Annotated in this window: 55 protein-coding genes and 1 pseudogene (2 of these 56 only partly in view); 30 read left to right on the plus strand and 26 right to left on the minus strand. The window is 58.9% G+C overall.

The window, feature by feature from the left end:
• Positions 1–702 carry the 5' end (the start) of a L,D-transpeptidase family protein gene (locus ACTWLJ_RS24360; RefSeq protein ID WP_445178789.1) on the minus strand. 906 nt of this gene lie to the left of the window's left edge, so the window shows 702 of its 1,608 coding nt (coding positions 1–702); its start codon is at positions 700–702; the stop codon falls past the left edge of the window.
• A 150-nt stretch (positions 703–852) separates the two neighbouring features.
• On the opposite strand from ACTWLJ_RS24360, the gene ACTWLJ_RS24365 reads away from it, so the two are divergent.
• From ACTWLJ_RS24365 to ACTWLJ_RS24380, 4 genes are all read left to right on the plus strand, one after another.
• Positions 853–1,566, plus strand: a complete 714-nt coding sequence (locus ACTWLJ_RS24365; RefSeq protein ID WP_445178790.1) for a murein L,D-transpeptidase catalytic domain family protein — start codon at positions 853–855, stop codon at positions 1,564–1,566.
• Between the two features lie 254 nt (positions 1,567–1,820).
• On the plus strand, positions 1,821–2,078 hold the full coding sequence (locus ACTWLJ_RS24370) for a DUF2790 domain-containing protein (RefSeq protein WP_401210190.1): 258 nt from the start codon (positions 1,821–1,823) through the stop codon (positions 2,076–2,078).
• Between the two features lie 12 nt (positions 2,079–2,090).
• Positions 2,091–2,762, plus strand: coding sequence for a heavy metal response regulator transcription factor (locus ACTWLJ_RS24375; protein ID WP_401210187.1), 672 nt, complete (start codon positions 2,091–2,093; stop codon positions 2,760–2,762).
• On the plus strand, positions 2,759–4,165 hold the full coding sequence (locus tag ACTWLJ_RS24380) for a heavy metal sensor histidine kinase (protein WP_445178791.1): 1,407 nt from the start codon (positions 2,759–2,761) through the stop codon (positions 4,163–4,165). Before ACTWLJ_RS24375 ends, ACTWLJ_RS24380 begins: the two co-directional genes overlap by 4 nt.
• A 37-nt stretch (positions 4,166–4,202) precedes the next feature.
• Here the strand turns inward: ACTWLJ_RS24380 and ACTWLJ_RS24385 are convergent, their stop codons facing one another.
• Complete coding sequence (locus ACTWLJ_RS24385; RefSeq protein WP_445178792.1) at positions 4,203–5,594, minus strand: MFS transporter; 1,392 nt, start codon at positions 5,592–5,594, stop codon at positions 4,203–4,205.
• Between the two features lie 103 nt (positions 5,595–5,697).
• Between ACTWLJ_RS24385 and ACTWLJ_RS24390 the strand changes: the two genes are divergently transcribed.
• Complete coding sequence (locus ACTWLJ_RS24390) at positions 5,698–6,585, plus strand: LysR family transcriptional regulator (RefSeq protein WP_445178793.1); 888 nt, start codon at positions 5,698–5,700, stop codon at positions 6,583–6,585.
• On the opposite strand, the gene ACTWLJ_RS24395 is transcribed toward ACTWLJ_RS24390, so the two are convergent.
• On the minus strand, positions 6,582–7,202 hold the full coding sequence (locus tag ACTWLJ_RS24395; protein WP_445178794.1) for a cell wall hydrolase: 621 nt from the start codon (positions 7,200–7,202) through the stop codon (positions 6,582–6,584). The genes ACTWLJ_RS24390 and ACTWLJ_RS24395 overlap by 4 nt on opposite strands.
• Before the next feature lie 199 nt (positions 7,203–7,401).
• On the opposite strand from ACTWLJ_RS24395, the gene ACTWLJ_RS24400 reads away from it, so the two are divergent.
• The gene (locus ACTWLJ_RS24400; RefSeq protein ID WP_445178795.1) at positions 7,402–8,253 is read left to right on the plus strand and encodes a CAP domain-containing protein; all 852 of its coding nucleotides are present in this window, start codon (positions 7,402–7,404) and stop codon (positions 8,251–8,253) included.
• Between the two features lie 130 nt (positions 8,254–8,383).
• Positions 8,384–9,280, plus strand: coding sequence for a bestrophin family protein (locus tag ACTWLJ_RS24405; protein ID WP_445178796.1), 897 nt, complete (start codon positions 8,384–8,386; stop codon positions 9,278–9,280).
• A gap of 135 nt (positions 9,281–9,415) precedes the next feature.
• On the opposite strand, the gene ACTWLJ_RS24410 is transcribed toward ACTWLJ_RS24405, so the two are convergent.
• On the minus strand, positions 9,416–10,621 hold the full coding sequence (locus tag ACTWLJ_RS24410) for a molybdopterin molybdotransferase MoeA (RefSeq protein ID WP_445178797.1): 1,206 nt from the start codon (positions 10,619–10,621) through the stop codon (positions 9,416–9,418).
• Between the two features lie 14 nt (positions 10,622–10,635).
• Positions 10,636–10,713: pseudogene (locus tag ACTWLJ_RS24415) on the minus strand (molybdenum cofactor biosynthesis protein); the annotation flags it as partial.
• A 278-nt stretch (positions 10,714–10,991) separates the two neighbouring features.
• Between ACTWLJ_RS24415 and chrA the strand changes: the two are divergent.
• The 3 genes from chrA to ACTWLJ_RS24430 all read left to right on the plus strand — a co-directional run bounded on the left by chrA (position 10,992) and on the right by ACTWLJ_RS24430 (position 15,649).
• Positions 10,992–12,332: a chromate efflux transporter gene (chrA, locus tag ACTWLJ_RS24420; RefSeq protein WP_445178798.1), complete on the plus strand. Its 1,341-nt coding sequence runs from the start codon at positions 10,992–10,994 to the stop codon at positions 12,330–12,332.
• Positions 12,333–12,852: 520 nt separating this feature from the next.
• A complete protein-coding gene (locus ACTWLJ_RS24425; RefSeq protein ID WP_445178799.1) occupies positions 12,853–14,217 on the plus strand; it encodes a glutamine synthetase family protein in 1,365 nt (454 codons plus the stop codon).
• A 148-nt stretch (positions 14,218–14,365) separates the two neighbouring features.
• The gene (locus ACTWLJ_RS24430; RefSeq protein ID WP_445178800.1) at positions 14,366–15,649 is read left to right on the plus strand and encodes an NAD(P)/FAD-dependent oxidoreductase; all 1,284 of its coding nucleotides are present in this window, start codon (positions 14,366–14,368) and stop codon (positions 15,647–15,649) included.
• Between the two features lie 104 nt (positions 15,650–15,753).
• On the opposite strand, the gene ACTWLJ_RS24435 is transcribed toward ACTWLJ_RS24430, so the two are convergent.
• Both ACTWLJ_RS24435 and ACTWLJ_RS24440 read right to left on the minus strand, forming a co-directional pair.
• Positions 15,754–16,539, minus strand: coding sequence for a DeoR/GlpR family DNA-binding transcription regulator (locus ACTWLJ_RS24435; RefSeq protein ID WP_445178801.1), 786 nt, complete (start codon positions 16,537–16,539; stop codon positions 15,754–15,756).
• A gap of 253 nt (positions 16,540–16,792) precedes the next feature.
• A complete protein-coding gene (locus ACTWLJ_RS24440) occupies positions 16,793–17,686 on the minus strand; it encodes a LysR family transcriptional regulator (RefSeq protein WP_445178802.1) in 894 nt (297 codons plus the stop codon).
• Between the two features lie 84 nt (positions 17,687–17,770).
• Between ACTWLJ_RS24440 and ACTWLJ_RS24445 the strand changes: the two genes are divergently transcribed.
• The 4 genes from ACTWLJ_RS24445 (at position 17,771) to ACTWLJ_RS24460 (ending at position 20,840) form a co-directional block, all read left to right on the plus strand.
• Positions 17,771–18,547: an NAD(P)H-dependent oxidoreductase gene (locus ACTWLJ_RS24445; protein ID WP_445178803.1), complete on the plus strand. Its 777-nt coding sequence runs from the start codon at positions 17,771–17,773 to the stop codon at positions 18,545–18,547.
• 247 nt (positions 18,548–18,794) lie between these two features.
• Entirely contained in the window at positions 18,795–19,325 is a 531-nt protein-coding gene (locus ACTWLJ_RS24450; RefSeq protein WP_445178804.1) for a PAAR domain-containing protein, read from the plus strand.
• On the plus strand, positions 19,322–20,215 hold the full coding sequence (locus ACTWLJ_RS24455) for a glycine zipper family protein (RefSeq protein ID WP_445178805.1): 894 nt from the start codon (positions 19,322–19,324) through the stop codon (positions 20,213–20,215). The genes ACTWLJ_RS24450 and ACTWLJ_RS24455 overlap by 4 nt, the downstream gene beginning before the upstream one ends.
• A gap of 7 nt (positions 20,216–20,222) precedes the next feature.
• Positions 20,223–20,840, plus strand: a complete 618-nt coding sequence (locus tag ACTWLJ_RS24460; RefSeq protein WP_445178806.1) for a hypothetical protein — start codon at positions 20,223–20,225, stop codon at positions 20,838–20,840.
• A gap of 26 nt (positions 20,841–20,866) precedes the next feature.
• On the opposite strand, the gene ACTWLJ_RS24465 is transcribed toward ACTWLJ_RS24460, so the two are convergent.
• Together ACTWLJ_RS24465 and ACTWLJ_RS24470 are read right to left on the minus strand one after the other, a co-directional pair.
• Entirely contained in the window at positions 20,867–21,886 is a 1,020-nt protein-coding gene (locus ACTWLJ_RS24465) for an AbrB family transcriptional regulator (protein WP_445178807.1), read from the minus strand.
• Positions 21,887–22,019: 133 nt separating this feature from the next.
• Positions 22,020–22,442, minus strand: coding sequence for an HD domain-containing protein (locus ACTWLJ_RS24470; RefSeq protein WP_445178808.1), 423 nt, complete (start codon positions 22,440–22,442; stop codon positions 22,020–22,022).
• A 164-nt stretch (positions 22,443–22,606) separates the two neighbouring features.
• On the opposite strand from ACTWLJ_RS24470, the gene ACTWLJ_RS24475 reads away from it, so the two are divergent.
• The gene (locus ACTWLJ_RS24475) at positions 22,607–23,038 is read left to right on the plus strand and encodes a hypothetical protein (RefSeq protein ID WP_445178809.1); all 432 of its coding nucleotides are present in this window, start codon (positions 22,607–22,609) and stop codon (positions 23,036–23,038) included.
• Positions 23,039–23,100: 62 nt separating this feature from the next.
• Here ACTWLJ_RS24475 and ACTWLJ_RS24480 read toward each other — a convergent pair whose 3' ends face one another.
• Positions 23,101–23,385 carry a hypothetical protein gene (locus tag ACTWLJ_RS24480; protein WP_445178810.1) on the minus strand — a complete coding sequence of 95 codons (285 nt, stop codon included), beginning with the start codon at positions 23,383–23,385 and terminating at the stop codon, positions 23,101–23,103.
• Positions 23,386–23,668: 283 nt separating this feature from the next.
• Here ACTWLJ_RS24480 and ACTWLJ_RS24485 point away from each other — a divergent pair, with 283 nt between their 5' ends.
• Both ACTWLJ_RS24485 and ACTWLJ_RS24490 read left to right on the plus strand, forming a co-directional pair.
• Positions 23,669–24,169 (plus strand): Hcp family type VI secretion system effector, encoded by a 501-nt coding sequence (locus ACTWLJ_RS24485; RefSeq protein WP_445178811.1) that lies wholly within the window; start codon positions 23,669–23,671, stop codon positions 24,167–24,169.
• Entirely contained in the window at positions 24,162–24,875 is a 714-nt protein-coding gene (locus ACTWLJ_RS24490) for a DUF4225 domain-containing protein (RefSeq protein WP_445178812.1), read from the plus strand. Before ACTWLJ_RS24485 ends, ACTWLJ_RS24490 begins: the two co-directional genes overlap by 8 nt.
• Here ACTWLJ_RS24490 and ACTWLJ_RS24495 read toward each other — a convergent pair.
• The 5 genes from ACTWLJ_RS24495 to ACTWLJ_RS24515 form a co-directional block, all read right to left on the minus strand.
• Entirely contained in the window at positions 24,855–25,412 is a 558-nt protein-coding gene (locus tag ACTWLJ_RS24495; protein ID WP_445178813.1) for a hypothetical protein, read from the minus strand. The genes ACTWLJ_RS24490 and ACTWLJ_RS24495 overlap by 21 nt on opposite strands.
• 172 nt (positions 25,413–25,584) lie before the next feature.
• Positions 25,585–26,133 (minus strand): cupin domain-containing protein, encoded by a 549-nt coding sequence (locus tag ACTWLJ_RS24500; RefSeq protein ID WP_401210134.1) that lies wholly within the window; start codon positions 26,131–26,133, stop codon positions 25,585–25,587.
• A 424-nt stretch (positions 26,134–26,557) separates the two neighbouring features.
• The gene (locus ACTWLJ_RS24505; RefSeq protein ID WP_401210131.1) at positions 26,558–27,841 is read right to left on the minus strand and encodes an NAD(P)/FAD-dependent oxidoreductase; all 1,284 of its coding nucleotides are present in this window, start codon (positions 27,839–27,841) and stop codon (positions 26,558–26,560) included.
• Between the two features lie 49 nt (positions 27,842–27,890).
• Positions 27,891–29,381 carry an aldehyde dehydrogenase gene (locus ACTWLJ_RS24510; RefSeq protein WP_401210128.1) on the minus strand — a complete coding sequence of 497 codons (1,491 nt, stop codon included), beginning with the start codon at positions 29,379–29,381 and terminating at the stop codon, positions 27,891–27,893.
• A 180-nt stretch (positions 29,382–29,561) separates the two neighbouring features.
• Entirely contained in the window at positions 29,562–30,938 is a 1,377-nt protein-coding gene (locus tag ACTWLJ_RS24515; protein WP_445178814.1) for a glutamine synthetase family protein, read from the minus strand.
• Positions 30,939–31,223: 285 nt separating this feature from the next.
• On the opposite strand from ACTWLJ_RS24515, the gene ACTWLJ_RS24520 reads away from it, so the two are divergent.
• The 5 genes from ACTWLJ_RS24520 to ACTWLJ_RS24540 all read left to right on the plus strand — a co-directional run bounded on the left by ACTWLJ_RS24520 (position 31,224) and on the right by ACTWLJ_RS24540 (position 36,602).
• A complete protein-coding gene (locus ACTWLJ_RS24520; protein ID WP_445178815.1) occupies positions 31,224–31,985 on the plus strand; it encodes a gamma-glutamyl-gamma-aminobutyrate hydrolase family protein in 762 nt (253 codons plus the stop codon).
• A gap of 369 nt (positions 31,986–32,354) precedes the next feature.
• The gene (gene potA, locus ACTWLJ_RS24525) at positions 32,355–33,497 is read left to right on the plus strand and encodes a polyamine ABC transporter ATP-binding protein (protein ID WP_401210120.1); all 1,143 of its coding nucleotides are present in this window, start codon (positions 32,355–32,357) and stop codon (positions 33,495–33,497) included.
• 29 nt (positions 33,498–33,526) lie between these two features.
• Complete coding sequence (locus ACTWLJ_RS24530) at positions 33,527–34,408, plus strand: ABC transporter permease subunit (protein ID WP_401210418.1); 882 nt, start codon at positions 33,527–33,529, stop codon at positions 34,406–34,408.
• On the plus strand, positions 34,405–35,283 hold the full coding sequence (locus tag ACTWLJ_RS24535; protein ID WP_401210117.1) for an ABC transporter permease subunit: 879 nt from the start codon (positions 34,405–34,407) through the stop codon (positions 35,281–35,283). The genes ACTWLJ_RS24530 and ACTWLJ_RS24535 overlap by 4 nt, the downstream gene beginning before the upstream one ends.
• Positions 35,284–35,504: 221 nt before the next feature.
• Positions 35,505–36,602, plus strand: coding sequence for a polyamine ABC transporter substrate-binding protein (locus ACTWLJ_RS24540; protein WP_445178816.1), 1,098 nt, complete (start codon positions 35,505–35,507; stop codon positions 36,600–36,602).
• A gap of 280 nt (positions 36,603–36,882) precedes the next feature.
• On the opposite strand, the gene thpR is transcribed toward ACTWLJ_RS24540, so the two are convergent.
• Complete coding sequence (gene thpR / locus ACTWLJ_RS24545; protein WP_445178817.1) at positions 36,883–37,422, minus strand: RNA 2',3'-cyclic phosphodiesterase; 540 nt, start codon at positions 37,420–37,422, stop codon at positions 36,883–36,885.
• 103 nt (positions 37,423–37,525) lie between these two features.
• Here thpR and ACTWLJ_RS24550 point away from each other — a divergent pair, with 103 nt between their 5' ends.
• Entirely contained in the window at positions 37,526–37,720 is a 195-nt protein-coding gene (locus tag ACTWLJ_RS24550) for a hypothetical protein (RefSeq protein ID WP_445178818.1), read from the plus strand.
• A 174-nt stretch (positions 37,721–37,894) separates the two neighbouring features.
• Here ACTWLJ_RS24550 and ACTWLJ_RS24555 read toward each other — a convergent pair whose 3' ends face one another.
• Together ACTWLJ_RS24555 and ACTWLJ_RS24560 are read right to left on the minus strand one after the other, a co-directional pair.
• On the minus strand, positions 37,895–38,248 hold the full coding sequence (locus tag ACTWLJ_RS24555; RefSeq protein WP_401210107.1) for a DUF1428 domain-containing protein: 354 nt from the start codon (positions 38,246–38,248) through the stop codon (positions 37,895–37,897).
• A gap of 2 nt (positions 38,249–38,250) precedes the next feature.
• Complete coding sequence (locus tag ACTWLJ_RS24560; protein WP_445178819.1) at positions 38,251–39,330, minus strand: hypothetical protein; 1,080 nt, start codon at positions 39,328–39,330, stop codon at positions 38,251–38,253.
• Between the two features lie 286 nt (positions 39,331–39,616).
• Between ACTWLJ_RS24560 and ACTWLJ_RS24565 the strand changes: the two genes are divergently transcribed.
• Positions 39,617–39,889 (plus strand): hypothetical protein, encoded by a 273-nt coding sequence (locus tag ACTWLJ_RS24565; RefSeq protein ID WP_445178820.1) that lies wholly within the window; start codon positions 39,617–39,619, stop codon positions 39,887–39,889.
• Between the two features lie 72 nt (positions 39,890–39,961).
• Here the strand turns inward: ACTWLJ_RS24565 and ACTWLJ_RS24570 are convergent, their stop codons facing one another.
• Positions 39,962–41,023 carry a hypothetical protein gene (locus ACTWLJ_RS24570; protein ID WP_445178821.1) on the minus strand — a complete coding sequence of 354 codons (1,062 nt, stop codon included), beginning with the start codon at positions 41,021–41,023 and terminating at the stop codon, positions 39,962–39,964.
• A gap of 229 nt (positions 41,024–41,252) precedes the next feature.
• On the opposite strand from ACTWLJ_RS24570, the gene paoA reads away from it, so the two are divergent.
• The 3 genes from paoA to paoC are packed head-to-tail and all read left to right on the plus strand — an operon-like array spanning position 41,253 to position 45,024.
• Complete coding sequence (gene paoA, locus ACTWLJ_RS24575) at positions 41,253–41,876, plus strand: aldehyde dehydrogenase iron-sulfur subunit PaoA (protein ID WP_445178822.1); 624 nt, start codon at positions 41,253–41,255, stop codon at positions 41,874–41,876.
• Positions 41,873–42,829: an FAD binding domain-containing protein gene (locus ACTWLJ_RS24580; protein ID WP_445178823.1), complete on the plus strand. Its 957-nt coding sequence runs from the start codon at positions 41,873–41,875 to the stop codon at positions 42,827–42,829. The genes paoA and ACTWLJ_RS24580 overlap by 4 nt, the downstream gene beginning before the upstream one ends.
• Positions 42,826–45,024, plus strand: coding sequence for an aldehyde oxidoreductase molybdenum-binding subunit PaoC (paoC, locus tag ACTWLJ_RS24585; RefSeq protein ID WP_445178824.1), 2,199 nt, complete (start codon positions 42,826–42,828; stop codon positions 45,022–45,024). Before ACTWLJ_RS24580 ends, paoC begins: the two co-directional genes overlap by 4 nt.
• 108 nt (positions 45,025–45,132) lie before the next feature.
• Here paoC and ACTWLJ_RS24590 read toward each other — a convergent pair whose 3' ends face one another.
• On the minus strand, positions 45,133–45,609 hold the full coding sequence (locus tag ACTWLJ_RS24590) for a (R)-mandelonitrile lyase (RefSeq protein WP_445178825.1): 477 nt from the start codon (positions 45,607–45,609) through the stop codon (positions 45,133–45,135).
• Between the two features lie 97 nt (positions 45,610–45,706).
• On the opposite strand from ACTWLJ_RS24590, the gene ACTWLJ_RS24595 reads away from it, so the two are divergent.
• Positions 45,707–46,600 (plus strand): LysR substrate-binding domain-containing protein, encoded by an 894-nt coding sequence (locus ACTWLJ_RS24595; protein ID WP_445178826.1) that lies wholly within the window; start codon positions 45,707–45,709, stop codon positions 46,598–46,600.
• A 9-nt stretch (positions 46,601–46,609) separates the two neighbouring features.
• Here ACTWLJ_RS24595 and ACTWLJ_RS24600 read toward each other — a convergent pair whose 3' ends face one another.
• The 3 genes from ACTWLJ_RS24600 to ACTWLJ_RS24610 form a co-directional block, all read right to left on the minus strand.
• Positions 46,610–47,854, minus strand: coding sequence for an OprD family porin (locus tag ACTWLJ_RS24600; RefSeq protein ID WP_445181410.1), 1,245 nt, complete (start codon positions 47,852–47,854; stop codon positions 46,610–46,612).
• Between the two features lie 172 nt (positions 47,855–48,026).
• On the minus strand, positions 48,027–48,506 hold the full coding sequence (locus tag ACTWLJ_RS24605) for a DMT family transporter (RefSeq protein WP_445178827.1): 480 nt from the start codon (positions 48,504–48,506) through the stop codon (positions 48,027–48,029).
• 13 nt (positions 48,507–48,519) lie between these two features.
• Complete coding sequence (locus tag ACTWLJ_RS24610) at positions 48,520–49,920, minus strand: amidohydrolase family protein (protein WP_445178828.1); 1,401 nt, start codon at positions 49,918–49,920, stop codon at positions 48,520–48,522.
• Positions 49,921–50,033: 113 nt separating this feature from the next.
• Between ACTWLJ_RS24610 and ACTWLJ_RS24615 the strand changes: the two genes are divergently transcribed.
• Complete coding sequence (locus ACTWLJ_RS24615) at positions 50,034–50,927, plus strand: LysR family transcriptional regulator (RefSeq protein ID WP_445178829.1); 894 nt, start codon at positions 50,034–50,036, stop codon at positions 50,925–50,927.
• On the opposite strand, the gene ACTWLJ_RS24620 is transcribed toward ACTWLJ_RS24615, so the two are convergent.
• Positions 50,924–52,120 carry an MFS transporter gene (locus ACTWLJ_RS24620; protein ID WP_445178830.1) on the minus strand — a complete coding sequence of 399 codons (1,197 nt, stop codon included), beginning with the start codon at positions 52,118–52,120 and terminating at the stop codon, positions 50,924–50,926. The genes ACTWLJ_RS24615 and ACTWLJ_RS24620 overlap by 4 nt on opposite strands.
• Before the next feature lie 152 nt (positions 52,121–52,272).
• Positions 52,273–53,298, minus strand: coding sequence for a zinc-dependent alcohol dehydrogenase family protein (locus tag ACTWLJ_RS24625; protein ID WP_445178831.1), 1,026 nt, complete (start codon positions 53,296–53,298; stop codon positions 52,273–52,275).
• A gap of 148 nt (positions 53,299–53,446) precedes the next feature.
• On the opposite strand from ACTWLJ_RS24625, the gene ACTWLJ_RS24630 reads away from it, so the two are divergent.
• On the plus strand, positions 53,447–54,343 hold the full coding sequence (locus ACTWLJ_RS24630) for a LysR family transcriptional regulator (protein WP_401210068.1): 897 nt from the start codon (positions 53,447–53,449) through the stop codon (positions 54,341–54,343).
• Here the strand turns inward: ACTWLJ_RS24630 and ACTWLJ_RS24635 are convergent.
• On the minus strand, positions 54,340–54,757 hold the end of the coding sequence (locus ACTWLJ_RS24635) for an aldo/keto reductase (protein ID WP_445178832.1). Its footprint extends 527 nt past the window's final position; 418 of the gene's 945 nt are visible here — the last part of the coding sequence; its start codon lies beyond the right edge, outside the window; the stop codon is at positions 54,340–54,342. The genes ACTWLJ_RS24630 and ACTWLJ_RS24635 overlap by 4 nt on opposite strands.

The following is a 54,757-nucleotide window of genomic DNA, read 5'->3' on the forward strand; positions in this document are numbered from 1 at the left end:
CAAACGCTGCGCCAGTTCCGGTACGCGCTTGTCTTCCATCGCCGGGCGCAGCAGCGGCCCGTTGCCGACCGATTGCCAGCGCGGCAAGGCCTGTTCGCGTTGTTTGGCGTAGAGATGCCGCAGATTCTGATATTGCGCCAGACGCGGCCGCGCCTGATCGAACGCCGCCGGGATGTCATGCATGCCCGGCACAGCGATGGCGAGCAATTCGGCCTGACGGTCACGGGGGGTTTCATCGGCATGCCACAACGGCTCGAAATGCGATTGCAGCAGACGACCGTAATGCAGATCCTGCAGCGCTTGCAGGTAGTAACGGCTGATCTCGATATCGGCACACAACTCGCCGTCCTGCGGCGCATTCATCGCCACCGGATAACGCTTCGGATTGAGGCCATCGTCGGCCAACAACTGCAATTGCGCATGCAAGGCCGGCAAACGTCCGGACTCGACCGCCCACACCGGCAGCCAGTCCTGCTGCTGATAGAACGCCTGCAACTGTTGCAACGCCGCCGCCCCGAGATTGGCGGCAATCGCCGGGCAGGCCTGCGGCAAGCCGATTAACACTGCCTGCAACGGACTTTGCGGCTCGACCGGCACCGGCGCAGGCAGCGTTTCGAGCGGCGGCAAGGGCTCTTCGGCGCAAGCGACAAACGGCGCAGCGATCAGACAAATGCTCAAGTAGCATGCGTACTTTTTGAACAACTGCTTTACTCCAATCCATGGCCGTCTTGATGACGGTCAACCTTACATCAGGCGCGGTGCACAGTCAGTTTCGTTTCTGCGGTCCCGCCGGTATGACTGGGAGTCAGGAGAAAAAGTAACAAATGAGTCATTCGTGAGGAAATTCTCTAAATGTTGACGTTTTTGCGCCGACTTTTTCTGAGCACCGCAGCCCTTGTCGTGGTGAGCAGTCCAGTTTTTGCCGCCGGCAAACCATCGCCGGTTCTCTACAACAGCCTCGCCCACGCCGCGCCGGAACTCAATCCCCAGGCGCTGAAAGGTGCATTGAACGCCATGCAATGCGCGATCAACAACGGCGCGAAGCAGTCCCGTCACCTGGCGATCATCGATTATTCGCAACCGTCCACGGCGCGCCGCTTGTGGATTTTCGACCTGACCCGGAAAAAACTGGTGCTGCGCGATCTGGTCGCTCATGGCTCCAATTCCGGGGAAAACTTCGCCACCCAGTTCTCCAACCGCATGGGCAGTTATCAGTCGAGCCTCGGGCTGTTCCGCACCCAGGAAAGCTACGAAGGCACCCACGGCTATTCGTTGCGCATGGACGGTCTGGAGCCGGGTTTCAACGATCAGGCCCGCGACCGAGACATTGTGATCCACGCCGCCGATTACGTGAATCCGCTGTGGAGCAAGCGTCAGGGTCGCATCGGTCGCAGTCAGGGCTGCCCGGCAGTTCGTCCGCAAATAGCGAAACAGGTGATCGACAAACTCAAGGACGGCCAGTACATGTTTTCCTGGTACCCGGATCAACGCTGGCTGAAGACCTCGCCGTACCTCAACTGCCATCCGCAACAGGTGGCGAGCATCCTCAACACCCACGGTAGCTAACCAGAACACGCAAAACCCTGTGGGAGCTGGCTTGCCAGCGATGAGGCCGGCACGTCCAGCACTGATGTTGCCTGAACCACCGCCATCGCTGGCAAGCCAGCTCCCACAGTGATCGAGTTCAACCAGATAAATTCCCCACAGCTCTTTCATTACAGTTTTGTCATTCAGTTGTCGGTTTGCCGAGCGGATCGCTCGGTAGCCTGAAGTTGTCCCGGCGCCAATGCCGATCAACATTCAACACTGAGTAACCCATCATGAAAACCCTGATCCTCGCCTTCACCGCCCTCCTCGCCAGCGGTTCCGTGTTTGCCTCGACCATGCCTGACACCAGCGTAATTCAGGACAAAACAGGTTTCTTCGTCCATCTGGATATCGACAAAGTTCTGTCCAGCACCGATATTTCCCAGGCCTGCGGTGTGATTCCGGCGAAACTCAACTACCTCGATCACCAGGGCCGCGAGCATGTGCTGAACTATGACGTGCAAGGCAGCGGCTGCACCAATGACCATTGAGACTGATCGCGCATGAATATTCTGGTAGTCGAAGATGAACCCAAGGCTGGCAATTACCTGCTCAATGGCTTGCAGGAACTGGGTTACAGCGTGAGCCTGGCGCGCAACGGCGCCGACGGTCTGCACCTGGCGCTGGAGCACAGTTTCGATGTGATCGTGCTCGACGTGATGATGCCGCAAATGGATGGCTGGGAAGTGCTGCGCCGGCTGCGCAAGGAAGCCGATACGCCGGTGCTGTTCCTTACCGCCCGCGACGACATCGCCGACCGCGTCAAAGGTCTGGAGCTGGGTGCCGACGACTATCTGATCAAACCTTTTTCCTTCGCCGAACTGGTGGCGCGCCTGCGCACCCTGACCCGGCGCGGGCCGATTCATGAAGAAGAACAACTGCAAGTGGCCGACCTGCAAATCGACGTGCTCAAGCGCCGCGTGACCCGCGCCGGAACGCGGATCACCCTGACCAATAAAGAGTTTGCGCTGTTGCAATTGTTCGCCACTCACACCGGCCAGGTGCTGTCGCGCTCGCTGATTGCCTCGCGGGTGTGGGACATGAATTTCGACAGCGACACCAACGTCGTCGATGTCGCCGTGCGGCGCTTGCGGGCGAAAATCGATGACCCGTTCCAGCTCAAGCTGATCCACAGCGTGCGCGGCATCGGCTACCGCTTCGACACTCAACCATGAAGACAGCTCGCACCTATTCCCTGACCCTGCGCCTGGCGCTGGTGTTCGCCCTGCTCGCCTTTGCATCGCTGGCCGGCCTCGGTGCGGCGCTGTATGGCGAGCTCGAGGAACAACTGATTCGGCGCGACGACATTTCGCTGGTCAGCCGCGTCGATCAGTTGCGCACGTTCCTCAACGACAGCAACACCCTTGAGCTGATCAAGAACAAACCGGCGCTGTTCCAGAACATGCTCGGCAATCGCGAAGCGCTGCTGAGCATCGGTGCGCCGGGGCAACCGCCGCTGCTGGTGGTCAACCCCGGCAATCTGAATATGCCCACGTTACCCGCCGTGCCCATTGATCAGCCGATGTCGCTGAAAGATGTGCAGCATTTGCCCAGCGTCAACGGCGTGCCGTTTTCGGCGGTGGTGGCGAGCATCGATTCCGGAGAGCTGGGCAACCTGCAAGTGCTCACCGGGCGGCTGATGAGCGAGCGCACGGCGATGCTCGCCACCTATCGCCTCAGCGTTTATGGCTTGGCGACATTGGCAGCCATCGTGCTGGCGTTGATCGGTTGTCTGCTGGTGTATCGCGGCCTGCTGCCGTTGCGCCGACTGGCCCGGCATGCGCACGGGATCGGCGTCGGCAACCTCGACGAACGCCTCGACAGCCAAGGCGCGCCTCGCGAACTGGTGCCGATGATCGATGCCTTCAATGCGATGCTTGACCGACTCGGCAAGGGCTTTGCGCAGTTGAGCCAGGTGTCGACCGACATGGCGCATGAACTGCGCACGCCGATCAATAATCTGCTGGGCGAAACCCAGGTCGCGCTGCAACAGCAACGCAGCAGCGAGGCCTATCAGCAATTGCTCGCCTCCAACGTTGAAGAGCTGGAGCGGCTGACGCGGATGCTCGACAACATGTTGTTCCTCGCCCGTACTGATCCGGCGAGCGCCATGAGCCAACGTCAGGAGCTGGACGCGGCGGATGAGATGCAACGCATCGCTGATTATTTTGAGGGCCTGGCGGCGGATGTCGGCGTACACATCGAGGCGCGTGGCAGCGGGGTGATCTGGGCTGAGCCGATGTTGCTGCGGCGGGCACTGGCCAATCTGTGCGCCAACGCGATCAAGTACGGCGCGGCGGATTCGACGATGCAGGTTGAGGCGATTTCCGAACCCGATGGCAGCTATCTGCGGGTACGCAACCACGGCGTGACCATCCCGGCGGAACATCTGGCGCGGCTGTTCGAGCGTTTCTATCGCGTCGATCCGTCCCGCGAGCGCTCGGCGCAATCCAACGGCCTCGGCCTGTCCATCGTCGCGACCATCATGCAACTGCACCATGGCCGCTACAGCGCCAGCAGCGCGGATGGCATCACCTGCTTCGAACTCTACTTCCCCGCCCGCCAAAACCCCAACTGACCCACACAAAACCCTACAGTAGATCGTGGTGTATCAGTTACGTGAGGTGTTCGCGAGCAAGCTCGGCCCGGGATTTGGTCTGCGTTCGGCTGATGATCAGGGCCATGACCATCACTGCGGTGGCGACGCCGAAAGTGATGTGCAATCCGCTGCCGATGACCGTGGCAGGCGCCTCGACGGGATCGCCAGTGGCGAAGGCAAACACCGCGCCCATCGCCGCCGCGCCGGTGATCAAACCCAGATTGCGCGCCAGCCCGAGCAGTGCCGAGACCACGCCGCGCTGATCCTGGCTGACGCCGGTCATCAGCCCGGTGTTATTGGCCGCCTGGAACAGCGCATAGCTGGCGGCAATTACTGTGATCGGCAGCAGATACGCCGGCAGTCCGAAACTCATCGGCAACAGCGCCAGCAAACCGCAACCGCAGACCATCCCGAGCAATGCGCCCGGCACCACCCGCCGTGCGCCAAAGCGATCCACCAGCCGTCCGGCCGGTACACCACCAAACGCAGCCAACAACGGGCCGACCGACAACACTAACCCGACCGTCGCGCTGGCAAGGCCCAGCCCTCGACTGAGATAAAACGGCCCGACCACCAGCGTGGTCATCATTACGGTGGTCACCAGCAACGTCAGCGCCAGACTGCTACTCAAGCGCAAATCGGCGAACAGTGATAAACGAATCAGCGGCGCCTTGGCCTTCATCTCGACCACGATGAACAATCCCGCGCCGCACAGGCTGATCAACAGCAATGCCAATGTGAAACCTTTAAGGGTCATCGCTAGCGCGTATGCCGCCAGTGTCATCACCAGCACCCCGGTGCCGAGATAATCAAACGCGACACGCGACCCTGCCGTGCGGTCTGCCGGCAGATAGCGATACACCAGCCACGCATTGAGCAAACCCAATGGCACGTTGAGCAAAAATATCGACTGCCAGCCGACATGCGCCATCAACACCCCGCCCAGCGACGGCCCGAGGGTGGTGCCGGTTGCCGACATGGTTGCCAGCAATCCCATCGCACTGCCCGCTCGCTCTTTGGGCACCGCATCGGTTACCAGCGCCAGCGTCAACGCGAACATGATCGCCGCACCGAGGCCTTGCACCGCTCGGGCGCCAATCAACCAGCCCAGTCCCGGCGCCAGCGCGCAGCACAGCGACGCTACGGTAAAAATGCCGATGCCGATCAACAGCAATCGCCGCCGACCGAACCCGTCCCCCAGACGCCCGACACTGACAATCAACGTGGTGATCGCCAGCAGATAAGCGAGGACGATCCACTGCACCTGTTGAAACGTCGCGTCGAACGCCGTCGCCAGTGTCGGCAATCCGGCGTTGGCGATGCTGGTGTCCAGCGATGGCATCAGCATCGACAGCGCCAGACTGGTCAGCGCCCAGCGGGCTGTGGTGCTCAGGGGTTGTCGGGGCATGGGGCGCTCTCATGGCAAAGGTCATGCGCCATAGCCTGAGCCTCGACAATACACGGCGCAAGACGCATGCTTTGCACTCAACACCTGCATAGAACGCCATGTCATGACCTCGCCGGATCTGAACCTGCTGCTCACCCTCGACGTGCTGCTGCGCGAAGGCAGCGTCGCCCGCGCCGCCAAATGCCTGGGGCTGAGCCCATCGGCCATGAGCCGTGCGCTGGCCCGTCTGCGCGAAACCACCGGTGATCCGTTACTAGTGCGCGCCGGTCGCGGCCTGGTGCCGACGCCGCGTGCGCTGCAATTGAGTGAGCGAGTCAGTCTGTTGGTGCAGGAAGCCGAGGCAGTTTTACGTCCCGCCGAGGTGCTCGACCCAAGCCAGTTACAACGCACATTCACCTTGCGCAACACCGACGGATTCGTCGAAACCTTTGCCGGCGCCCTGCTCGCTCGCATCGCTGAAGAGGCGCCCGGCGTGCGTCTGCGCTTTGTGCAGAAAGCCGACAAGGACAGCACGCTGCTGCGCGAAGGCCGGGTAGATCTGGAGACGGGCGTGGTCGACGACAGCACCGACCCGACGCTGCACAGCCGTATCCTCTTTCAGGATCAGTGGATCGGCGTGGTGCGCGAGGGACATGCGTTGAGTTCGGGCAAGCTCAGCGCCAAACGCTTTGCCTCGGGCCAGCACATTCTGATATCTCGACGCGGGCGCAGCAGCGGCCCGGTAGACGAAGCGTTACTTGCGTCGGGGCTGACGCGGGACATCGTCACTTCGTTCGGCGGATTTTCTGCGGCACTGACGCTGGTCCGGGAATCAGACCTGATTGCCACCGTCCCGGAACGTCACACCAGCAAGCTACGAATGGGCCTGCACAGTTTTGCCCTGCCGTTCACGATGCCGGACATCAGCGTCTCCATGCTCTGGCATCCGCGCATGGACGCCGACCCAGCCCATCGCTGGCTGCGTAATTGTGTGCGGGAAGTCTGCGCCTAACGCGCATCACCGTCGGCCGGTTTGTAGAACAGAAACTTCTTGGTTTCGGCGGTCTTCTTGTACTGCCTGGCCCAGCTTGGATGCACGTTGCGGTCATGGAAATACAAGGCGCCGTGGGTGCGATCCGGCAGTTGCCGGTTCAACGCCTTGCCGGCGATTTCCTTGGCGAGCGCGTATTCGGCGTCTTCCTTGACCTGGTCAGACTTGCCATCGCACCACCACGAGAACTGGCAGTTCTTGGTTTCCGAGCCTTGCTTGACCACTTCGCACACGGTGCCCGGGAAGCCGTCGTGGCCGAGGCGATTCATCACCACGTTGGCCACGGCCTCCATTTCCGGAGTGTCTTTGCCCTTGGCTTCCCAGTAGATACTGCGTGCCAGGCAGGTGATCGGATCATCCAGCGGCGCGGTGCCAGCCGGGTCGACGGCTTGCACTTCGGTGGGGGTAATCGCCTCGGACTTCGGTGCTGGCGCAGCGCTGACTTTGTCGGCGGCTTTTTCCTCCAGCACTTGGGCCTTGGCTTCAGCCTTCTCCTTGACCGGGGCCTGATCGGTGGCCATGACCACGCCAGCCATCAGGGTTAATGCGAAACAGCCAGCCAACCATTTCAATCCCATGTCAGTGCTTCCGGCAGCGCCCGCTTGGGGCAAGGTGTTTCGTGGGGGAGACGCCCGGTTTGCGGGGTCTTCGGAGAGTGTAGACGGCAAACCTGGACACAACGTTCCGCAACAAATCACCCTCAATGAAGAAAAAGACATTGCACTCACCGGGGGCCTTTCGCGCATCATGGGCGCACTCAGCTCGAGGGAGATTTCCATGCGCTTCATGCCATCCGTTTTGCGTTTTGCTGCGTTGTCCGCTGGCCTGGCATTTGCCGCCTCGGCGCTGGCGACCGATGAATCGCAACTGGTCGAATCGATCAACAAATACCGCAGCGAACCGCAGCGTTGTGGCAGTCAGGCGTCGAGTGAGCTGCCGCCGCTGTCGAGCGATCCGCGATTGATTCTGCCAGCCAGCGGCGCCGTCGATCTGCAACAGGCCATGGTTCGCGCCAGTTATCCGATGAACAAGGTGCAGGCGATTACTCTCAACGGGCCGCGTGATGCGGCGTCGGCGATGACGGCGATTCAGGAGAGTTTCTGTCAGGTGGTGCTTGATCCGCAGTTTGTCGATGTCGGTGTCAGCCGCGCTGATCGTGACTGGCGGATTGTGCTGGCGCGACCACTGCTGTCGGCCAAACTCGGCGACGCACAGAGCGAAGGGCAAAAGCTGCTGGAGCAGTTGAACGTCGCCCGCAGTCAGGCGCGTCAATGCGGCGCTCAGGCCTTCGCCGCTGCTGCACCGTTGGCGTGGAATGCAACGCTGGGGACGGTTGCGCAGGATCACAGTCGTGACATGGCCAACAAGAACTACTTCGACCACAAGGACCCTGACGGCCGCACTCCCGGCGATCGCGCAGAGCTGGCCGGTTACAGCGGCCAGCAGACCGGCGAGAACATCGCCGCCGGCCAGGACAGCGTGCGCAAGGTCGTCGACGGCTGGCTGGCCAGTCCCGGCCACTGCGCCAACCTGATGAACCCGCAATACCGCGAACTTGGCGCCGCTTATGCGACCGACCCAAAAAGCGATGCGGGGATCTACTGGACTGCGATGTTTGGCGCGCAGTAATTCAGGCGCAGAAAAGTGCATCATCGATCCCGTCAATCACTCGTTAATCAAGAGTGATTGGACGCCCCTCAGCGTTGCTCATAATCTGCGGCCGAGCCGTCACTTCCATGCGTAATCGGGATCGCACAGCATGATCATCAGACCCAAGGTCAACCAGTTCGCCATCCTCTTTACCCTCAAGGGTTCGATTGCCAAACGTATTGCCCTGCGCACATTGATGGTGACGCTGCTGGCGTCGGCCATCGTGCTGGTGGAAATCCTCCACCCGAGCAACTTCACCAAGGTCAACGCCACGCCGTTCACCTTGCTCGGTTTGTCGCTGTCGATCTTCATGAGCTTTCGCAACAACGCCTGCTATGACCGCTGGTACGAAGCGCGTAAGGCCTGGGGTGAGGTGATCGTGCATGTGCGCTCGGTGATTCGCGAGACGCAGATTATTCGCGAGTCTAGCGAGCGTCGGCCACTGCTGCTCAACCTCTGCGGGTTCGCCCATGCGCTGAATGCGCGGTTGCGCAATGAAAACGAAGCGGCGGCGAGCAGCGCATGGGTCACACCGAAACCGGATGCGCAGGTGCCGGACTATAGCGGGCGAATTTTGCAGCAGGTCGGTCAGCAATGTTCGGATCTGCAGCAATCTGGCGCACTGACTGAGTGGCGCTACATGCTGCTGGCCAATCACCTGACCAGCCTGACCCAGGCACAAGCGGTCTGTGAGCGAATCAAAACCACGCCGTTGCCCTTCCCTTACACCTTGCTGCTGCACCGCACGATTTACCTGTTCTGCATCCTGCTGCCGTTCGCCATGGCTGAACCGCTGGGCTGGCTGACGCCGTTGTTCACAGCGATTGTCAGCTACACATTTTTTGGTCTGGACGCGATTGCCGATGAACTGGAAGACCCGTTTGGCCGTGATGAAAATGATCTGGCAACCGACTCGCTGGTGCGCACCATCGAGCGCGACATCCTCTCGGAACTCGGCGCCGAACTGCCACCGCCACTCAAGCCCGTCGACTACGTCCTGAGCTGAACCCCACTCCCCAGACACCACAAAACCCTTGTAGGAGTGAGCCTGCTCGCGATAGCGGTCGACCAGTCAACAGAGATATTGAATGTGCCACCGTAATCGCGAGCAGGCTCACTCCCACAGGTTTTGCTCTTGGCTTCAGAACAATTCGCTGAACGGGATGAAGCGCAGCGGATCACCGACGTTGTGTGTGCTGTTCTCAGTAATCTCCACCAGCCCATCCGACCAGCTCGCACCGAGCAACACGCCCGAACTCTGATTCGGATAAAGCACCGCCCTGCCCGCCTCCAGACGCGCACGCAGATACTCACGACGATTACCGGATTTCAACCAGTCAAATCCGGCATTCACCGTAAACCCCAACGGCGTGACCTCTTCGACCCCCTGAATCCGCAGCAGATAAGGCCGCGCCAGCAAACCGAAAGTCACCAGCGCCGAAGTCGGATTACCCGGCAATCCAATCACTGGCACCGTTCCAAAATACCCCACCGCCAGCGGCTTGCCGGGTTTGATCGCAAGCTTCCAGAACAACGGTTTGCCATTGTCACGCAGCACCTGCCCAAGGCAATCGGCATCGCCGGCAGATACCCCGCCCGAGGTCAGAATCAGATCCGTGGCCACTTGCAGCTGCTCAAGCTTGAGGCGGGTCTGCGCCGGACGGTCCGGCAGAATTCCAGCATCAATCACCTCACAACCCAGCTCGCGCAACCAGTGGCTGAGCAGCACGCGGTTGCTGTTGTAAATGCTGCCGGGACGCAACGGCTGACCCGGTTCGACCAACTCGTCACCGGTCGACAGCAGCGCGACTCGCGGGCGCCGAACGACGTGCAAATGCGCCTGACCCTGTCCCGCCACCACCCCGAGTTCGAACGGGCCGAGGCGTTTGCCGGCGCGCAGCAAAATATCGCCGACGCGATTCTCCTGGCCCTGCGCGCGAATGTTCTGCCCGACTTTCAGCGGTTGCAGAAAACGTATCTGACCGCCCTCCAGCACTTCGACATTTTCCTGCATCTCCACGCAATTGGCGCCGGGCGGTAAAGGCGCGCCGGTAAAGATCCGCGCACAGGTCCCGGGCAACAACGCATCCGGCGCGAGGCCGGCGTAGACTTTTTGCGACACCTTCAACGGCTGGCGATGCAGATCCGCAAGGTTCAAGGCGTAGCCATCCATGGCGCTGTTCGGCCATGGCGGCAGATCAAGGGTCGCCACCAGATTACTCGCCAGCACCCGCCCGCAAGCTTCATCGAGCGGCACGGTTTCGCTGTCCGGCAAACGTTGCTCATTGGCCATCGCCAGCAGTTGACCGAGGGCGTCCTCAACCGGCATCAACGGTTTCCGACTCATCCGCGCGGCACGCAAGCGTAATCGCGAGTATCGCTGACGGTCAGTGCGGCAATGTTCAGCGGGACAAACAGGGCTTCCGCTTTTGCGCTCATGGGGGAATCTCCGGCAGTTATCGGTCCAATTAGCGCGGGAGCCTAAGTGCCACCTATCAGTACTGTCTAATCACTCTGACCTACCACATTATCGACGCGATCTATCGGTAGCTTTCATGCTCGTTTCGTCGGCAAAAAATCAATACTCAATCAACATCATCGATCGCCACAAAAGCAGTGTCAGCCTTGAGGTTTTGCGACACTCAATCTAACTGGCACTTGGTAACAAAAGCCTGATTAGATAGCGGCTCCAACAAGAATGTGTTCAGGAGCTGCACTTGAGCAAAACGCCGGACTCACTCCGCCCCGAACCGGTCAGCCTGCGCCAGGCCTGGCGTTTCTGGCTCAAGCTTGGCTGCATCGGCTTCGGTGGCCCGGCCGGGCAGATCGCGATCCTGCATCAGGAACTGGTGGAGCGTCGGCGCTGGATTTCCGAGCGGCGTTTTCTACACGCGCTCAACTACTGCATGCTGCTGCCCGGCCCCGAGGCGCAGCAACTGGCGACGTACATCGGTTGGTTGCTGCATCGCACGTGGGGCGGCGTGCTGGCCGGTGCACTGTTTGTGCTGCCGTCGCTGTTCATCCTGATCGCACTGTCGTGGGTGTACATCGCGTTCGGTGACGTGCCGGTGGTGGCCGGCATCTTTTACGGGATCAAACCGGCGATCACCGCGATTGTGCTGCACGCAGCCCATCGCATTGGCTCGCGAGCGTTGAAGAACGGTTGGCTGTGGGCGATTGCCGGGGCTTCGTTTGCGGCGATTTTTGCTTTCAATGTGCCGTTTCCACTGATCGTGCTTGGCGCCGCTTTGATAGGTTACTTCGGCGGACGCCTGGCACCCGAGCGCTTCAACAGTGGCGGAAATCGCAGTGCTGGAAAAACCTACGGCCCGGCGCTGATCGACGATGACACGCCACCTCCTGCCCATGCTCGATTCAGTCTGCCAAAGCTGCTGCGGCTCGCCTTGATTGGCGCTGTTCTGTGGTGCCTGCCGATGGCGCTGCTGACTGCGCTGTTCGGTTGGGACGGCACGTTAACGCAGATGGCCTGGTTCTTCACCAAAGCGGCATTGCTCACATTTGGCGGCGCCTATGCCGTGCTGCCCTACGTTTATCAGGGCGCGGTCGGGCATTACGGATGGCTGACACCGACGCAAATGATCGACGGACTCGCACTCGGCGAAACCACGCCAGGGCCGCTGATCATGGTGGTGGCGTTTGTCGGATTCGTCGGTGCTTATGTGCAACCGGTGTTCGGCCCTGAGCACGCTTTCGCCGCCGGAGCACTGGCCGCGACGCTGGTGACGTGGTTCACCTTTCTGCCCTCGTTCCTGTTCATCCTTGCCGGCGGGCCATTGGTGGAGTCGACCCACAACGAACTGAAGTTCACCGCCCCGTTGACCGCGATCACCGCAGCAGTGGTCGGGGTGATCCTCAACCTTGCCTGTTTTTTCGGTTATCACGTGTTCTGGCCGAACGGATTTGCTGTCCGGCCGGACGTTTTTTCCATCGTTTTGGCGGTAATGGCGGCCCTTGCGCTGTTTGTTTTCAAGCGCGGTGTCATCACCGTGTTGATCGTTTGCGCACTCGCCGGGCTGGGCTTTCATCTGCTGCGCTGAACCAGTGGAAGCCTCGCATACCCCGGAATCAGTCATTTACTTATCCGGGGCTTCCCCCTTACTATCCAGCCACACCGGTCGGCGGGACTCTCCCGCCACCGACGTTTTCCGCCAACGGAAACACGCGTCATGAGCACGTCCCCACAACAACGAAAATCGTTGAACGTCTCTACTCTGCGCGCCCTCTCTCACAGGGGCGGCGTATGAATCGTATCGTCAATCTCCCCATGGCCCTGCTCCGTTCAAAGCTGCGTCACTCCGCACGCCCGCCGGATATCGCCCGCTGATTTCTTTCAGTCAGCAAAGATCCATTGTGGCGAGGGAGCTTGCTCCCGCTGGACTGCGCAGCAGTCCTGTCTTTTGAGGGCCGCTTCGCGCCCCGTCGGGAGCAAGCTCCCTCGCCACAAGTTATGTGTCACGTCTGACTGACGGATCAATTCCTTGATATCCCTGCCTGGATGCCATAGCTGCGTCCGGCCCGAATCTGTGCGCCTGTGCGGCGCAACCCTGAGTGATTGTCATGAAATTCGCAGCCATTGAAGACGCACGCCTGTTCCTTGAACAGAACCCCGATATCGACATGATCGAGTTGTTCATCCTCGACGCCAACGGCGTGCCACGCGGCAAGCTGTTGCATCGCGAAGAACTGCTGGCCGTGTACGAAAGCGGTCGCCCATTGCCGAGCACCATCCTCGGTCTGACCGTACAGGGTGAAGACGTCGAAAACTCTGGTCTGGTCTGGGACGTCGGCGATATCGACTGCCGCGCCTACCCGCTGGAAGGCAGTCTGGTGCGCCTGCCATGGCGGCAGATTCCGACCGCTGCGGTACAAGTCAGCATGCACCCGACTGAAGGGATGCCAGCGAGCATTGCCGACCCGCGTCACCTGCTGATCAAGATCGTCGATCGCTTGAAAGCCGAGGGTTTCCACCCGGTCATGGCGTGTGAATTGGAGTTTTATCTGCTTGACGCCAAACGCGATCACAACGGTCGCCCGCAACCGGCACTCGACGCCGACGGTGGCCGACCGCGACACACGCAGGTCTACGGTTTGCGTGAGCTGGAGCAGATCGAACCGTTCCTCGCCGACCTCTATAGCGCCTGCAAACTGCACGGCATTCCGGCGCGCACGGCGATCTCCGAGTACGCGCCGGGCCAGGTAGAAATCACCCTTGAACATGGCGATGCGCTGGAAGCGATGGATCAAGCGGTGCGCTACAAGCGGCTGGTCAAAGCCGTGGCGCACAAGCACGGCATGCAGGCGACATTCATGGCCAAGCCGTTCGATGATCTGGCGGGCACCGGCATGCACATGCACGTCAGCCTCGCCGATGCCGAGGGGCGCAATCTGTTCGCCTCCGAAGACCCGGCCGGCACTCCGCTGCTGCGCACGGCGATTGGCGGCATGCTCGCGTCCTTGCTCGACTCGCTGCTGCTGTTCTGCCCGAACGCCAACTCCTATCGCCGCTTTCAGGCCAACAGCTACGCGCCTTTGGCGCCAACCTGGGGCGTCGATAACCGCACCGTCAGCCTGCGCGTACCGGGCGGCCCGGCCAACACCCGACACATCGAACACCGCATCTGCGGCGCCGACGCTAATCCGTATCTGGCGGCAGCGGCGATCCTTGCCGGCATCCATCGCGGCATCAGTGAAAACATCGACCCGGGCGAACCGGTGCAAGGCAATGGTTATGCGCAGGCCAAGGAATTGCTGCCGACCGACTGGCTGACATCGCTGACCGCGCTGGAGAATTCAGCGTGGGCACGCGATGCCTTGGGTCAGGAATTTCTCGGGGTGTATCTGGCGGTGAAACGCGCCGAATACCGGCAGTTCATGGCTGAAGTAGGCGAACAGGATTGGCGTTGGTATCTGACCGAAGCCTGATGAATCGCCACTAAATCCTGTAGGAGTGAGCCTGCTCGCGATAGCGCTGTGTCATTCACCAATGATGTGACTGACATGTCCTCATCGCGAGCAGGCTCACTCCTACAGGGGACCGCATACCGAATTCGAATTTCGTGTGGACACTGACATGACCGAACGCTGCAATTCCTACTACACCGCCACCCTCAATCAGGACACCGACTACCCGACGCTGCAAGGGCGGCACAAGGTTGACGTGGTGATCATCGGCGGCGGTTTCACCGGCGTCGCCACGGCTGTGGAACTCGCCGAAAAAGGCCTGAAAGTGGCCATCGTCGAAAGCAATAAAATCGGCTGGGGCGCCACCGGGCGCAACGGCGGGCAAGTCACCGGCAGCCTCTCCGGCGACGGCGCGATGCGTAAACAGATGCGCCCGAAACTCGGCGATGAGGTCGATGACTTCATTTGGCACCTGCGCTGGCGCGGGCATGAAATCATCAAGCAGCGCGTCGCGAAATATGGCATCCAGTGCGACCTCAAACACGGTCACCTGCACGCGGCCTATAAGCCGAGTCACATGGTCGGTTTGCGCGACGATTACGAAGAAGCCGTGCGCCGTGGACTGGGCGATGAAGTCAGCCTGCTCGACCGCAGCCAGGTGCGTGATCTGCTGCAAAGCGATCTCTATCACGGCGCGGTCAAAAATACGCGCAACATGCATCTGCACCCGCTCAACCTGTGCATCGGTGAAGCACGCGCGGCAGAGAGTCTCGGTGCGCTGATCTTCGAAAACAGTGAGGTGCTGGAGATCATTCACGGCAATACGCCCGGTGTGCGCACCGCTCACGGCCAGATCGACGCCAATCAGGTGATGCTAGCCGGCGACGTCTATCACAAGCTCGAACCGGACAAACTCAAGGGCAAGATCTTCCCGGCCATGGGCGGCATCGTCACCACCGCGCCGCTCGGTGATCTGGCGCGACAGATCAACCCTGAAGACCTCGCGGTATACGACTGCCGTTTCGTCCTCGACTACTACCGTCTCACTGCCGATGGCCGCTTGCTGTTTGGCGGCGGCGCCAACTACAGCGGCAAGGATTCACGGGATATCGCGGCTGAATTGCGCCCGTGCATCGAACAGACTTTCCCGGCGCTCAAAGGCGTGGCCATCGACTACCAGTGGAGCTGCGCGATGGGCATCGTCATCAACCGCATTCCGCAACTGGGCAAGCTCTCGGACAACGTCTGGTATTGCCAGGGCTACTCGGGACACGGCATCGCCACCACGCACATCATGGGTGAAATCATGAGCCGGGCGATCACCGGGCAACTTGAACAGTTCGATACGTTTGCCGCGTGCCAGCACATTCGCGTACCGATGGGGGATTTGCTGGGCAATCCGTTGCTGGCTGCGGGGATGTGGTACTACCAGATGCTTGAACGACTTCGCTGAGTTCACCGACCCCATCGCGAGCAGGCTCACTCCTACAGTTGGAATGCATTCCCCTGTAGGAGTGAGCCTGCTCGCGATGAGGCCCTCAACTGCAACACAAGTCCTCATTCGGGCAGTTGCTCAACCTCAATCCCCAACCGTCGATAATCCTCGACACTCCCCGACGCCAGATGCCGCTCGGTAATCAGCGTATGCAGGCGACTACAAGGAGCCACCACAAACGGCTCAACCGCACCAAGCTTGTCTGCCGTGGTCACCGCAATCACCCGCGCCGCACCATCGAGCATCGCCTGCTTCACCGGCACCTCATCAAAATACAGCGAGGTAATGCCCACCTCCGGATGAATCGCACAGACCCCGGTAAACGCCAGATCCGCCCTGATTCCCGCCAACATGCGCAGCGTTTCATGCCCACCCGCCGACATCGTGCGCGGGTTCAACTGCCCACCCGCCAGAATCACTTTCACCTCTTTGAATTCCGACAACGCAATCGCGATCATCGGCGACGCCGTGACCGCCGTAATGCTCACATCAGCACGCAACGCACGGGCGATCTGCAAAGTCGTCGAGCCGGAATCGAACAACACAATCTGCCCGTCCTCGACTTTCTGCGCCGCCAACTGCGCCAGGCGAATCTTCACTTCATCGGTCTCGTCCAGTCGCGTGAAGTAATCCTTGCCGGTGTCCTTGGGACGCGGCAACGCCCCGCCGTGCACGCGCTGCACCAGGCCGGCGTTATCCAGTTCGGCGAGGTCGCGGCGGATGGTGTCTTCGGACACCGCGAAGTGCTGGCTCAACTCGGAAGCCATGACCTTGCCGTCGCGTTCGAGGATCAACAGGATTTTCTGCCGGCGCAGGGACGGCAGTTCGGTGACGGAGTGGTCGTGCATGGTTTTGCCTGTTTGTGCTTGTAGTTGCAGGTTTGTACGAGATTAGCCAAAGCCTCAGGCAAACACAAACGCGCTGGTATCAATTGTTTCGATCATCGAAATCAACAAGCCGAATTTTTTCTTTGCCTTGGGCCTGTTCACAATGGCAGCACTTCAAAAAAGGCTCAGGATGAAAAGCTGATGAATATCAATTTCGCGTTTGCGTGTCTGATCGTAGTGTCGTTTGCGATTGCCCTGGGCCACGCCTGAGCCGTCAGACCGACGCCGCCAGGTGCTCACGCAGCCATTTGTGCGCCGGATCGCGATGCGAACGTTCGCCCCAGAACATCGCCATCTCGTAACCGGGCACCGGCAACGGCGCCTCGACCACTTGCAGTGCCGGATTGTCACGCACCAGGCGTGACGGCAGCATCGCCACCAGATCGGTGCTGGCCAGTACCGACATCACCATCAAAAAGTGCGGCACCGACAGCACCACTTTCCGCGACAACCCGACCTCGGCCAACGCCTTGTCCGTCACCCCGAAAAAGCCTCCGCCCTCACGCGACACCAGCACATGTTCCAATGCGCAGAATTGCTCGCGGGTCGGTTTTCTCTGCAATCGCGGATGCCCATGACGACCGACCAGCACGTAGCGTTCGGTAAACAGAATCCGCTGATGCAGCTCCAGCGGCGCCTCTTCGGTGATGTGCAACGCCAGATCGAACACGCCCTGCTCGGCCTGTTTCACCAGTTGCGCGGGCATCAGATCGAGCACCGCCAGACGTGTACCCGGCGCTTGCATCCGCAAACCGCCGAGTGCGGGCAGGAGAATGGTTGATTCGCCATAGTCCGTTGCCGCGACTTTCCAGGTGTGGGTCGCCAGCGCCGGATCGAACGGACTGGCCGGAGCTACCGCCCTCTCCAGCGCTTCGAGTGCCTCGCGTAACGGCTCACGCAACTCATCAGCCCGCGCCGTCGGGCGCATCCCGCGTGGACCGGGCAACAACAGCGGATCACCAAAGATGTCGCGCAACTTCGCCAGATGCACGCTCACCGACGGCTGCGACAAGCTCAAGCGCTCTGCGGCGCGAGTTACGTTGTGCTCCGCCAGTAACACGTCTAGGGTCAACAGCAAGTTGATATCGATGCGTCTCAAATTATCCATGGCTATACCAGACATATCAGACATTCATTTCCAATATACCGGTCAAGGATTGATCCTGCTTACATTCAACCAAGGAACGCGAACATGAACGTACTACTGGTCTACGCCCATCCTGAACCAAAATCCCTTAATGGCGCACTCAAGGACTTCACCGTCCAGCGCCTGCAAGCCGCCGGCCACACCGTGCAAGTCTCCGACCTCTACGCGATGAACTGGAAAGCCGCTCTCGACGCCGACGACGCCCCGGAACGCGACACCAACCGCCCCTTCGACGCCTCCCGCGACTCGAAACTCGCCTACGCCCAAGGCACCCAGGCTGCCGACATCGCCACCGAACAGGAAAAACTGCTATGGGCCGATGCGCTGATCCTGCAATTCCCACTGTGGTGGTTCTCGATGCCGGCGATCCTCAAGGGTTGGGTCGAGCGCGTGTACGCCTATGGGTTTGCCTATGGCGTCGGCGAGCACTCCGACTCCCGTTGGGGCGAGCGTTATGGCGAAGGCAAGATGAAAGGCAAACGGGCGATGCTGATGGTCACGACCGGTGGCTGGGATTCGCACTACAGTACTCGCGGGATCAACGGGCCGATTGATGATCTGCTGTTTCCGATCAACCACGGGATTCTTTACTACCCCGGTTTCGACGTGGTGCCACCATTCGTGAGCTATCGCACCAGCCGAATGGATGCCGCGAAGTTTGCCGCGACTTGCGAAGAGTTGGGCGTGAGGCTGGATGAGTTGTGGAGCACCCGGCCGATTGCGTATCGGCAGCAGAATGCGGGGGATTATGAGATTCCGGCGTTGACGTTGAAGGATGAAATTGCGCCGGGGGTTGAAGGGTTCGATGCCCACACCCGATAGACCTGCATAAACCCTGTGGCGAGGGAGCTTGCTCCCGCTCGGCGACGCAGTCGTCGCAAAACCCGACACCTCGATACATCAGGATGATCGAGGCGCCAAAATCGGGGCCGCTTCGCAGCCCGGCGGGAGCAAGCTCCCTCGCCACAGGGGATTAATGCACAGTCAGGCATGCTCGTGAGAGGCGTCGCCCGTTTCAGCCGTAATGTGTAACAATTCAGGAACAGTCGATCTTACAAGGATGTTCGCAATGTCTGGCAAACCCGCCGCCCGAGTTACCGACCCCACTTCCTGCCCGCTTCCAGGCCACGGCGTGAACCCAATTGCGGCGGGATCTCCCGACGTCTTTTTCGACGGCTTGGCTGCCGCCCGCCAAAACGACAAGAGCGCTTGCGGCAGCCCTATCGTAGGAGAAGTAGCTTCCACCGTTCTCATCAATGGTATGCCCGCCGCAACTGTGGGAAGTGTCGGTGCACATGGGAATAACGTTGTAAGCGGCTCATCTACGGTGATCATCGGCAACTCACACACACCAGCAGAGTTCGTACCGCCTTCTATCATGCCAATCTGGGCGATGGTGTTTGATGAGAAGTTTCGGATCGTCAATGGTGACGGGCAGCCTCTCGCTAACGTGCCCTACCACATTAAGGACGAAGTCGGTCGCGTCTATACCGGTTTCTCTGATGAAACAGGTCACACACCAAGAATTGCAACAAGCAAGCAAGAAACATTAGAAGTCACCACCGGCGTCGCTGCGCTGGAAAAATGGGGTGATGCATGACGGAGTTTTCTTGCAAGATCCCAACTAATAAACAAGCAAACTCTATCAGCAACGTGCCTGGCTATTTAATGCCGGCCAATATTCATTTATTTGTTGTAGTTGACGAGATAGGTAAAGACGGCTTCTTAGTACGAAAAATATATTCATCCCCTGACAATCCGCATTTGGTCGCCAAAAACCTTCCAGAATTTCAGATAAAAAATGAAGTATGGCCAGAAAAATACGGAATGCGCCCCGTAGCACCCAACTCAAGTGCCACAGTGGCGCAACATGTCTATAGTAGCCGAAAATACCCATCCAGCTATCTCTCCACCAGCTCAGAGTATCCAAACGGCTCACCAAGATTCGAAGGAAAAACCGTATACATCGATATTGAGAAAGCAAAAGCCGCCGGTGCGAAATTAGTCAGTACGGAAGAAATCTTAAAAGCGCTTGAAGATTACAAAAAAAACGCGCCGAAAAGCATCGCTAAAATCGATGAAATTGCAGAATGGGTAAAAAACATCGACAAAGAGGTTTTGGTTAAATCCGAAAAAGTACCTGCGAGTGCAATTTTCACACCGACATCACAAAAAGTCACAAGTGCATTTATTAAAGGAGTAAAAGTAGTTAGGGTATTTGCCATTGCCTTCACTGCATACGACCTCAAGATTGCTACCGAAGAGTCATTTAAACAAAATAGCGTAAAACCGATCTCTGTCGAAGCAGTAAAGCAGGCCGGAGGCTGGGGGGCAGCTATCGCAGGCGCCAGGATTGGCTTGGTAGCAGGAGCGGCAGTTGGAATTGAAACAGGACCCGGTGCGATCGTTAGCAGTGCGATCGGTGGAATCGTATTTGGTACAGCCGGATATCTAGGGGCAACTTGGCTAACTGAATACATACAGGAATAAGACCACTATGAATTTTTTCCGCCGGATACTTTCTTCGCTAAAACCTGCCCCACAAGAGCAAATAGTCGGATACAGCAAGGAAGAACTGGAGAAACTGTTCTCTCTCCCCTTGCCTGCTTTCGACTTTCCTGATTATCCTTCCATTTCATCCTTGATCAATGTGGGAATTAACGCCTACTACTCCTGCTTTCTCGTCGACCTTAATGATACGTCGGAGTTCGAAGCACTCGTAACATCCAATTTCCAGAAAGAAAACAAAAGATCCTTTAACAGTCTACCTGTATACGAGTTAAAAAATCCACCAACCAGCTTTCGATTGATATATTTTATATCTATTCGAGAATTCAACTCTGCGACGATCCGCTTAGTTACCAATAGCTCTGAATTTCTATTATTACTGAGTCAAAAAAATTTCCCCGCACCGCCACCATGGATAGCATTTCAAGGTTATGAACCCATATGGTGGGGCGGTAACATGGAAGGTGCTCAGGGCTATTATGAAAACAACTATTTTTTTCCTTTTTTTACTAGCCTGAATACCAATGAAAAACAGGCCTATTACGCGAGATTTAATGCCACAGAAGAATGGATCAATAGGCTTGAGCTTATGTACGACGACGAATAACGTCATTTTTATGGGTGCCTGTGTACTCAGGCACCTGCCCGCCCTCGCCGTACCTGCACCAACAACGCCGGCGCGAAATGCAGCAGCACCATCCGGCTCAGATGGTGAGTCAGGATAAACACCACATTCAGCCCGCCGCCAAACGCGACGATGGCAATAGTTTCAATCGCGCCCGGCATGTACGCCAGCCACAGCGACAGCGGATCGCTGCCCAGGAACCGCGCCGCGACTTCCGCGAAGGCTGCCGCAACCACGATCATCAACCCTACCGATACCAACGCCGTACGTCCGTGGCGCCCCAACTCCGCGATTCCCAGTCCCTGAAAGCGCGAACCGATGCGCACGCCGAGAATCAGTGCTGCCAGATTCAGGCTCCACTCCGGCATGTGAAAGCCGTGCAGCCATCCCGATTTGACGAACACAGCGGTGATGATGATTGCCGTGAGCATGAACGGCGCGGGCACGCCGATCACCAACAGCAGTCGACCGAGCAGCACACTCAACGCGATAACCGAAAACGCAGTCAGCGCCATGCCTGTCGTTAAAGGATCACCGTTGGCAATAGCCACCGCTGCCTGCCCCGGAATCAAAAAGCTCACCAGCACGGTGATCAGCAACAGCCGTATCAAGTGCACGATGATTACCTTGCTCGAGGCCTTTTCTGACTCCAGCAGATCAAACACCGCCGCCAGTGCTCCCGGATAAACCGCCAACAGTGCATCGGTGCGATTCCAGCCTGCGCCGCGAGTCAGCCACAAGGCAGCCAGCGCGATTTGCACGGTCAGGCAGATCAACAACACGCCGAGGCTCGGCAGCATGGTTGCCGCCGTCTCACTGTCCCACGCCTCGAACATCAGCCCGGTGGCAATGCCCAGCGTGACCTGGATGTAGCCCAAGCCATACGGCGTTGCGGGGGCGAAACCGAATTTGCTGGCGACCAGTGCAGTGACGACAATCGAACCCAACAGCAAACCGTGGGGTACGCCTTCAAACTGCAACACAGCGCCGAAACCAGCGGCGATCAACAAACATAGAATGGATTTCATAGTTGCCTTCCTGGCTATCAAATACCCCCCTGTAGGAGCTGCCGAAGGCTGCGATCTTTTGATCTTGATCTTGAAAAAACAGGATCAAAAGATCGCAGCCTGCGGCAGCTCCTACAGGGGATCGTGTTTGTATTTACGAGCGTAACCTTCCGATTGCCCGGCGGTATTTTTCGATCCGTTCCAGATCCTCCCAACTTGGCGAGGCGATGCGCGACAGGTCGCTGTTCTCTTCCAGATCCGCCAGTTTCACTGACCGGCCAATCGGATTCATCGCTGCGCGTTCGACGAAATCCTCGTAGGATTCGCCCGGGATCTTGGTTACCGATTCGATAGCGCTCAACACTTCTTCGCTGAAACCTTCCTTGCGCAGATCCTCAAGGCTGACGCCGCAATCCTCGACCACATCGTGCAGCACGGCGACGATGCGCTCTTCCAGCGTATTCATCCGCAACATGACCTTCAGCGGATGCAGAATGTATGGCGCACCGCCCTTGTCCACTTGCCCGGCATGCGCAGAAGCAGCGATGGCGATAGCGCGTTCGAGTGTCTGAGTCATGGGTTATGTTCCAATCCTTGGCACTAGATGTTTCCGATTGTTTCTCAGTCTGCGCCACCGCGCAAATCAAAAAGCCGATTGAACCTTGGCCCTCGGCGCAATCTCGAAACCAAATAAGCGCCAAATCAACGATCAGACACGGCGCCATTGGAGAGGAACCGCCGATGAACATCCGACATCTGCTGCTGATCGCACCGTTTTGCATCATTCCGAGTTGCGTCATGGCCCAGGGTTGCGACGTCCAGACCCGCTCCTCCAGCCCTTCAGTGCCAGCGGTGGAAACCCACAGCTGCTACGAATACGAAGGCGTGCCGGTCGATGCCATCGACTGGTCGTGCAGTAACGAAAGCAAAGACATGCTCAACAGCACCAAGAAAAAAGTACCGCAATGCGCCGATCGCTATGAGGCGACGTGCATTGCTACTCTGACTCAGGAGTCCTTGGTAAACCCGCATTCCACCAGTAAGGACAAGAGCGCCAAGGCGCTGAACATCCCGAAAAATGCGCAGGTGACCACCTATTACTACGGGGCTGAACATTTGAGTCAGGCGAAGATTGATTGTGAGAACGCTGGTGGCGAGTGGAAGGCTAAATAGTCACTTATGAACATCCACAAAAAAGCCCGGCACTGTGCCGGGCCTGGTCTTTCTACGATGCATTAGCCACCACCGTTGCCACCGCTGCTGCTGCCAGTCGATTGGCCTGCACCACTGGGTTTGGAACCCGCAGGTGTCGGCCCGTTATCGGTCGTATTGCCGTCCGCGCCTTTGGGCAGCGATGCGGCACCAGGATCGGCGTTCGTCGACTCCGGTGCCGGCTGGCGGGTCTGGCTGGTGCCGTCGTTGGCTGTCGGTGTTGGCGTCTCGCCGGCAGCGACCGCGTATAACGAGCTGCCAGACAAGAGTGCCGCCAGGGTAAATGCCACAACTTTTTGATTCAGCATGTTGGCTCTTCCTTTGCGTGGTGAGTTACAGCATTGGAAGAACCGTTGGGGCGAAGGTGCGGTGTGTCAGACGAGTGGTGATTTGGAGGGGTGAAAAAAACCGACGCCTGTTCAGGCATCTGTTTTTCGGTTTAGGCATTTCAGAATAATCACCAGCGTCTTTCCGCTCACGCTGTACGACACTTCCGAATATCGTAACAAGCAAACCAGCGTCTATGCGCCTTGGCTTTATTGACGATTACTCTTCAAACAAGAGTTTTCCATTCAATACAGCAGAACATCCATGGCCAACCACAGCTACATGAGCATTACCGGAAATCGGCAAGGACTGATCTCCGCCGGCTGCTCCAGCACCCACTCAATCGGCAACAAATGCCAGTCAGGTCACCTCGACGAAATCATGGTTCTGGCCTATTCGCACAACATGACCACCGGCAATGACGGCGGCGTCACCGCCGATCGTGGCAAACATCTGCCAATCATGATCACCAAGAACATCGACAAATCCTCGCCCCTCCTCTCCACCGCACTTCACGAGCGCGAAATGCTCGACTGCACAATCTTCTTCTATCGAACCTCCCCCGCCGGCACGCAGGAAAAATACTTCAAAATCCACATAGCCGGCGCAAAAATCGCGCACATCAACCTACAGGTTCCTCACGCCATCCATTTAAACGATGCACAGCCGCAGGAATTGGTCTCGTTCACTTATCGCGAGATCAGTTGGACACACATTCAGGCAGGCACAAGCGGTTTCAGTTCCTGGGGAAATAACGATGAATGAGGATTCGTGTGACATTAACGATGTCACACGGGCAGCTTCCGATCTGGTCGCTTTCGGATGCCAGATCGGTGCAACTCAGTTGTACGACAGTTTCACCCAGCTCAAGTTTGGCGAGATCGTTTCGGCTTATGCGAATGAGATTGTTCGTGCGGTGGATGAAGGTGTTATCAGTGCGAAGCAAGGGTTGCAGGAGCTCAGGGAGGAGTATTCAGCGCTTTCTACCAAGTCCATGTTCTATTTCCAGAATGGCGTGAGCGTTGTTTCAGGAAGTTTACAGTTTCAGGCTGGCGCCGTACTACTTGGAACCAGTCGAGGGACATCTCTTGTTCCGTCCGCCTTTTTGTTAGGGCATGGCGCAAATAATATTTATGAGGGTTTTGGGAACATTTATAACGGTCCCAGCGAACCTGGAGTAACCGGCCCAATAAGAATGGCATACCAGAATATCCTGGGTAGCAAGACGGGCAACATGACTTATTACTCCGTCGATCTTTACCTATCCATTTACGGGATGATGAGCTTTGTTCGCAAAGAACATTCCGTGCAACTCTTCAACAAGGACCCCATCAATTATGAACGAGCACATAAGCAGGCGGGTGCTCTGGCGTTGGCACTCGAAGCAATTTCGGACAGCATTACGTTGTACTCCATTGAAAAAGAATCAAAGACCGTTGAACCTATTACCTCATTTACGCTGACGAAATGATCGCTGATAAAAACTCAAATAACAAAACAGCCCGACAAAAAACAAAAACGAACCTCCCGCAATTATAAAATCCGAAACACCAGCTAGCAGATCATTTTTTTTGAAATAAGGGGCAAATATATAGGTTGCGACCATCGACACAACAACTATCTGAATCCAAACCGCTCGCAAGCTGTAATACTTATCCTCAACCCTCTCACCACGATAGGCATTTCGAAGACGAGGGACATAGTAAACAAGACCAAAAATCGCAAAAACCAAAAAAGTCATCCAGAAAAAAATCCAGAATAATGGCTCTTCTATTTCAAATAACTGGCGCATACCGCCCATAAAAATCATTGCGTAAAATCCAGCAGAGGCGACTACCAAGCCTGCAACGCTAAAGTAATATCGAAGATCATCCAGCCTCACAATCCAACTCCAAAACATGAAAACCATTAACACAATCAAACCGAACACACAGGTAAGAACAACCTCGTAAAAAAGCTGCACTGCAATCCCGACAAACGAAAAAATGGCACCAAGCAATGTAACCATGCCAGAAAAACCATAACGTCATCGACCTTGCATCATCACGCGAGCATTCAGAATGCTCCTACAAATTAAAACCAGCAATCCTACAAACTTTTCCTCGACTCAAAAAAAATCCGACACCCTTTAAAAAGGTGTCGGATTTACTTGCAACTTATGGTTTTTACTTAAAAACCATTCAGAAGTTAGCCGGCGTATTCGCACTAATAATCTCAGCCTCGTCCGCCCCGATATTCCGGAACTTATGCGGCAGCGTCGTCGGGAAGTAATACCCATCCCCGGCATTCAACACGCTCACCGCCCCATCAACCGTCAACTCCACAGTCCCACGAGTCACCAACCCACACTCCTCGCCTTCCGCATGCACAATCGGCTCTTCCCCGGAACTCGCGCCCGGCGCGTATTGTTCGCGCAGCAAGCGCATCTGGCGGCTCGGCACCGAGGCGCCGATCAGCAGCAGACGCAAGCCATCACGGCCGAGGTCTGGCTGTTCGTTGGCGCGGAATACGTATTGATGCTCACGCGGCGGCTGGTCGAAGGTGAAGAAGTCGGCCAGGGACATCGGTATGCCTTCGAGCAGCTTTTTCAGTGAGCTGACGGAAGGGCTGACGCGATTCTGTTCGATCAGGGAGATGGTGGCATTGGTCACGCCGCTACGCCGGGCCAGCTCGCGCTGGGAGAGTTTGTAGCTTTCGCGTACTAGTTTGAGTCGAGAACCCGTATCCATGACAGCCTTATGTGAGAACGACTTAAGGGCGATGGGGGTGGGTGGCGGGTGACGCGCCGGGGCGCGGATCACGTTGCTCCCGTGTCCCGGAACCGTGAAAGGCGGCTATTAAATCACGTTTGGTGGTGTTGCTCAGCAGGTTCGATGGGCGGTGGGGGAAAAGAGCCTGCCAAGGTTGATTGCCGGGTAAACACAAGACCTGTGGGAGTGAGCCTGCTCGCGATGAGGTGGCACTTTCAACATCCCTTTTGCTGACAGGCCGCCTTCGCGAGCAAGCTCGCTCCCACAGGGTTTGTGGTGTTTCAGGGAAAGTGATGGTGGCTGTTTTGGCCTTATCGCGAGCAGGCTCACTCCTACAGTTTTAGCTTCGGTGCGTCAGTTAAAAAACCGGCGGGGTCTTGGGGACCGCCGCCGGTGAGGTAACTTAGATGCCGAAACGGTCACGCAGCGAGTAGTACACGGCGCCCATGGCGGTCAGCGGTGCGGAGAAGGTCCGGCCACCGAGCATTGGCATATGTGGCAGCGAGGCGAAGGCGTCGAAGCGTTCGGCGTCGCCACGGATCATTTCCGAGATCAGCTTGCCGGCCAGGTGCGAGCAGGTCACGCCGTGGCCGCTGTAGCCTTGCATGTAGTAGGCGTTTTTCTCGATGCGGCCAAATTGCGGCATGCGGGACATGGTCAGCAGGAAGTTGCCGGTCCAGCGGTAGTCGATTTTCACGTCTTTGAGCTGCGGGAAGGTCTTGAGGATCTTCGGGCGGATCAGTTGTTCGATGTCGTCCGGTTCACGCGCGCCGTAGACCACGCCGCCGCCGTAGAGCAAGCGGTTGTCGGCAGTCAGACGGTAGTAATCCAGCAGGTAATTACAGTCTTCGACGCAATAGTTGTTGGTGATCAGACTGCGCGCCTGCTTTTCGGTCAACGGTTCGGTGACGACGATTTGCGAGCCGCACGGCATGCTTTTCGCGGTCACGCGGTTGTCCAGACCTTGCGGCAGGTACGCGTTGCCGGCGATCAGCAGGTACTTGGCGCGTACCTGGCCTTTGGCAGTGCGTACGACGTTTGGCTCGCCGTACTTGATTTCCACGGCGGCGGATTGCTCGTAGATCTTGCCGCCCAGACGCACGATGGCTGCGGCTTCACCGAGGGCCAGGTTCAGCGGGTGAACGTGGCCGCCCTGCAAGTCGAGCAGGCCGCCGACGTAGGCATCGGAGCCGACTTCGCGACGAATCTCTGCCGCATCGAGCATCTTCAGATTCTTGTTGCCGTAGCGTTCCCAGCTGCGTTTTTGCTCAGCCAATCCGCCCAGTTGTTTCTTGTTCATCGCTGCGAAGATGCCGCCCGGGCGGTAGTCGCACTTGATGTCATATTCCTTGATGCGCGAACGAATGATGTCGGCGCCTTCGAAGATCATGCTGCCGAGGATTTCCGCAGTCTTGTCGCCGTAACGCTGCTCGATCACATCGACGTCGCGGCTATAGGAGTTGACCAGTTGACCGCCGTTGCGACCGCTGGCGCCGTAGCCGACTTTCGCCGCTTCCAGCACCGTGACTTTGTAGCCGGCCTCGGTGAGGAACAGTGCCGAAGACAGACCGGTGTAGCCAGCGCCGATGATGCAAACGTCGCACTCCACCGACTCTTCGAGAGTCGGGAAGTCGATGGTTTCGTTGCGAGTGGCGGCGTAGTAGCTGTTGACGTGTTGTTGTTTCATACGTTTCTCCGATGGCCGCAGGAGTCCTGCGGCCGCCGCTGTAAAAGAATTAGAGCTTGATCCAGGTCGCTTTCAGCTCGGTGTACTTGTCGAACGCGTGCAGCGATTTATCGCGGCCGTTGCCCGACTGTTTGAAGCCACCGAACGGCGCGGTCATGTCGCCGCCGTCGTACTGGTTGACCCACACGCTGCCAGCACGCAGGCCACGAGCGAAGTTGTGCGCCTTGCTCAGGTTGCTGGTCCAGACACCGGCAGCGAGACCGAAGATGCTGTCGTTGGCGATGTGCAACGCTTCTTCAACAGTGTCGAAGGTGATCAGCGACAGCACCGGGCCGAAGATCTCTTCGCGGGCGATGGTCATGGCGTTGGTCACACCGTCGAACAGCGCCGGTTCCACGTACAGGCCACCGGTGTCTTCGAGGGTGCGTTTGCCACCGGCAATCAGTTCAGCGCCCTGCTCGCGACCAATGCTGATGTAGCGCAGCACGTTGTCCAGTTGGCGCTGATCGACCACAGCGCCAACGGTGGTGGCAGGGTCGAGTGCATGCCCCGGTTTCCACGCTTGCAGCGCTTCAACCAGCAGCGGAATGAACTGCTCGCGGATCGAACGTTCGACCAGCAGACGCGAACCTGCGGTGCAGACTTCGCCCTGGTTGAAAGCAATGGCGCCGGCCGCTGCTTGTGCTGCCGCGCGCAAATCCGGTGCGTCGGCAAACACCACGTTCGGGCTCTTGCCCCCTGCTTCGAGCCAGACGCGTTTCATGTTGCTTTGGCCGGCATAAATCATCAGTTGCTTGGCGATAGCGGTCGAACCGGTGAAGGCCAGAACGTCGACATCCATGTGCAACGCCAGCGCTTTACCAACGGTGTGACCGAAGCCCGGCAGGACGTTGAACACGCCTTTCGGGATACCGGCGTCGAGGGCGAGTTGCGCGATGCGAATCGCGGTCAGCGGCGACTTTTCTGAAGGCTTGAGGATGAACGAGTTACCGGCAGCCAGCGCCGGGGCGAACTTCCAGCTGGCCATGATCAACGGGAAGTTCCACGGCACGATGGCCGCGACCACGCCGGACGGCTCGCGAGTCACCAGACCCAATTGATCGTGCGGTGTGGCGGCGACTTCGTCGTAGATTTTGTCGATGGCCTCGGCGCTCCAGCGGATCGCGTTGGCGGTCGCCGGGATGTCGATGCCCATCGAATCGCTGATCGGCTTGCCCATATCGAGGGTTTCCAGCAGCGCCAGTTCTTCCTGATGTTGCAGGATCAGATCAGCGAAGCGGATCAGGATGCGTTTGCGCTCGGCCGGGGCTTTTTTCGCCCAGATGCCGGACTCGAAAGACTGCCGTGCAGCTTCAACGGCGAGGTTGGCGTCGGCTTCATCGGTGCTGGCCACGGAGGCGAGGAAACGGCCGTCGACGGGGCTGATGCACTCGAAGGTTTCACCGCTGATTGCCGGGCGGTATTCGCCGTTGATGAAGGCACGGTTTTCGATGGTTAGGGACTGGAAGCGTTGTTCCCAGTCGCTGCGGGTAGTTGTCATTGTTGTGGCTCGACAAGGGGGATTGTGTGACGAGCGAACGCCCGCCAATCAAAATCTGGTAACCCGATCCACTGTAGGAGTGAGCCTGCTCGCGATAGCGGTAAACCAGTCAATAGAGATGTCGACTGACCTGGCCTCATCGCGAGCAGGCTCACTCCTACAGGGGTTTGGGTTGGTCTTTTAGACCGTGTGCAGATACCAGTTGTACTCAAGGTCAGAGATCGAGTTCTCGAACTCGGCCAGCTCGCTTTCCTTGCACGCGACGAACACGTCGATGTACAGCGGGTCGATGTACTTGGCCATGACTTCGCTGTCGTCCAGCTCACGCAAGGCATCGCGCAGGTTGTTCGGCAGGCTCTGTTCGTTCTGCTCGTAGCTGTTGCCTTCGACTGGCGCGCCCGGTTCGATCTTGTTGGTCAGACCGTGGTGAATACCGGCAAGCACAGAGGCCATCAGCAGATACGGGTTGGCGTCGGCGCCGGCTACACGGTGTTCGATACGCACGGCGTCGGCCGAACCGGTTGGCACACGCACGGCCACGGTACGGTTATCGATGCCCCAGCACGGCGAGTTCGGCACGTAGAACTGTGCGCCGAAACGGCGGTACGAGTTGACGTTCGGGCAAAGGAAAGCCATTTGCGCAGGCAGGGTCTCCAGCACACCGCCGATCGCGTGGCGCAATGCGGCGTTCTGCTCGGGCTCCTCACTGGCGAAGATGTTGTTGCCTTCTTTATCCAGAATCGAAATGTGTACGTGCAGACCGTTGCCCGCCTGGCCCGGATACGGCTTGGCCATGAAGGTGGTGTCCATCTCGTGGTCGTAGGCGATGTTTTTCACCAGACGCTTGAGCAGGACTGCGTAGTCGCACGCCTTGATCGGATCGGAGACGTGATGCAGGTTGACTTCGAACTGCGCCGGGGCGCTTTCCTTGACGATGGCGTCAGCCGGGATGCCCTGCTCTTTCGCGCCTTCGAGGATGTCTTGCAGGCAATCGACGTACTCGTCGAGGTCGTCGATCAGGTAGACCTGAGTCGAGACCGGACGCTTGCCGGAAACCGGCGAACGTGGCGACTGCGGACGACCGTTCACGTTGTCCTGGTCGATCAGGTAGAACTCGAGTTCGAATGCGGCGCAGATGGTCAGGCCCAGTTCGTCGAACTTGCGCACTACGTTGGCCAGCACTTCACGCGGGTCGGCGAAGAACGGCTGACCTTCGATTTCGTGCATGGTCATCAGCAGTTGAGCGGTCGGGCGTTTTTGCCACGGCTCGATGCTCAGGGTGCCCGGGATCGGGTAGCAGATACGGTCAGCGTCGCCGATGTCCAGACCCAGGCCGGTGCTTTCCACCGTGGAGCCATTGATGTCGAGAGCGAAAAGCGAGGCTGGCAGGTTAATGCCTTTCTCGTAAACCTTATGAAGACTGGTGCGCTCGATGCGCTTGCCGCGCACCACACCGTTCATATCCGCAATCAGAAGGTCGACGTACAAAACCTCAGAATATTTCTTAAGGAATGCGTTTGCTTCGTTGAGTTGAACGGCACGCAGAGGGACCGACATGATGCACCTATTTTTTAGCTGTTAATTATTATGTTCACTGCCCTTTCACGAGCCCAGTCAATCCGAAAGGCAAAGTGAAGTCAATAGCGAACACCTGGCCGCTCAGCGTTTATTTTTAGGCGCTTTCAGGGCGCTTGCGTGCCAAATCCACCGCCAGAGCCCCGAGAATCATGAAGATTTGATGAACGGCGTTTAGAATTTTTTACATGGCAGTTGTTAATTAAAATAAACGCGGATAAGCTCCGGAAAAGCTCGTTCAAGTGTCAAACTTCGAGGTGAATAAAAATGGCATTCAAGCCATTGATCGGTGTTACTGCGTGCGTCAAACAGATTGGCCTGCACCCCTACCATGTCAGCGGCGACAAGTACTTGCGTGCTGTCAGCGTTGCAGCTCTGGGGTTGCCAGTGGTCATTCCTTCTTTAGGCGACCTGACTGAAATCGAGGACCTGCTGGGTCAACTCGACGGTCTGTTGCTGACCGGCTCGCCGTCGAACGTGGAACCTTTCCACTATCAAGGCCCGGCCAGCGCCCCCGGCACGGATCACGATCCGGCGCGGGACGCCACGACCCTTCCTTTATTACGTGCAGCCATTGCGGCGGGCGTTCCGGTGCTCGGCATTTGCCGGGGTTTCCAGGAAATGAACGTGGCTTTCGGCGGCAGCCTGCACCAGAAGGTGCATGAGTTGCCGGGCATGCTCGATCACCGCGAGGCCGACAGTCCGGACCTTGCCGTGCAATACGCCCCGGCCCATGCGGTCAGCGTCTTGGCCGGCGGTGTGTTCGAGGCGCTGGAGCTGCCTGCGCAGTTTCAGGTCAACTCGATCCACAGTCAGGGCATCGACCGACTCGCACCAGGCCTGCGGGCTGAAGCCGTGGCGCCGGATGGCCTGATCGAAGCGATCTCGGTGGAGCACAGCCCGACGTTTGCCCTCGGCGTGCAATGGCACCCGGAATGGCAGGTGCGGGACAACCCCGTGTACCTGAGCATTTTCCAGGCGTTCGGCGAGGCTTGCCGGCAACGAGCGGTGCGACGCAACAAGCGCTGACAAAACCAGCATTACCTAAACGATTTACTGCCCCCACGGGGTCGGCGGCTGCGCGTGTGCGCATCCGTCATCCGTGACTACAACAAACCGTAATAACAACAAGTACTACCAGGCAGCCAGGACGGCGGCGCCGACCAAGCCGGATCGGCAGGAGTGTTGTCAGGCGGATCAATGCAAAACCCTGTGGGAGCTGGCTTGCCAGCGATGAGGCCGTCACCTTTGACATCAAAGGTGACTGACCTGCCGCCATCGCGGGCAAGCCCGCTCCGACAGGGAATGTGATCCGATTGAAGTTGCTCTTGCAGGCTTGCAATCCACTTAAGCCCGGCCACTTTTGGCCCGGCGACTGAAACCTGTTGGGAGTTTCACATGGCAAACGCCTCCAGCACTTACAGGAAGGCTCTTGAAGGTCACCAGCAACCGAAAAAGGTTCTGGTGAAAATCGATCGCGTAACCAAGAAGTTCGACGAGACCACTGCGGTGGACGATGTGTCCCTGGAGATCCATCAGGGCGAAATCTTCGCCCTGCTCGGTGGCTCCGGTTCGGGCAAATCGACCCTGCTACGGATGCTCGCCGGCTTCGAGCGCCCGACTGACGGACGGATTTTCCTCGACGGCGTCGACATCACTGATATGCCGCCGTACGAGCGGCCGATCAACATGATGTTCCAGTCCTACGCGCTGTTCCCGCACATGACCGTGGCGCAGAACATCGCCTTCGGCTTGAAGCAGGATCGTTTGTCAGCCAGCGAAATCGACGCCCGCGTCGAAGAAATGCTGCGCCTCGTGCACATGACCCAATACGCCAAACGCCGCCCGCACCAGTTGTCCGGTGGTCAGCGTCAGCGTGTCGCCCTCGCCCGCTCTTTGGCCAAACGTCCGAAGCTGTTGCTGCTCGACGAACCGATGGGTGCGCTGGATAAAAAGCTGCGTTCGCAGATGCAACTCGAACTGGTGCAGATCATCGAGCGCGTCGGCGTAACTTGCGTGATGGTGACCCACGACCAGGAAGAGGCCATGACCATGGCCGAGCGCATCGCGATCATGCACCTCGGCTGGATCGCACAGATCGGCAGCCCGGTGGACATTTACGAAGCACCGGTCAGCCGCATGGTCTGCGAATTCATCGGTAACGTGAACTCGTTCGACGGCACCGTGGTTGAAGACCTTGAAGGTCACGCGATCATCCACAGCCCGGACTTGCAGCAAAAGATCTATGTCGGTCATGGCGTCAGCACCTCGGTGCAGGACAAGTCGATCACCTACGCGATCCGCCCGGAAAAAACCCTCGTCAGCACGATCAAACCCGAAGGCCGCTACAACTGGTCCGAAGGCAAAGTGCATGACATCGCCTACCTCGGCGGCCACTCGGTGTTCTACGTCGAGCTGCCTGGCGGCAAGATCGTCCAGTCGTTCATGGCCAACGCCGAACGTCGCGGCGCGCGTCCGACCTGGGACGATCAGGTCTACGTCTGGTGGGAAGACGACAGCGGCGTGGTACTGCGCTCATGAGAACCTTCAATCAGCAATTCCTGCGCCTGGTGCCCAGCGGGCGAAAACTGGTGATCGGTATTCCGTTCATCTGGCTGTTCCTGTTCTTCATGCTGCCGTTCTTCCTGGTGATGAAGATCAGTTTCTCGGAAGCCGCGCTGTCGATCCCGCCTTACACCGAGATCTACACCTACGCCGAACAGAAATTCCAGCTGCTGCTGAACATCGGCAACTACACCATGCTCGGCGAAGACGAGCTGTATCTGTCGGCCTACCTCGGTTCGCTGAAAGTCGCAGCGCTGAGCACGCTGATGTGTCTGGTGATCGGTTTCCCGATGGCCTACGCGATCACCAAAGCCAGCAAGGAAGCGCAAAACGTCCTGCTGCTGTTGATCATGATGCCGACCTGGACCGCGATCCTGATCCGCGTTTATGCGTGGATGGGCATCCTCAGCAACAATGGTTTGCTCAATGCGTTTCTGATGTGGACCGGGCTCACGGATCACCCGATCGAGATCCTCAACACCAACACTGCCGTGTATATCGGCGTGGTGTATGCGTATCTGCCGTTCATGATCCTGCCGCTCTACGCCAACCTCGTGAAGCACGACGGCAGCCTGCTGGAAGCCGCGTCTGATCTGGGTTCGAGCAACTTCAACAACTTCTGGAAAATCACTGTACCGCTGGCCAAGAACGGGATTATTGCCGGCTGCATGCTGGTGTTCATTCCGGTGGTTGGTGAGTTCGTGATTCCGGAGCTGCTGGGTGGTCCGGAGACGCTGATGATCGGGCGTGTGCTGTGGCAAGAGTTCTTCAATAACCGCGACTGGCCGGTGGCGTCTGCTCTGGCGGTGGTGATGCTGTTGATCCTGATTGTGCCGATCCTGCTGTTCAACCGCAGCCAGGCCAAAGAGATGGAGGGACGGGGATGAAACGCTTCGGTTTTGCTAAGTTCATGCTGATTTTCGGCCTGACGTTCATCTATCTGCCGATGCTGATCCTGGTGATCTACTCGTTCAACGCCTCGAAACTGGTGACGGTCTGGGGCGGCTGGTCGATCAAGTGGTACGCCGGCCTGCTCGACAACACGCAACTGATGGGCTCGGTAGTGCGCTCGCTGGAAATCGCCTGCTACACCGCGATTGCTGCGGTGGCGCTCGGCACATTGGCCGCGTTCGTCCTGACTCGCGTCACGCGTTTCAAGGGTCGCACGCTGTTCGGTGGTCTGGTTACCGCGCCATTGGTAATGCCTGAGGTCATCACCGGTCTGTCGCTGTTGCTGCTGTTCGTGGCGATGGCGCAACTGATCGGCTGGCCGCAGGAGCGTGGCATCGTCACGATCTGGATCGCCCACACCACGTTTTGTGCAGCCTACGTTGCCGTGGTAGTTTCCGCCCGCCTCCGCGAGCTGGATCTGTCGATCGAAGAAGCCGCCATGGACCTCGGTGCCAAGCCGTTCAAGGTGTTTTTCCTGATCACCATTCCGATGATTGCACCGTCGCTGGCGGCGGGCGGGATGATGTCGTTTGCCTTGTCGCTGGATGACCTGGTGTTGGCGAGTTTCGTATCCGGCCCGGGTTCGACGACGCTGCCGATGGAAGTGTTCTCGGCGGTGCGTCTGGGTGTGAAGCCTGAGATCAACGCCGTGGCGAGCCTGATTCTGCTGGCGGTGTCGCTGGTGACGTTCCTGGTCTGGTACTTCGGTCGCAGGGCAGAAGCCAACCGCAAACGTGCGATCCAGGAAGCGATGGATCAGACCGCAAATGAATCGTGGCAACAGCCGCAACGCGCGGCCACCGCAGCTTAAAATTTAGCGGAGATCCAATGTGGCGAGGGGATTTATCCCCGTTGGGTCGCGAAGCGGCCCCAAAACCTGTACTCGCGTAGAACCAGATAGATCGCGCGAAGGTTTTACGACTGCTTCGCAGCCGAACGGGGATAAATCCCCTCGCCACAGAGCTTCCTCGCCACAGGTTTCGCGCACTACTGAAGTGTTGTGTTTTGAATAAAAAGAATGGAGTTGTACCGATGAAAATGTTTGGCAGAACGCTGCTGACACTGTCCTTGATAGGCGTGATCGCCACAGGCGCCCAGGCCAGCGACAAGGTTCTGCGTGTTTACAACTGGTCGGATTACATCGCCCCGGACACCGTAAAAAAGTTCGAGGACGAAACCGGTATCCGCGTGACTTACGACGTGTTCGACAGCAACGAAACCCTTGAAGCACGCTTGCTCGCGGGCAAATCCGGCTACGACCTCGTGGTGCCGTCCAACAGCTTTCTGGCCAAGCAGATCAAGGCCGGGGTCTATCAGACACTGGACAAATCCAGGCTGCCGAACTGGAAGAATCTCAACCCGGTGCTGCTGAAAAACGCCGCCGCCAGTGATCCGGATAACGCTCATGCGTTCCCGTACATGTGGGGCTCGATCGGCATCGGCTACAACCCGGACAAGGTCAAGGAAGTGCTCGGCGCCAATGCCCCGACCAACTCCTGGGACTTGCTGTTCAAACCGGAGAACGCCGAAAAACTGAAAGCCTGCGGCATCAGTTTCCTCGACTCGCCGACTGAAATGCTTCCGGCCGCCCTGCACTATCTGGGCTATCCGGTGAACGACAAAGAGCCCAAGCACATCGCTGAAGCTGAAGCGCTGTTCATGAAGATTCGGCCTTCGGTGGCGTACTTCCATTCCTCGAAGTACATCTCGGATCTGGCCAACGGCAACATCTGCGTCGCGGTCGGTTACTCCGGCGACGTGTTGCAGGCCAAGGCTCGCGCCGAAGAAGCCGGCAACAAAGTGCAGATCAAATACAGCATTCCCAAGGAAGGCGCCGGCAGCTTCTACGACATGGTCGCGATCCCGCGTGATGCCGCCAACGTCGAGAACGCTTACCTGTTCATGAACTTCCTGATGCGTCCGGACATCATCGCCGAGATCACCAACAGCATCGGCTACAGCAACGCCAACGCAGCGGCGACGCCACTGGTGGATGAAGCCATCCGCAACGACCCGAGCTCTTATCCGCCGCAGGACGTGATGGCGACGTTGTATGCGGTGCCGGATCAGCCGATTGCCACCCAGCGGATCATGACCCGTGGCTGGACCCGGGTGAAACTCGGCAAGTAACCCGCGCTTTATTGGTTGACTGAAGATTGTGGCAACACTGAAGAACCTGTGGGAGCTGGCTTGCCAGCGATGGCGGTGGTTCAGACGACAACGATGTTGAATGTACCGACCTCATCGCGGGCAAGCCCGGCTCCCACAGGGATTCAGTGCGGTTCAAGAATTTGCTGTTTTCCCGTTCACGCAGCGCCTTACCACCGCTGCACCCTCTCTATGAACGGCCTCACCCGGCTCCCTCGGCTCGGGTGAATTCAGGCGCCCTCGGGCGCCTTTTTTTGTCGGTTCAGGTCAGCGACCATTCCGCCAGTGCGCGGTAACGGCCCTTGTGCGATTCGAACAAGGCGAAGTGCTCGGCACGCATGAAAAATTCTGGCGGCGTGACGGATTCCGGCTCCGGCGCACGGTAGTCACGGGCCAATGTCAGGTGTGGGCGAAACTCGCGTGGTGATGCCTCAAAGCCGAACGGCAACATCGCCTGTTCCAGCGCGTAAACCAATCGCAGCAACGACTTTGGCGCCTGTTCCGGCGCCAGCGACAACACCCCGGCGCGATGCCAGACCTGCAAACGATCCAGCGAAATCTTCAGCGCCTCACCCGGCGTACTGACCTTGGCTGCAGCCTCGCAAACTTCACCAATCTGCGCCAGCGGCACTTCGCCGAGAAACAGCAGGGTCAGATGAAAGTTGTCGGCTGGCACCGGTTTGCCGGTTCTCAGGCTCAACTCCGCGCGCCACTGGGCAATCGCCTTGCGCTGCGCAGGTGAGCAATCCAAGGCGAAAAACAGCCGTTTTGACGGGGCATCCCTGCGTTTTTCATCGGTCATGGCCCTGCTCCTTCACTCGTCGTCGGCCGATTCTACACAGCCTTATCTGACGACCTGTGACACGCAGCTATAGTTCATGGATTGCCATCAACCGGAGACCGCCATGCGCGAGATCCTCAGCAAAGAACCGTGGTGGGCCAGACCACCCGGCCCCGGGCAGGATGAAGCCGAGCTGGAATGGGGTTGGCTGGTGCATTACAGCGAGGGTGAGCCGCGTTTTGAATTCGTCCAGGAGCGACCGTCTGATGAGCAGATCCGCAACCGCAAAAGCTGCCGGATCACGCCGTCTTCAGACTAACCACAAAATCTGTGGGAGCCAGCCTGCTGGCGAAAGCGGCGGATCAGTCGATAGAGATATTGACCGGGCCGGCCCAATCGCTAGCAGGCTAGCTCCCACAAGGATTTGTGGTGTTCAAGAAACCGAGGCATCCCACAGGGTTTTGTGGATTCACAGATGTCACTCACACCGGCTTCAGGCTTGAATGATGAATTTGAAGCCGCCAAAGATCATCCGCTGCCCGTCAAACGGCATCGGATTGACGTCCGGTTGCATACGCGGATCTGCCATCATTTTTGCCATGCCGGCATCACGCGTGGCCTTGTCCGGCCAGATCAACCAGCCGGCGACCACGGTCTCGCCTTCCTTGAGTTTCACCGCCATCGGGAACGACGTGAGCTTGCCGTCCGGCACATCATCGCCCCAGCAATCCACCACGTTCAGGGCGCCGTACTCTTTGAACAGCTTCGCGGCGATTTCGGCGTGTTTTTTATACTGTTCAAGGTGGGTGGAAGGCACTGGCGCTACAAAAATATCGACGTAAGACATGCTCATTCTCCTTGTACGTTGGGTTCGATCTGCTGAGTAGTCGATTGCGGCGGCTGCCATTCGACAGGAGTGACGCCCGACCCGACCGACGGTTGTTCATCACCGCCCAGACTGCGCTCGACCTGCCCCGCCATGTGCAATGTGCCGGCCATGACCCCGGTGGTCGGGTTCTGCACCAGTTTCAGCCAGGCCTTGTCGAAGGTGTTGCCCAGGCTGCTGCGAATCAGCGCTTCGCTGTCGGGGCGGTCATTGGCCTGAATGATTGCGCGGATGCCCACGACACCGACCGATATCAACCCGCCGACGAGTTTGCCCGCCGCTGCCGCCACCGCGCTGGCGGCACCGCGTGGGGCCATTTCCGACTCCATGCGCTGGCTCGCACGCTTGGCCACCGGGGCCATGCCGGCGTCGGTCGAGGCAATGCCTTTGGCGCCGCCATCGGTGTGGATCTTGTCGATCAATGCCGCATACGCCGGCAAGGTATTCAACGGCGTGGTGCTGATGATCTGATAAAGCGACGCATCCCTTGCCGGTGGCGGGCCAAGGGCAATCGCCGGGACTTTCTGCAATCGTCCGTTGAGCTGCGCGACAGGTACGCCATAGCGCTGGGCGATGAGCGGCATCTGCGCGGCCATCTGCTTCGCATAGAACTCGGTGGACTGACCGAGGATCGCATCCGGGTCGATCTCCACCGCCACCGGCGCCAATACCCTTTCCTGATATTGCTCAAGCAGATACGACGCTAGTCGAGTGGCCGACGCATCCTGCTCGCCACCGGCATTGATCGTGTACCAACTGACCTTCATCGACAGCCATTCCTGGGTCCAGTAGCTGCTGAACCACGGGATGAAATTTTCTTCAGTTTGCTCGTAGACGCGAATGCGCCAATGTTCCATCGAACCCCGGGCAAACAGTTTGGTTTGCTCGGTGGCTTGCTGTGAGGCGCTGACGATGTCGCGGTCAATTTGCTGCCAGGTCGCGGACGAGACGACTACCGCAGGCGCCGGCGCCGGGGCCCGCGCTGATGTGGCGCAGCCAGCCAAAAGCAACGGTGCGGCGATGGCCAGCGCACGCAGATTCACGGTGGCGGCGTCCTTGATTGAGAGGTGGCGGATTTGAGTATAGGTGTGTCAGTTGCCATTGATGCTGGATGTACCGGCGTCTTCGCGAGCAAGCTCGCTCCCACAGTGAGCTGCGCCATCCACACAACCCTGTGGGAGCTGGCTTGCCAGCGATGAGGCCATCAAACACACAGATATCTCTCAATTATCACTGTCATCGATATTCACCATCGCGACGATTGCCTTCCGCCGCAAAAGCATCTGGCTCAGGATTCACCCATCCGAGACGCAACGAGGAGTACATATCATGATTCGCACCATCAATCTCTCCGTGAGTTTCCCGGACTTCGGCAGTAACTATTACGATCAACAAGTGCAATCACGCAAATCGCCTGCGCTGGTGTTCAACGAAGATTTCGAAGATCTGCTGATGCCCGCCGCCACCAATCATTTCAGCAATGAAGTGGTCGGCATCAATGATCAGTTCCGCTTTCTGAGCGACATACTCGCCACCCATTTGCTGGACATCGAGGCTCCTGCGCCTACGCGTACCAGCGTCCGGGCGAGCGCTCATTTTTAATTTCCCCACATGAAAAAGCCCGCTGACCATTTCGGCTCAGCGGGCTTTATTGACCGGGGATGACGATACCTGTCAGCGCTTCCAGCAATCGTCCAGTCGCGAGCAGACGTCGTACTGTGAGTCCATTTTCGCCATACGCTCGACGTGCTTGTTAATGGTTTCGAAAGTCACCGCTTTCGACGCTTGAAAATAGAACACGATCATCGACTTCTCTTGTTCAACAGGTACTGCATTGCCACGCTTGCCTGACGTGTCATCGACGCGCGCCCACTCTTTCAATTTCTTGTCGTCAATACTGCGCAGGAACTTTCGATATTCGTCAGAAGTGCGCTGCAACAACTGTGTCATTTTGGTCGCGTTGTCTTCATCAAACTTGATGAGATTCTGGCGATACAAGGCCCAGTAATCATCCGGCATGGAAAAGCCAAGCTTGGCCTTGCGTTCACTGATCAATACATCAAGTGCCTCTGAAGATAATTTCGCTTCCGGCTGCTTTTTCGGATCAGTCTGGGCTATGAACATGGCGCTGCCGTCGATGATCCTGTCCATCAGGGCTGTGCGCTCTGGTGTATCCGGCAGCAACTGCGGTGGTTTCGAGGAGATCGGGTTGCGACTGCAGGCCGGCGGGCCACCACTGTCAACCATAAGCGGGGTACGCACGTCTTTACCGTCAATCCGTTGCAGACGCTGAACCAGTGCTAAGCACTCGTTGCCAGTCAGACTGAAGGCCACTTCGTACTCGGTACCGCGCTGAGGCTTGAAATTAAACCCCGTACCGCAAACCAAGTAACCCGCCTGGGTATTGATATGCAGATAAACGTCTTTTTCGGGTGTCAGCTTGATTTCGAGATAGCCGCGGGCCTTTTCCGGAGGCGCTACGCTCATACCCACACGACGCGGACTGTCGGCGAGGAACAGGTTGTTCAAGATGCCCGTAGTCAGATCATCGCAATGCTCGGCATCAAAATAACTCATCGTGGCATTGTCCGTGCTGGCCACAAAACGCAGTTTGGCAGCGTCAGCCTCCGTGGCGTCCTGATAGGTTCCCACCGGTGCGCAACCCGCGAGTAAACAAGCAGTAAACACAGAGCTGAAAAGTGCAGGGAAAGAACGCAGAACAGAAGCGACGAGCATGTTCATCCTTGAGAGAGCTGGCTAAAAAAACGGCGATGCTACTGAATTGCCACTACCGCGTCCACCCCAGCGCAAACAGGCCGCTGGATTGATTCATGAGTCTTGCGCATAACTCTATGACGTAAATCCGACAAAACCTTTTCCTTTCTTCAACGGTCACTCCTAGAACGAGACTGGCAAACACGCCAGCAACTTCCTGCCGTCCTGATGAAAAGAGAGGAATCGAACCATGACGATTTCCCGACGCGGATTTCTGATCCTCGGCGCCGTGACCGCCACCGTATTCGCGATGCCGCCGTTCATCAGCCTCAAGGCCTACGCCGCCAATCTGGAGCAACCGATGAATGTGAAGGTGACGATCAACGTCAACGGCAAGCCGCGCGAATTGCAGTTAGACACCCGCACTACCCTCCTCGACGCCTTGCGTGAACACCTGCATCTGACCGGCAGTAAAAAAGGCTGCGACCACGGCCAGTGCGGTGCGTGCACGGTGATTGCCGATGGTCGGCGCATCAACTCGTGCCTGAGCCTGGCGGTAATGCAGGACGGTGCAGAGATCACCACCATCGAAGGCCTCGGCATGCCGGATAACCTGCATCCGATGCAGGCTGCGTTCATCAAACACGACGGTTACCAGTGCGGCTATTGCACGCCGGGGCAGATCTGTTCGGCAGTGGCGGTGCTCAAGGAAATCCGTGACGGCATTCCCAGCCACGCCAGCCCCAGCCTCACCGAGCCACCGCAACTGATCGCCGCTGAATTACAGGAGCGCATGAGCGGCAATATCTGCCGCTGCGGCGCCTACTCGAACATCATCGAAGCCATCAGTGAAGTCGCGCAGGTGCAATCATGAGAGCGTTCAACTACAGCCGCGCCGACTCCCCCGCAGCCGCTGCCGCGCTGGCCGCGCAGGTCAATGGTGCCAAGTTCATTGCTGGCGGCACCAATCTGCTGGACCTGATGAAGCTCGACATCGAAACCCCGCTGCATTTGATCGACATCAATCACCTGGGGCTGGATCAGATCGAAGCCACGCCCGAGGGCGGTTTGCGCATTGGGGCGCTGGTGCGCAACACCGATCTGGCCGCCGACAGCCGTGTCAGAAAAGACTATGCCCTGCTCTCCCGCGCCTTGCTCGCCGGGGCCTCGGGACAATTGCGCAACATGGCGACCACCGCCGGCAATCTGCTGCAGCGCACCCGCTGCCCGTACTTCTACGACACCCATCAGGCTTGCAACAAACGCAATCCCGGCAGCGGCTGCGCGGCGATTGGCGGGGTCACTCGGCAACTGGGCATCATCGGCGTCAGCGACGCGTGCATTGCCACCCATCCGAGCGACATGGCCATCGCTATGCGCGCACTCGATGCGCAGATTGAAACGGTCAAACCCGATGGCAGCACGCGCAGTATCGCCATGGCGGATTTTCATCAGTTGCCGGGCAACACGCCGAACATCGAAACCAGCCTCGGCGCGGGCGAATTCATCACCGCGGTGACATTGCCGGCACCGGTTGGCGGCACGCACATTTATCACAAGGTGCGGGATCGTTCGTCGTATGCGTTCGCGCTGGTTTCAGTCGGTCTGATCCTGCAAAAGGACGGCAGCGGCCGAGTCGCTGTCGGCGGTATCGCCCCGAAACCGTGGCGCGTCGAAGCGGCGGAATCATTGCTGCCCAAAGGCGCAAAAGCGGTCAGCGAGCGCTTGCTCGACGGCGCAACACCGACCCACGACAACCAATTCAAACTGACGCTGGTCGAGCGCACGCTGGCCTCGGTGTTGGCTCAAGCGAGGGACGAGGCATGAAATTCGAAACGCCGGCCACGACCAATCCGATCGACCAGTTGAAAGTGGTCGGCAAACCTACTGAGCGCATCGAAGGTTCGCTGAAAACCTGCGGCCAAGCGCCCTATGCCTATGAGCAGCATGAAGCTGTTGCGAATCAGGCTTACGGTTTCATGGTCGGTTCGGCCATCGCCAAGGGCCGCATCGCCAACATTGATCTGGATGAAGCGAAAGCCGCGCCGGGGGTGCTGACCATCGTCACCGCCGCCAACGCCGGCAAACTCGGCAAGGGCAAATACAACGCCGCGCACCTGCTGGCCGGCCCCGAGGTGCAGCACTATCACCAGGCGGTGGCGCTGGTGGTCGCTGAGACCTTCGAGCAGGCGCGTGCCGCCGCGCAATTGGTCAAAGTCGATTACGTCGCAGCCAAAGGCGAGTTCGATCTGGCCAGCGTGCGGGATCGTGGCGTCGAGCCCAAAGACGAATTGCCGGACACCCGCCACGGCGATTTCGACAAGGCATTCGCAGCGGCGCCGGTGCAGTTCGATCAGACCTACACCACACCCGATCAGTCCCACGCGATGATGGAACCGCACTCCACGCTGGCGGCATGGAAAGGCGATCAACTGACCCTGTGGACGTCGAACCAGATGATCGCCTGGAGCGTCGGCGACATCGCCGCCACACTCGGTTTGCCCAAGGAAAAAGTGCGCCTGATTTCGCCGTACATCGGTGGTGGTTTCGGCGGCAAACTGTTCATACGCGCCGATGCGATCCTCGCCGCACTCGGCTCACGGCTGGCCGGCAGACCGGTCAAAGTCGCACTCGCCCGGCCGCAAGTCGCCAACAACACCACCCACCGCCCCGCCACCATCCAGCGCATCCGCATGGGCGCAACGGCGGACGGCAAGCTCACCGCCATCGCTCACGAAGGCTGGTCGGGCAACCTGGCTGACGGCAAAGTCGAACTCGCGGCGCAACCGAGTCTGTTGTTCTACGCCGCTGAAAACCGCCTGGTCAGCATGCGCTTGGCGCCGCTGGATCTGCCCGAAGGCAACGCCATGCGCGCCCCCGGGGAAGCGCCGGGGCTGATGGCGCTGGAAATCGCTATGGACGAGATGGCCGAGCAGCTCAAACTTGATCCGGTGCAGTTCCGCATCCTCAACGACACACAGGTCGATCCGGTGAAAACCGAGCGGCCGTTTTCCCAGCGACACCTGATCGAATGCCTGCAAACCGGCGCCGAGCGTTTCGGCTGGGACAAGCGCAACGCACAACCGGGCAGTCGGCGCGAAGGTCGCTGGCTGATCGGCATGGGCGTCGGCGCAGCGATCCGCAACAATCTGCTGGTCAAATCCGGCGCACGGGTGCGCCTGGAGCGCGACGGCAAGATTACTGTGGAAACCGACATGACCGATATCGGCACCGGCAGCTACACGATCATCGCGCAGACCGCCGCCGAGATGCTGGGCGTGGGTCTGCATGACGTGACGGTGCATCTGGGCGATTCGAATTTTCCGGTGTCCGCCGGGTCTGGTGGTCAGTTCGGCGGCAACTGCTCGACGGCCGGGGTGTACGCCGCGTGCATGAAACTGCGCGAAGCGATCACCGACAAACTTGCGATGGGAACGGGCGAAGCGGAGTTCGTCGACGGTCAGGTGCGCCTTGGCAACAAGAGCGTGGCGCTGCGCAGTGCCGCGCAGAACGGTGCGATAGAAGCTGAGGACAGCATCGAATTCGGCGACCTCGCCAAGCAGTATCAGCAGTCGACTTTTGGTGCACATTTCGTTGAGGTGGCGGTGGATGCAGCGACCGGCGAAGTGCGTGTGCGACGGATGCTCGCAGTGTGTTCCAGCGGGCGGATTCTCAACCCGAAAGCGGCACGCAGCCAGGTGATCGGCGCGATGACCATGGGCGTCGGTGCGGCGTTGATGGAAGAGCTGGCGGTGGACAAGCGGCTGGGGTTTTTCGTCAACCATGATCTGGCTGGATATGAGGTGCCAGTGCATGCCGACATCCCGCATCAGGAGGTGATTTTCCTTGAAGAGACCGACCCGATTTCATCGCCGATGAAGGCCAAGGGGGTCGGTGAATTGGGGATTTGCGGCGTGAGTGCGGCGGTGGCGAATGCGATCTATAACGCCACCGGGGCGCGGGTGCGGGAGTATCCGATTACGCTGGACAAGATTCTTTCGTCATTGCCGGAAATGATCTGAAGAACACCTCGCCCCATGTAGGAGCTGCGGCACGCTGCGATCTTTTGACTTTTGTTTTTAAAGATCAAAAGATCGCAGCGTGCCGCAACTCCTACACGGTTCGCGTGGTTATTCGGTTCGCGGATACTGCGCGTCGCCCACCTGCTCCATCCAATCCACCACTTTGCCGTCCAGCACTTCGGCAATCGCAATATGCGTCATGGCGGTGGTCGGCGCAGCACCGTGCCAGTGCTTCACGTCTGGAGCGATCCACACCGTGTCGCCCGGACGAATCTCGCGCAGAGGTTGCCCCCACTCCTGCACAAACCCGGCGCCGGCAGTGACAATCAACGTCTGCCCTAACGGATGGGTATGCCACGCCGTCCGCGCGCCCGGTTCAAATGTCACCGTCGCGCCACTCACTCGCGCCGCGTCGCTGCCCTTGAACGGCGCATCAACCCGCACGGTACCGGTGAACCAGTCCGCCGGGCCTTTGGCCGAAGGTTGCGAGCCGTTCGGCGTGACGGTCACACGGGCCGGTTCGCTGGCCTGTGCATCGGCAGCCAACATGGAAAGAGTCAAAGCGCAGGCGCTAATCGGGTTCATGGGTGTTTTCTCCATTAGGAACAGACCCCACTTTAACCACGCGTACTCTTCAGATAATCGACTAGAATTCGAAAAAACTTATGCAGGACATTCATCAATGCTTCGAGAAAACGCCAGTGACCTGCTCGCCTTCCTCGCCGTGGCGCGTGAACGCAGTTTCACCAAAGCGGCGGCCAAACTTGGTGTCTCGCAATCGGCGCTTAGTCATACGATCCGCAGTCTCGAAGCACGTCTGGGCCTGCGCCTGCTGACGCGCACCACGCGCAGCGTCTCGCCCACCGAGGCCGGTGAACATCTGCTGCAAACCATCGGCCCGCGCTTCGATGAGATCGAACTGGAGTTGACCGCCCTCAGCAACCTGCGCGAAACCCCTGCCGGCAAGATCCGCATCAGCGCCACCGATCACGCGCTGGACTGGCTGTTGCGCCCGGTGCTGAAGGTATTTCTCGCCAAGTACCCGGATATCTCCGTAGAGATTTGCTGCGACTACGGTTTCGTCGATATCGCCGGTCAGGGATTCGACGCCGGCATACGGCTGGGCGAAGACGTCGCCCAAGGCATGATCGCCACCCGCATCGGCCCGGACATGCGCATGGCGGTGGTCGGCTCGCCGGCCTATTTCGCCAACCGCGCCCACCCACAAACACCCCGCGACCTCACCGATCACGCCTGCAACAATCTGCGCTTGCCGACCAATGGCGGGCTGTACACCTGGGAGTTCGAAAAAGACGCCGAGCGCCTCAAAGTGCGCGTCGCCGGACAAATCACCCACAACGGCGTTTACCCGTTGCTCGACGCGGCGCTAGACGGTTTTGGCCTGAGCTACATTCCGGAAAACATCGTCGCGCCGTATCTGGCCGACGGTCGTCTGGTGCAAGTGCTGGAAGACTGGTGCCCGACATTCGCCGGTCATCACCTTTATTACCCGAGCCGACGTCAGGCAGCGCCGGCATTTGCCTTGTTGCTGGAGGCGCTGCGTTTTCGTGGCTGATGAGCGGGTTCACCACAGCGCTTTGGTGTAGGTCAGCAGAATCCGCGTTTCATCGGCATCGCGACTGAACGACGAGCGATAAGTCGCGTTGCGCACACGCAAGGCGAGGTTCTTCAGCGTGCCGCTCTGGAACACGTATTTCACTTCGGTGTTGCGCTCCCACTCCTCACCCGTCTTGCCGGCAACCTGGGCGTGATCGCCGTCGACGTAACGACTCATGAAGGTCAGACCCGGGATGCCCAGCCGCTCGAAATCGAAGTCATAGCGCACTTGCCAGGAACGCTCTTTGGCTTCGGCGAAATCACCGATCTGCGCGTAGTTCACCAGATACGCATCACTGCCTTCGACATACGGGAAGGCACTGTCACCGATCATTGCCTGATAACCCACGCTGACTTTGTGCCCGCCGACGGCGTAACCGACCATGCCGTTTAGCGACTGATTGCTGATCATTCCAGCCTTGGCCGCGCCCTGGCTTTCGCTGGAGAAAAACCGCAGATCACTGCTCACCGTGCCCGCCGCCAATGGGCGCGCATCGGTCAGTCCGACAAAGTGCTGGTCGTAGACATCACTCAGGGACGCGTAGTGATAACTGAGTTTGAGGTTGTCATTCAGTTGCCGGTCGACGCCGAACAGATTCAGATGTGCGCCTTGCGCATTGGTCGCGAAGCGGTTGTTCTTGTTGTTCAGGGCAATCGGTTCGTAGCTGGTGTCGTTGCGGCCCTTGACCCGGTCCAGTTGCCCGGCAGTCAGCACCACGCCAGGCAGATCCTGCGAAGTCAGCAACGCACCCCGAAAGGTTTGCGGCAGAATCATTCCGTCCTGCGGACGCAGCGTCGGCAGGATCGGCATCAGCGATCCGACCTTGAGTTCGGTCGCAGCGACCTTGACCTTCGCCGTTACCCCGAGCTTGCCGTACTCGCTGGCGGCACGACCGTCACTGCGCACCGGCAACAATCCGCTGCCGGCGCGATCCGGACTGGAATCGAGACGCACGCCGACCATGCCCAGCAGATCAACGCCGAACCCCACCAGCCCGGGGGTGTAACCGGATTCGAACTTGAACATCAGGCCCTGCGCCCACTCTGCGCGTTTCGATTGCTGGGTCGAAGGACCGTCGCGAAAGTCACGATTGAAATAGACATTGCGGGTTTCGAATGAGGCGTGGGAATCAGCGAGAAAATCCGCATGCACTCCGTTGCTGAAAGCTGCCAGCAGCAATGCGCTGGCGAGGGTCGACAATCCATTGCGCATCCCGAAATCAATGAATGCAGACACGGCGACACCTATCATGTTGAATCAAAAGGCATACGGAATCCTTGTGGGAGCTAGCCTGCTGGCGATGGCGTATTGTCAGTCGCCACAAATGTTGAATGGGCTGACGCCATCGCGAGCAGGCTCACTCCCACAGGGGGAGTTTTGTAGATCAGAAAGGCCTGGCCAGCAGCGCGATCAAGCGTTCGCCAAACAGCGTCAGTGCCACGCCCAGCAGTACCACCGCCGCGCCGGCAATCTTGATCGACGCGGCCGGGCGTACCACCGCGCCGAGCCAGCCGAAGTGGTCGATGGCCACCGAGGACAACAACTGCCCGGCAATCACCAGCACCAACAGATTCGCCAGACCGATTTTCGGCGCCAGCCACACGGTGCAGAAAATCGCCCCGGCGCCCAGCACTCCGCCCACCAGCCGCCAGCCCGGTTGCGCCGGGATCACGCTCAACGCATCCCCCAGGCCACCGCGCAGCCACGCCAGTGCGCCAAGCACCAGCATGCCGCTGAGAAACGAGTAGAACGCCGCCGCCAATGTGTTGCCGGTCATGGCCCCGGCCAGTTGACTGTTAACCGCCGCTTGCACGGCTATCGCCACGCCGGCCAGCAGGGCCAGAGCAAAGGAAATCAGGATCATGACCGCTCACCTCTCAGTGCGAATGCAGCGGGGCGAAATGCTCCGCGAAGGGATCAGGGCTGTAGCCGGCAGCGTTGAACAGATGGCTGCGCGATTCTTCGGTGGCACGGTCCAGTTGCTCGCGGTCCACGCCCAGCACCACACCCGCCTGTTTGCGGATACGCCCGGCGATGATCACCGTGTCGATATCGCCACGTTCGGCGGCATGCACCACCGTGCCGAGGGCGTTGTTGGACGGATAGACGCTGAGGTTGTCGGTGCGGATCAGCACGATGTCGGCCTGTTTGCCGGGCGTGATGCTGCCGATGTGCGCATCGAGACCGGCGCAGGCTGCGCCGTCGAGGGTGGCGGCTTTGAGCAGTTGCGCGGCGCTGACCAGATCAGGCGCAGGCTGACCGTGGAAACGCGCGCTGTGTGCAGCGGCACGTTGCAGGTAAAACGCCACGCGCATTTCGCCAAACATGTCGCCGCCATAAGAGCTTTCGTTGTCGACGCTGAGCCCCGGCTGCATGCCGTGATCGACAGCTTTTTGCCAGGCGAAAACCCCGTCCTCCAGACCGTAATGCGCATCGGAGCGCGGGCAAACGTTCACCTTGACCCCGGCGTGACGCAGGATCGACCAGCCCTGATCCGGCAGGCAGGTGCAGTGGTTGAAAATGTTGTCCGGGCCGAGCAGACCTTCTTCGTTCAAAGCCTCAAGTTCCGCCGCCATACCGGCGCCGAAGAACTCGGTGACGATGTTCAGCCCCAGCTCTCGGGCGACCGCCCATTGTTCGCGGTCGATCTGCGCCATCATCGCCAGGGTCACCAGCGAGTCGGACGAGCGTGAATATTTGTCTTTCAGACGGCGCAGATCGCCCGGCCACTGGCTGGATTCCCACTCCCCCGACAACGGCGCGCCCGGCGCATGCACGGCGCGGATGCCAGCATCCTGCAAGGCGTCGATGGCGGCGTCGGAATGCGCACCACTGCGGGCGTTGTGCGAGTTGTCGATGATGGTGGTGATGCCGGCATTGATCGCCCCCAGCGCCGTCAGCATGTTGCCGACGTACATGTCTTGCGGACGGTAGTATTTGGCGAACGAAAAATGCGTGGCGTTGCAGTAGTCTTCCAGCGTCGGCGAGTCGGGATTGATCCGGCGCAACTGGCCTTCCCACGCATGGCGATGGGTGTCGACCATGCCGGGAATGACGATCATGCCTTTGGCGTCGATCATCTCGGCGTCCGGGGCCTCCAGGTTGCGTCCGACTTCGACGATCTCGGTGCCACGGATCAGCACATCGCCTTCGGCAAAATTGCCCAGTCGCGGGTCCTGGGTGATAAGGGTTCCGCCCTTGATCAGCAGCAAGCGTTGCGCGTCGGGCAATGGTTTGAGTGCGGAAGTCAAAACATCAAAATGGGCATTGAAAGACATGGAAGGCTCCTCGGTAGCGGTCGGCGCATTGGCCTGTAACCGCATTGTCTGACCGGGAAGCTTTATTTAGAATGCCAAAACATCTACAAACATTGTGAAGCTGGACATATATAATGCGCGATCAAGAGTTCGGCCATCTCAGGGCATTTTTTGCGGTTGCCCGCGAGCGCAATTTCTCTCGCGCCGCGCAAGCACTGGGCGTCTCGCCTTCGGCGCTGAGCCAGACCATCAAGGGCCTGGAAGAGCGCCTTGGCGTACGCCTGCTCAACCGCACGACGCGCAGCGTGTCCACCACCGAAGCCGGAACCAAGCTCTTCGAACGTCTGGGCGAGATTTTTTCCGACCTCGACGCCGCGCTGGAGCAACTCAACGACTATCGCGACACACCGGTCGGCACCTTGCGTATCTGCGCGCCGCAGGTGGCGATGCTGCATTTCATCCAGCCGATCCTGCCGGCGTTTCAGGCTGCCTATCCGGATATCAAACTTGAGCTGACCACCGACGACAGCACCGCTGACATCGTCGCCCAGGGCTACGATGCGGCGATTCGGCTCGGCGAGTTCATCGAACAGGACATGGTCGCGCTCAAACTCAGCGAACCACTGACGCAGATCGCCATCGCTTCGCCGCAGTATCTGCACGACAAGAGTCGCCCGCACCAACCCGCTGATCTGTTGCAGCATCGCTGTGTGAACTGGCGCCGCTCCGGCGAAACCGGGCTGTACAAATGGCGGTTTTTCCGCGACGGGCTGCCGTTCGAGTTGAGTGTGAAGGGTTCGCTGGTGGTCAGCGATTGCGCCGTTGCGTTGCAATCGGCGCTGGACGGGCTGGGCATTACCGTGTGGATTCGCGAGTGGATCAAGGACGAACTGGACAGCGGCGCGCTGGTGGCGCTGCTGGAAGAGTGGTCGACACCCTTCCCCGCGTTCTACCTGTATTACCCAAGCAACCGGCAGATGTCGTCAGCGTTGCAGGCGTTTATCGGCGCCTTGCGCAAGGCGCACTAAGCGACACTGGCGCCGCGCAGATTCGGGCGCTGACCGGCGCCGCCGTAGAACATCGCCTTGGCGCCAATGGTGATCAGCGACAGCAGCGCGAAGATCAATCCGCACCAGATCGTCCCCGGCAATCCCCAAGTGTTTATGAACACCCCGCCGATCCACGAGCCGAGGGCGATCCCGGCATTGGCCGCCGACACATACAGACTGGTGGCGAACGAATGCGCCTCGGGTGCGGCGCTGGTCAGCCACATCTGCGTAATGATCATGCCGCTGGTGTGAATGGCCCCCCAGAGCAACACGATCGGCAGCATCGAACCGATCGAGGCGCTGCCGAAGCTCGCCAGAATCAGATAAGCGCCGCTCAACAGAATCGGAAACAGCAACGCCGTCGCCACCAAATGACTGCCCAACATCCGCCCCGCCAGCAAATTACCCAGTACCCCGCCCACACCGAAAATCACCAGCAGAAAACTGATGGTTTCGCCGTCCAGCCCGGTCTGGTTTTTCAGGTACTCGGCGGCATAGCTGTACACCGCAAACTTGGTGGTGAACACCAGCACGGTGGCGATGATCGCCAGCCACACCGGTGGTTTTTTCAGGATCGACAACTGGCTGGCGAAGCTTTCCGGTGCGGTGTTCTGGCGCGGCAATTTGAGCAGCAGCCCGAGCCCTGCCAACAACGTCGCGACAGCGCAGAACAGAATCGAAGCCTCATAAGAAAAACGCCCCGCCACCCACGCGGTAATCGGCACGCCGAACACCAGACCGAGGGTGGTGCCGATGAACGCGACCGTTGTGGCGTGGGTTGCGCGCTCCTTGGGGTACAGCGAAATCGCTGCGGCAAACGCCGCCGAAAAGAACACCGGGTGCAACATCGCCGGAACAATCCGCAGCGCCATCAGCGTCGAATAGTTCGGCGCATACGCGGAAAACACGCTGCTGAGGGAGAAGCACAACAGCGCGCCGACCAGTACTTTCTTGCGGTCGAAACGCGAAAATACCAGCACCAGAAACGGCCCGGAAATCGCCACGATGAAGGCAAACAAACTCATCAATAGCCCGGCCTGGGCAACGCTGACGCCGAAACGCTCGACGATCAGCGGCAAGATGCCGACCACGCCGAGTTCCAGGGTGTACAGCCCAAACAGGCCCAGAATGATAAAGGGCATGACGGACATGGGATGCGGGGAACGGGTCATAAGGATTCATCACAGAGAAAGAAAACAACACACTTCCCCTGTGGGAGCGAGCTTGCTCGCGAAGTCGTTGGCACAGACAACATAATCGTCGTCTGACACTCCGCATTCGCGAGCAAGCTCGCTCCCACAGGGTTTACATGTGCAGGGGGAAATCAAACCTTGTTGAGATCAACCACAACCTTGCCAAACGCCCCGCGATTGAGATGGGCGAACGCCTCCGGCACCTGATCAAAAGCATAAGTGGCATCAATCACCGGTTTGATCCCGTGGTGATCGATCATCCGCACCATGTCTTCCAGCGCCCGACGCGGGCCGACCGCCACGGCGACAATCGAAGCGCGGCTACCCAGCAGCGGCATGATCGGCGTGCGCAGTTCATCGGAATCGAGCAGACCGATAATCGACACCCGGCCACCGGGCACTACCGCTTGCAAAGAACGACCGAGGTTGTCGCCACCGGCCATTTCCAGAATGTGATCGGCGCCGCGCCCTTCGGTCAGTTGCAGCACCGCTGTCTGCCATTCAGGCGTGGTCGTGCGATTGATCCCGTGAGTGGCGCCGAGGGCGATGGCCTGGGCAATCTTCTCCTCGCTGCTACTGGTGACGATGACCTTGGCACCGCTGGCCGCCGCCAGTTGCACGGCAAACAGCGAAACCCCGCCAGTGCCCTGCACCACCACGGTTTGCCCGGCGTGCAGATGGCCCAGTTCGATCAACGCCATCCACGCGGTGAGCGCGGCGATTGGCAATGTACTGGCCTCGACCGCACTGAGATGTTTCGGCGCACGGACGCACCAGTCAGCCGGAGTCACCACGTACTGGGCGAGCATCCCCGGGATCGGTCCACCCTGAGTCGGCATCTCGGCCCAGGTCTTGGGATTGCCGTCGATCCAGTTGGTAATGTAGGTGGAGATCACGCGTTCGCCGACCTGGAACCGGGTCACACCCTCGCCGACCGCGACGACCGTACCGGCCATGTCCGAGGCGGGTGTGAAGGGAAACTTCAGTGCCGCGGTCATGCCGTTTTCCGCCACTTGGGTGTCACGGTAGTTGAGCGAGACGGCGTCGATCTTGACCAGAACCTCCCCGGCTTTCGGGGTGGGACGTGGGGCCTGGACCTGGCTGAGGTTGGCGAGGCCAAACGCGGAAATTTCCCAGCGCTGCATAGTGTCGGACATGACGGTAATCTCGGTGGTTGACTGTGGCACCGATGATAAAAGCCGTCGCCCTTGCGGATTAAGTAGGTCGACACTCCGTTATATGCGGACGTTTTCGTCCGCAGTGGCTAAGGTAAAGTAATGCCTGCCACTTCAATCGAGCGTCGTGATGGACAGTTTGAATGCGTTGAACGTTTTTGTGTCAGTCGCCGAAACCCGCAGCTTTGTCGCCTCCGGTCGCTTGCTTGGGGTGTCCGCCTCGGCCATCGGCAAAAGCATCGTGCGCCTGGAAGAACGTTTCGGCGTGCGGCTGTTCAACCGCAGTACCCGCAGCGTCACACTGACCGAGGACGGCACGCGGTTCCTGGAACGCAGCCTGCGCATCCTCGGCGAAATCGAAGCGGCAGAAATGGAGTTTTCGCAGACCAACGCCACCCCGCGCGGCCGCCTGAAAATCAGCCTGCCACTGGTCGGCGAACCGTTTCTGCCGGTGCTGGCGCAATTCAAGAAAACCTATCCGGCGGTGGATCTCGACCTGACCTTTGATGACCGTCGGGTCGATGTGATCGAAGAAGGCTATGACGCGGTATTACGTGCCGGGGAAGTCCCGGACTCCAGCCTGACCTCACGCCTGATCGGCAGCTACCGGATGATTCTGGTGGGCGCGCCGAACTACTTTCAGGCCCACGGCGAACCGCAGCACGCCATCGATTTGCTCAGTCATGCGTGCATCCAGTTTCGCTTTCCCAACACCGGCAAGTTGCAGGTCTGGCCGTTGCGCGAAGCCGGTCAGGAAGTCGATCTGCAATTGCCGCCCTCAATGGTCTGCAACAATTTAGAGGCGCGGATCTGCTTTGCCCTGCAAGGCATCGGCATCGCTTACCTGCCTGATTTCTGCGTCCGCGAACCACTGGAAGACGGCCGTTTGCAGCAGATTTTGCCCGACTGTTCGGAGACTGGCGTCTACCGGATCATGTGGCCCTCGGGTAAACATCCACAACTGAAGCTGCGGGTGTTTATCGACTTCCTCAAAGAACATCTGTTTCCGCAACAGACGCTGGTTTAACTCACCAGCGCAATCAACTGCTGACGCTGCGCATCGGTGAGCATCGGCCCGAACCCGGCGCCGGCATTGTCGGCCATATAACGCGGATTACCGGTGCCGGGGATCACGCAAGTCACCGCCGAATGCGCCAGCAAAAACTTCAGCGCCAGTTGCGGCCAACTGTTGACCTGCACATCCGAAACCCAGCCCGGCAGGGGTTTACCCTTGAGCCGGGCGAGCAAGCCACCGCCGCCGAACGGCCGGTTACAGATCACCGCTACCCCGCGCTCGCGGCACAGCGGCAGGATGCGTTTCTCCACACCTCGATCATCGAGGGCGTAGTTGATTTGCAGGAAATCCAGTTGTTCAGCCTTCAACACCGCTTCCACTTCGTCATAGGCCGAAGGCGTGTAATGCGTGATGCCGATATAGCGG

Source organism: Pseudomonas sp. McL0111 (assembly GCF_052567255.1).

Excerpts from the sequence above, each read along its gene's own strand:
- ACTWLJ_RS24365 (WP_445178790.1), top strand. The coding sequence starts at position 853 with ATGTTGACGTTTTTGCGCCGACTTTTTCTGAGCACCGCAGCCCTTGTC.
- ACTWLJ_RS24370 (WP_401210190.1), top strand. The coding sequence starts at position 1,821 with ATGAAAACCCTGATCCTCGCCTTCACCGCCCTCCTCGCCAGCGGTTCC.
- ACTWLJ_RS24375 (WP_401210187.1), top strand. The coding sequence starts at position 2,091 with ATGAATATTCTGGTAGTCGAAGATGAACCCAAGGCTGGCAATTACCTG.
- ACTWLJ_RS24380 (WP_445178791.1), top strand. The coding sequence starts at position 2,759 with ATGAAGACAGCTCGCACCTATTCCCTGACCCTGCGCCTGGCGCTGGTG.
- ACTWLJ_RS24385 (WP_445178792.1), bottom strand. The coding sequence starts at position 5,594 with ATGCCCCGACAACCCCTGAGCACCACAGCCCGCTGGGCGCTGACCAGT.
- ACTWLJ_RS24390 (WP_445178793.1), top strand. The coding sequence starts at position 5,698 with ATGACCTCGCCGGATCTGAACCTGCTGCTCACCCTCGACGTGCTGCTG.
- ACTWLJ_RS24395 (WP_445178794.1), bottom strand. The coding sequence starts at position 7,202 with ATGGGATTGAAATGGTTGGCTGGCTGTTTCGCATTAACCCTGATGGCT.
- ACTWLJ_RS24400 (WP_445178795.1), top strand. The coding sequence starts at position 7,402 with ATGCGCTTCATGCCATCCGTTTTGCGTTTTGCTGCGTTGTCCGCTGGC.
- ACTWLJ_RS24405 (WP_445178796.1), top strand. The coding sequence starts at position 8,384 with ATGATCATCAGACCCAAGGTCAACCAGTTCGCCATCCTCTTTACCCTC.
- ACTWLJ_RS24410 (WP_445178797.1), bottom strand. The coding sequence starts at position 10,621 with ATGAGTCGGAAACCGTTGATGCCGGTTGAGGACGCCCTCGGTCAACTG.
- ACTWLJ_RS24425 (WP_445178799.1), top strand. The coding sequence starts at position 12,853 with ATGAAATTCGCAGCCATTGAAGACGCACGCCTGTTCCTTGAACAGAAC.
- ACTWLJ_RS24430 (WP_445178800.1), top strand. The coding sequence starts at position 14,366 with ATGACCGAACGCTGCAATTCCTACTACACCGCCACCCTCAATCAGGAC.
- ACTWLJ_RS24435 (WP_445178801.1), bottom strand. The coding sequence starts at position 16,539 with ATGCACGACCACTCCGTCACCGAACTGCCGTCCCTGCGCCGGCAGAAA.
- ACTWLJ_RS24440 (WP_445178802.1), bottom strand. The coding sequence starts at position 17,686 with ATGGATAATTTGAGACGCATCGATATCAACTTGCTGTTGACCCTAGAC.
- ACTWLJ_RS24445 (WP_445178803.1), top strand. The coding sequence starts at position 17,771 with ATGAACGTACTACTGGTCTACGCCCATCCTGAACCAAAATCCCTTAAT.
- ACTWLJ_RS24450 (WP_445178804.1), top strand. The coding sequence starts at position 18,795 with ATGTCTGGCAAACCCGCCGCCCGAGTTACCGACCCCACTTCCTGCCCG.
- ACTWLJ_RS24455 (WP_445178805.1), top strand. The coding sequence starts at position 19,322 with ATGACGGAGTTTTCTTGCAAGATCCCAACTAATAAACAAGCAAACTCT.
- ACTWLJ_RS24460 (WP_445178806.1), top strand. The coding sequence starts at position 20,223 with ATGAATTTTTTCCGCCGGATACTTTCTTCGCTAAAACCTGCCCCACAA.
- ACTWLJ_RS24465 (WP_445178807.1), bottom strand. The coding sequence starts at position 21,886 with ATGAAATCCATTCTATGTTTGTTGATCGCCGCTGGTTTCGGCGCTGTG.
- ACTWLJ_RS24470 (WP_445178808.1), bottom strand. The coding sequence starts at position 22,442 with ATGACTCAGACACTCGAACGCGCTATCGCCATCGCTGCTTCTGCGCAT.
- ACTWLJ_RS24475 (WP_445178809.1), top strand. The coding sequence starts at position 22,607 with ATGAACATCCGACATCTGCTGCTGATCGCACCGTTTTGCATCATTCCG.
- ACTWLJ_RS24480 (WP_445178810.1), bottom strand. The coding sequence starts at position 23,385 with ATGCTGAATCAAAAAGTTGTGGCATTTACCCTGGCGGCACTCTTGTCT.
- ACTWLJ_RS24485 (WP_445178811.1), top strand. The coding sequence starts at position 23,669 with ATGGCCAACCACAGCTACATGAGCATTACCGGAAATCGGCAAGGACTG.
- ACTWLJ_RS24490 (WP_445178812.1), top strand. The coding sequence starts at position 24,162 with ATGAATGAGGATTCGTGTGACATTAACGATGTCACACGGGCAGCTTCC.
- ACTWLJ_RS24495 (WP_445178813.1), bottom strand. The coding sequence starts at position 25,412 with ATGGTTACATTGCTTGGTGCCATTTTTTCGTTTGTCGGGATTGCAGTG.
- ACTWLJ_RS24500 (WP_401210134.1), bottom strand. The coding sequence starts at position 26,133 with ATGGATACGGGTTCTCGACTCAAACTAGTACGCGAAAGCTACAAACTC.
- ACTWLJ_RS24505 (WP_401210131.1), bottom strand. The coding sequence starts at position 27,841 with ATGAAACAACAACACGTCAACAGCTACTACGCCGCCACTCGCAACGAA.
- ACTWLJ_RS24510 (WP_401210128.1), bottom strand. The coding sequence starts at position 29,381 with ATGACAACTACCCGCAGCGACTGGGAACAACGCTTCCAGTCCCTAACC.
- ACTWLJ_RS24515 (WP_445178814.1), bottom strand. The coding sequence starts at position 30,938 with ATGTCGGTCCCTCTGCGTGCCGTTCAACTCAACGAAGCAAACGCATTC.
- ACTWLJ_RS24520 (WP_445178815.1), top strand. The coding sequence starts at position 31,224 with ATGGCATTCAAGCCATTGATCGGTGTTACTGCGTGCGTCAAACAGATT.
- potA (WP_401210120.1), top strand. The coding sequence starts at position 32,355 with ATGGCAAACGCCTCCAGCACTTACAGGAAGGCTCTTGAAGGTCACCAG.
- ACTWLJ_RS24535 (WP_401210117.1), top strand. The coding sequence starts at position 34,405 with ATGAAACGCTTCGGTTTTGCTAAGTTCATGCTGATTTTCGGCCTGACG.
- ACTWLJ_RS24540 (WP_445178816.1), top strand. The coding sequence starts at position 35,505 with ATGAAAATGTTTGGCAGAACGCTGCTGACACTGTCCTTGATAGGCGTG.
- thpR (WP_445178817.1), bottom strand. The coding sequence starts at position 37,422 with ATGACCGATGAAAAACGCAGGGATGCCCCGTCAAAACGGCTGTTTTTC.
- ACTWLJ_RS24550 (WP_445178818.1), top strand. The coding sequence starts at position 37,526 with ATGCGCGAGATCCTCAGCAAAGAACCGTGGTGGGCCAGACCACCCGGC.
- ACTWLJ_RS24555 (WP_401210107.1), bottom strand. The coding sequence starts at position 38,248 with ATGTCTTACGTCGATATTTTTGTAGCGCCAGTGCCTTCCACCCACCTT.
- ACTWLJ_RS24565 (WP_445178820.1), top strand. The coding sequence starts at position 39,617 with ATGATTCGCACCATCAATCTCTCCGTGAGTTTCCCGGACTTCGGCAGT.
- ACTWLJ_RS24570 (WP_445178821.1), bottom strand. The coding sequence starts at position 41,023 with ATGCTCGTCGCTTCTGTTCTGCGTTCTTTCCCTGCACTTTTCAGCTCT.
- paoA (WP_445178822.1), top strand. The coding sequence starts at position 41,253 with ATGACGATTTCCCGACGCGGATTTCTGATCCTCGGCGCCGTGACCGCC.
- ACTWLJ_RS24580 (WP_445178823.1), top strand. The coding sequence starts at position 41,873 with ATGAGAGCGTTCAACTACAGCCGCGCCGACTCCCCCGCAGCCGCTGCC.
- paoC (WP_445178824.1), top strand. The coding sequence starts at position 42,826 with ATGAAATTCGAAACGCCGGCCACGACCAATCCGATCGACCAGTTGAAA.
- ACTWLJ_RS24590 (WP_445178825.1), bottom strand. The coding sequence starts at position 45,609 with ATGAACCCGATTAGCGCCTGCGCTTTGACTCTTTCCATGTTGGCTGCC.
- ACTWLJ_RS24595 (WP_445178826.1), top strand. The coding sequence starts at position 45,707 with ATGCTTCGAGAAAACGCCAGTGACCTGCTCGCCTTCCTCGCCGTGGCG.
- ACTWLJ_RS24600 (WP_445181410.1), bottom strand. The coding sequence starts at position 47,854 with ATGCGCAATGGATTGTCGACCCTCGCCAGCGCATTGCTGCTGGCAGCT.
- ACTWLJ_RS24605 (WP_445178827.1), bottom strand. The coding sequence starts at position 48,506 with ATGATCCTGATTTCCTTTGCTCTGGCCCTGCTGGCCGGCGTGGCGATA.
- ACTWLJ_RS24610 (WP_445178828.1), bottom strand. The coding sequence starts at position 49,920 with ATGTCTTTCAATGCCCATTTTGATGTTTTGACTTCCGCACTCAAACCA.
- ACTWLJ_RS24615 (WP_445178829.1), top strand. The coding sequence starts at position 50,034 with ATGCGCGATCAAGAGTTCGGCCATCTCAGGGCATTTTTTGCGGTTGCC.
- ACTWLJ_RS24620 (WP_445178830.1), bottom strand. The coding sequence starts at position 52,120 with ATGACCCGTTCCCCGCATCCCATGTCCGTCATGCCCTTTATCATTCTG.
- ACTWLJ_RS24625 (WP_445178831.1), bottom strand. The coding sequence starts at position 53,298 with ATGTCCGACACTATGCAGCGCTGGGAAATTTCCGCGTTTGGCCTCGCC.
- ACTWLJ_RS24630 (WP_401210068.1), top strand. The coding sequence starts at position 53,447 with ATGGACAGTTTGAATGCGTTGAACGTTTTTGTGTCAGTCGCCGAAACC.